Raw genomic sequence first — 55,151 nt, forward strand, 5'->3', positions numbered from 1 at the left:
TGATGGGGCCCATCGCATCGTGTCATTTATGGCCGCACACCCCGACGGATTCCGCACGCTCGGTGATGCCGCCGATGTCATCGCCGAATACAACCCACGCCGCGCGCGACCCGAAAATCTCGATGGCCTGCACAAAGTTCTGCGCCAACGGAGCGACGGCCGATGGATCTGGCGCTGGGACCCCGCCTTCATCAGCTCCAACTTCGATGTCCTGCAAGGCAATCTCATGACCGGAAGCGAGGCATTCGACACCATCAGCGGATTTCTCGCCGAAGGAGCACGTCGAATCACGGCCCCAACGCTGCTCGTGCGCGGCGCACTTTCAGACGTCGTCTCCCAGGACACCGTCAACGAATTCCTCCAGCTCGTCCCGCACGCCGAAGCGACGGACGTCACCGGGACCGGTCATATGGTTGCCGGCGACAACAACGACGCGTTCACCGGCGCTGTCACCGACTTCCTCGACCGCACAATGGGGATGGCATGAGGATCCAAGCGTTGGACGCGACCCGCACTGCTATTGATCCTCGTTGAATTCGACGAATCCGGCCGCCATTACGACTAAGAGCCCTAGATGGTTCCCTACGTCCTGCATGTAGCGAATTACGTATTATCCGAGTCGTCCTCTTCGGCAGAAAGGTCGTGCCGAACCGCTCGGACTCGGCCCCGAGGCAGACACGCCATGTAGCCGTGCCGTTTGCCATAGAGTTCCCACGCGGTCGCTGCCGCGTCTGGGGGGACATCGATGCGGTGTCCACCGGAGAACCCGAGATGGAGCGACCCGTCATCATCGAACCAGGCCCGCGTGCATACCGCTCCGGCCAGGTCCAACAACGTCCGCTCTTCAGGCGAAAGGTGGGCAGGGTCGATCAACACCTCTTCCTCGGGCCAGGCTCCTACTGCAGGAAGCGTCAACCGCATCGGCCGGGAGATTACGAGCTCGCTGTAATCGTCGAGGTCGAGTACCAGGCCTTCTTTCAGTGAGACTCGCTGGACAGTGCACTGCTCGATCCATTGTGTGTGCATAGCCGCTCCCTTCGACACGTCAGCGGAGCCACACTTATAATACTGATCGTATCGCAGCGATACGATCGGTATCGCTATAGGTTGCCAGCACCCTCCCATGCATCCAGAACACGCCGTGTAGCTCTGTTGATGCACTTGCGTGTCTGCTCCGCTGTCGCCCGGCCGCCGACGAAGGCCATCAGGTTGGCCAGCCAGATATCAGCGATGAGGCTGGCAATCTGTCGCTCGTAGATTCCTTCCGTGCCGCCACTGAGTGCCCGTGCCAGCATGCTTTCGATCAGGTCGGCGGCATGTTGCGCCCCCAGAGCTTCATCGGTGTCAGCAATAATGAATGCGCGCATCACGGCCTCGGTGAGCTTCGCATTTTGCTGCCATTCGTCGTGAAGTCGGCGAGTCAAGGATTCCACTCGCCGAATCGGGGATGCCGCACACGTGCTCCAGTCGCGTTCTTGATCCAGCCGCACAAATTCACGGGCGAGTAGCGTCACCAACAGGTGGGTCTTCGACGTGAAATGGTCACACACCGACCCGACCGTGACGCCGGCCTGCTTGGCGACCGATTTGAAGTGGACCGCCTTGAAGCCGCCCAACGTTGCGACCACCTGGGTGGCATCGAGGATTGCTGCGTTGCTCGCGGTGTGCCTCCCAGGGCGTGACATCGCGGCCTCTGACTCAGCCAACAAGACACACACACCTCTCCTCGAGGATGGACCTAGCAACCTGAGGCTTGCGACGTGCCATTTTCCAGTGGAACGCCGGCAACCGGGACAGCGCCGTGAACGGCAGGCGCGAGCGCACTGTCTGGCGAGGGATTTAGCGGGCGCCTGGGGCCGCGGCTGCTCGCGAATATTCGTGGGGCAGCCGCTATTTCCCATGCAATCCGCGTCACCTGCCACGGTCCCCGACATCGCGACACCAGCAATAGATCCCCTAGTACTGTTGGTTTCGCTACGCTACTGTTCGTACAGTAACTCAGGAAGCAGCCTGGAATGTCGGATTGACGAAGGCGATGTCATGCCCTCCGCAAATACTGGCTCGTTAAGGGACCGGCGCCGCGCCGAGCTGTTCTCGCAGATCCAGGGCACCGCACACCAACTTTTTGCCGAACGTGGATTTGCTGCCGTGACCACCGAGGACATCGCTGCCGCTGCGGGGATATCCATCAGTACTTACTTCCGCTACGCGCCTACGAAGGAAGATTTGCTAATCGCGCCGTTGCGGCAAACGGTCGCCGAAATCGTTGCGGCCTACGGCGCTCAGCCATCGGACCAATCGGCAGCCGACGCGCTGATCGCGTTGTTTGCCGAAACCGCCTGGGACAAAACCAATCCGAACCCGCACTACTGGCAACAAGCCATGCTGACCGCCCCCCACCTACTGAGCGAACCGGCGCTGATCAGCGACAACGATGACCGCAAGTTCATCGAGCTCGTCGCTACAAGGATGGGCATCGATGCGGGATCCGACATCCGTCCCTCGCTGCTGGTCCACACGGGGTTGGCCACCGCACAATTCATACTTCGGCGCTGGCTGAGCGCAGACATTAAGACACATCCACCGCTGCACGTTCAGTTGGAACAGGCCTTGAGAATTACGCTGGCAGGATTCGACTAGGGCAGACTACTTTGAACCCCGGGGCATACGGTTGGCCAGGCAGACGGAATCTGATCCCGTCACAATCTTTGCCTGGGGCCCCACGGACACCGCTCGCCACGACCGCCCGCAGGGCGGCAACCAACTAGCCCAGCGACCCAACACGCTCACCCGATTAAACGAACCCAGCAAAGCCATAATCGCGATTAAAGAGCGCGACGTATCGCTAGTGTGAACGCTATGCCGAGCGCAATCGATGACACCCTTACCACCTGCGCCAACACGCACAATGAATAGGGAACTGCCCCCGGCGCGCGACTTCCTGGTCTCAGGCGGGTTCGGTGGCGCGGCAGCACTAGTCGCCGTACTCATCTTGGCCCTGATCGCGGTGGTGGCGCTGCGCCAGGCTGCCAAAAGGTTCCGCCTGCTATCCGAACAGCGGGAACGCCACCACCAGGAGCTTCGGGACGACGAACGGCACGCGGCGGCGATCAAGGAATGCCGTGAGCGCCTGGCGTGGGTCGTGGACAAAGGCAGCATGGAGCCGGCCGCGGCCGCGGATGCCACCGTGGGATTCGGGCCAGAGCTGGCGCTGACGGTTCTACAAGGCCTGCTCAGTGAGGCACGCCAGCTCGAAGACGCCACCTTGGCGGCCGCCGCAGCGGTGCAGCTCAAGCAATTCTCGCGGGTGCTGGCTCAACAAGGCAGCGCACTGCTGGCAACCGCCGACGCCGCGGCACCCGCGGCCGCCACTGGCGCTGACGAACCATCCAGCCCTGAGCCGGATCACCCACCGCTTGAGGTTGCCGCAGATGAAACGCCCAGCGCTTCACGCCAGCAGGCCAGCACGGGCGGCAGAAGGCGGCGCCGATGACCACGTTGCAGCAACACATCGAGGACCTCGATATCGAGGAGTGGGCCGCGTTGACCAAACGCGCTGCCATGGCCGCGGTGGCCGCCGCTGAACAGCTCGGGATACCCGCGTCCGAAGAGCTCGCCAGGGTCGCGGCGATGAGTGAACGTGAGCTCGTCGACCACCGCAACCGCTTCGGCTCGAGCCCCAAGCGCCTGTCCCCGCTGATGCGGCTCGTCCAAGCAGACCAGCTACGCGTCTCGGCCGAGCGTCAGGCCCGCCAAGCCGAGCAGGACAAGCAGGATGCTGATGCGGCCGCGCAGATGGCCCGAGATGAAGCTGCGCAGTCCGCCCGTGTGGCTCAGGACGCCCGGGAACGCGTGCGCGCAATCCAAGCTGAGGCCGCACGCAAGGACGCAGAGCGCGCCGATCAACGGCTGGGCGAACAGCAGGCCTTGCAGCAGTTGCGCGGCGAACTCGAACAAGCACACGCCGACCACGCCAGCGAATTAGCCGCAGCACACGAACGGACCCGCGCCGCAGAAGCACGCGCACAACAACGCGCTACCGAACGCGCCACCGAACGCGCGAGCACCCAACAAGCCCTCGAGGAGCTCCGCGGCCAACTCGAGCAGGCACACGCCGACCACGCCAGCGAACTGGCCGCAGCACACGAACGGACCCGCGCCGCAGAAGCACGCGCACAACAACGCGCCACCGAACGCGCCACCGAACGCGCAAGCACCCAACAAGCCCTCGAGGAGCTCCGCGGCCAACTCGAACGTGCCCAGGCCGACCACGCCACGGAGTTGGCCGCAGCACGCGGTCAGGCCGAGGGGCAGGTAGCGGCGGCCCGCCAAGCCGCTGATGAGCGGATCGCGCAGGCGCTCGCGGACGCCGAGGCTGCGACAGCTCAGGCGCAGGCAGACGTTGAGCGCATCGGCGCGGAGGCGGAGTCGCGGGTGGCCGCGGCGCATGAGCATGCCGAGCGGCAGGTCGCGGCGGCCCGCCAAGCCGCCGACGAACGAGTCGCGCGGGCACGAGCGGACGCCCAGGCGGCTGTTCTCGCGGAACCGGGACAGCTGGGGCTTGCCTTGAGCGTCCCTATTCCGACAGCGGAGCTGCGGGCGCACACAGGGCCGATCGAAGAGGCGTTGGCCGCGGTCCGCGAGATCGACTATCTGCTCGAAGCCGGTGTGGCCGACCAGCAAGCGCGTCAACCGTGGGACATTGAGCGAGTGCGCGTCTTGGTGCACACAGTCGCGCAGCAAGCCTGGGATTTGGCTCAGCAGTTGCGCGGTCTGCCGGCGCGGTACAGCGCTGCACCGCAGGTGCAGGCCGCCGACAGCTACGCCAGCGCTGCAGCCAGTGTCTATAGCGCGTTCCTGCAGCGCATTGCTGCCGCTAACGAGCGCCTGGCCAGCCGCGGTGACAGCCGTGATTCCGATGTCGTGGACGTGGTCGCTGCCATGTTGGACGACCACCCGTGGCGAACCGCCGGCTAACAGGTCGTAGCGGGAGCCGCCTTCAGCAACGAGCTGCCCACGTGGGCGAGCAGTCGCCGGCGCCGCATAACACGCAGGTGGGGCGGCCACCTTGTATCGGTGACCGCCCCACCTGTCTGTGTTGGAGCTAGTTGCGCCGGGTCAGACCCACTTGGCGGCTTCGTTCTGGTCGTAGTTCATCATGTTCATCGTGTTCTGCTCGTGGATCTCGACCAGGTTGTTGTGGCGCTGAGCGAGCTCCTCTTGCGCCTGGTTCCACTGGCTCAGCCACTGGTTGGCGGTCTGACCGGTGTCGCCTTGCCAGTTGGCGGCCAAGGCGGCCTGCTCGGTGCCGATGGTGGAACCGATCGAGCGCAGAGATGCGTTGTGGGTCCGCATCTCGCCGACGTGCGCGAGCATCGCCGGGTACTGGTAAGTGATTTGGCTCATGAGATGTACCTTTCGCTTCGTCTAGTGGATGTGTAGCCGGGGTTACCCCCGGGCTGCTACATGACGTATTCGCCGGCCGCGTTGGAGTCGGCGGTGGTGTAGGTGGTCGCGCCTTCGTGCACGTTCTGCTCGGCGATGGCCAGCAGCGCGTTGACCTTGTTGGCGCTTTCGACGAAGCGGGCGTGAGCCGCTTGGAAGGCCATCGCCGAGTCGCCCTTGTGGAAGGCCTGGGCGGCCTGGGCGGATTGCTCAGCGGCGGCCAGGGTGCTCTTGTAGATGGCCACGTTCTGACCGAAGCTGTTTCCGGCAGAGACCATGGCTGGAACGTTGGTGTCAAGCAGTCCCATTGTCGGTGTCCTTTCTTGGCGTACCGATGTTGATTTTTCGGTGGTAGTTGGGCTTGTCGTGAGTTGATGCGATCCGCAGTGCGTGGGTGAAGGCGTCCTAGCGGGTCATTGCGTACGCCTCCTTTTCGCTGTCGGCGTCCTCGTCGACAGCGTCGTCGGCGTAGGTGTTGACCCGTTGACCGCGGGCTCGGGTGTTGTGGACGCCGCCGCCCATCATGCCGCCGCCAGCACCACTGCCGCTGGAGCCGGCGGCGCCGGGGAGTCCGGTGGCAACAGGGGTGATGGCACGCGCGCCATTGGCCAGCGACGAGGTGGTGCTTGGCGCCGCACCCCAGGTGGAGGGCATCAACGGTCTGCTGGGCCCGCTGCCGAATGCACCGCCGGCCAGGCTGGTCATCCCGGCAGGGTTGAACCCTGCGAGGGCACCCGTGCCGGCGAAGCCGACCGGCACCGACTGCTGTCCCAGGGAGCTGCCCCCTCCGCTGAATTGGCCCAGCAAGCTGCTCAATTGCTGGGGTGCCTGCAACAGTTGTTGGGGGGCTTGGGTCAGCAGTTGTCCGGGGCCTTGGGTGAGCCCCTGGGCGGCTTGCGGGCCGATGGATGCGGCTTGCTGCAGGAAGCTGCCGGCCATGTTTTGGGTCAGCCCCTGCTCGGCGGTGCCGTCTTGGTTGCCGACCCCTTGTGCTTGATTTTGCGCCGGTGGCAGTTTGTCCGTGACCGATGCCGGGCTGCTCGCGGCTTTGCCGGCGAGCAGCTTGTCACTGGCAATATCGGAGCCGGTTGCCGCGCCGCCACCGGTGGTGCCACACCCGGCGGTATGGAATCCCGCTGTGACGGCGGTCGCCAAACCGGCTTCCCCGGTACCGACGCTCAAGGTGACCGGAGACATCGGGGTGGGGGGTATGGAGGTTGCGGCGGCGCTCGAGGCGCCATCCCAGGTGCTCATCACATCGGCGGCCAGCTGCCACATGCGCTGATAGTCGGCCTCATTGAGTCCGATCGGAATGGTGTTGACGCCCATGAAGTTGGTGCCGATCAGCACGCCGTGAACGAAGTGGTTTTCGAACAATTCCCCTAGGGTCGGCATCGCGCCGACAGCGCCCTCGTAGGCTGCTGCGATCTCGCCGTGGGATGCGGCCGTGAACGCCGCCTTGGCTGCGACGTCGGCCAGCCACAACAGCATCGGCTGGTGAGCGGCGACGAACTGGGTGGCTGCCTCGCCTTGATACTGGGATTCGACCGCCGCGATGATCCCTTCGAGTTCGGCCAGGGCCGCCATGTATTCCGCACTCAGATGCGTCCACGACGTTCCCGCGGCGGTGATTCCCGCCGCGGTCGCGCCGGCGTTGAGCAACGCCGAATGGACTTCGGGCGGCGCCGCCACCCAAATCTGGGCTAGGACCGTATCGAAGGACATGGGTGCACGCTTCGCAGATAACCGAAGTTAGACGCTGATGCCGGCGTTAGCCGCGTAGGCGCCGGCCTGGATGCCGTCGACGAGGGTGTAGCCGATACCGGATTCGCCGACGCCTTCTGAAGAGGCAGCTAGCTGGGTGTTGCCCATGCCAGCCATCGCCTGGTGCGACACGCCCTCAGCGACTAGGGATGCAGCGGTTTTCACCGACACCGCGTCTGCGCCAGGCGGCAGAATGGCCCCGGTGGCCACAGCATGGGCGGCGTTGGTGCCCAAAAGACGAGCGGTCAGTGCAGCCACCTGAGCTGAAGCGGCTGCCAGCGCTTCGGGTGTGACATCAACAAGCATGGAACAACATCCCCTCTGGTTTCACTATGTGCGATTGTTCCTGTAGTAATTGTCGCTGCCCCGCCTCAGTGCGGCCACCGACAATTCGCCTCCCCGTGGCGGTCCGGTTGAGAGCACGGTACCGCCAACACATGACAACTGCCTGTTATTGCATCAGGTGCAACTAACACGCTAACACCTCTATCGTGCACATTTAACATTCCGGTTACATTCGGTCGGGCATCGCCAACTGCGCATATCCCTCGTTTTGACCGCCGCTGGCCAGGACATAGCCGCGGCCTGGATCGAGGTCCTGGAATTTCATTCCACCGACCTTGTCGTTGACCGCTGTAGAACCCAGCATGATGCGGACGGCGTTTTGGTTGGCCAATTGACCCGGCACTGAATTGGGCGACATTTCCGCAGCAGCGGCTCCTTGGGCCCGGTGGGTCATGATCACCCGCAACCCCACCTCGTTGGCAGAGGCGAAATGGCGCAGCATCGGCTGCCAGGTCTGCACCATCCGACCTGATCCACTGGCCGGGACACCGCCGGCGGGGACGTGGTCATAAATCTGCTGCTGGGCGGGAATGGCGTCGAGGTCGTCGACGAAGAGGTAGATCAGCGCCCCTTGCAATTTCCAGGCCCGCTTTTCTTCCCAGGGCAGATCCTTCGGCGGTGTCCTGCCGTCGAGGACGTGCGCCATCTGCTCGAGGCGTTGGGCCATGGAGGCGAAGTCGGTCTCGTAGTAGTCCTCGCCCTCGATGAGCCGGGCGGTCTCTGCGCTGAGCCCAAGCCCCCTGTCGAAGACGCACACAATCGCTTGCTCGGGGCCCGAGCGGCGGGCGACCACGCTGCGTAGCAGGTGGGTGAGGAACGTCGTCTTGCCCTTCTCGTCGTCGCCGTAGACGCCCACGAGGGGGCTTCGGGTGAAGTCGTGCACCAAGGGCTGCAGGTCTCGGCCACGCAGGCCCAGGGCGAACTGCTCTCCGTCGAGCCGATCTTGACCGAGGCCGCTAACGGTGACCACTGCGGGCAGCAGTTGCGGGCACGGCACCGCGGGGTGGCCTGCGTAGTGCTGGGACACGGTGGCCACGGTTTCGCGCACCTTCTCGTCCAGGTTGTCCATGCTGGGCTGGCCGTCGAGGCGACCCACCGCGAAGCGGATGACATCACCGACACCGTTGATGCCGCGACCCAGATCGTGCTTGGGGATGCGGTCTTGCGGTCGGATCATCTCGTCGGTCTTCTGCGGCTTGATTTGGGAGTCCGACGCTTGGGAGAGTTTCAGCTCGAAGCGGGTGTTGATGTGGTTTTGCACCTCGTTGCCGAACTTCAACCAGCTAGCCGCCGAGATCAGCACATGCAGGCCTCGCCCGGCGGTGGCCAACCGTTCCACGCTCTTGAGGTGCGGGTTCTTCGGATTCAGCAGCGTGGTGTTGTCGTCGAGGAAGTTGTCCCAGCCGTCGACCACCAAGAACAGGTCGGTGGGGTAGCCGTCGTCGAGTCCTGGCTCATCGCCTTGGCTTCGGCGCCGCCGGAACTCACCGAGCGAGCCGATGTTGTACTGGTCGAAGATCCGCCGCCGGCGCGCGATGACGGCCTCGAGGTCGCCGAAGATCCGCAAGTTCAGTTCATTGCGCTCGTTGCCGCCGATCGCGCCGATATGGGGCAGGCCGTTGAGCGTCCCCACCGCGGGCCCGCCGTAGCTCATCACGTAGAACCCCACGTCGCGCGGGGAGTGGCGGGCGGCTGCGGACAAGATGAAGGTCTGCACCGCCATCGATGCTTCCTCTTTGCGCATTCCCAGGATCGACACGTTGCCGTCATCGACGCTGTAACTGAGCAGGCTGTGGGTCAGCTGGCGAGGCCGATCGATTTTGCCCAGCGGCCAGCACGGGGCCGCTGACGGTGCGGCCGCGTCGGCAGCAGCGGCCTCGGTCAGCACGGCGTCCAGCGGGATCGGCTCATCTAGCGGCGGTGACCACAGCTGCGGTGAGGGCTTACCGTAGGCGGCGGCCAGCTGCGGCCCGACGGTCAACACCAGCGACCGCGGCGGCCCCTCGATCACCGATTCGCCGGCGATTTCCTCTTCGATCACGGTGTCGGGGTCAGGCTCGACCCGACCGGCGGTGAACACCCGCGCGCGGGGCTTGGCGTTGATCACCTTGCGGCTGATGGTGGTCGGCGGCTCGTAGCGGGCAGGGAGCATGAAGCCGCGGTATTTCATCGGCTCGGCACCAGGCGCGCGCACGAAATAGCCTGTCCCTTTGACGTTTTTGCCGTCGGGAATGTGGTAGGCGTCGCCGTTGCCGATCACTTGCCGCGAGATGGATTCGCTGGCGACCTTCAACCCGATGCGGTAGTTGGTGTTCTTGTCGATGTCCTTGATGTGGCCCTGGTCGAGGGTCTGGCTGGCAAACAGAAAGAAGATCCCTTGCGAGCGGCCTTTGCGGCACACGGTGTCGAACACCTTGGCCATCTCCGGATGCTCCCTGAGCAGCAGTGAGAACTCGTCAATGATCACGAACAAGAACGGAATCGGTGGGAGGTCTTTGCCGGCGGCGGTGGCCCGCGCCTCGTTGTATTCTCGCAGCGACTCAAACGCCGCGCCTCTGATTCGGCGACCGGCGTGAGCAAACGCGACACCGCGCTGGTCGAGCAGTCCCAGGCAGGTCTCACCGAACCGCTCGACGTGGGATCTCTTTTCCTCGAGGTTGGTGATGACAGCAACCGCGTGCGGGTAACCGGCGAAGCCGTCGAAGCCGGCACCGTCTTTGAAGTCGACGAGGATGGCCTGCACGACGTCGGGGGAGTGGTGCGCAAAAAGGGTGAACACCAACGTTTTCAGCGACGTGGACTTGCCTGAACCGGTCATGCCGATCATCAGCCCGTGCGGCCCGTTGCCGCCGTCGGCTTCGTCTTTGAGGTCAAGCATCTGCGGTGCTCCGCTGGGCTGCAATCCCAGCGGAACCCGCAACATCGGTGACAGATCCACTGGCTCTCCGGTGCCCACGGGCAGCATCCGTGGTGCCCACAGCGACTCGACGTCCAGCTTGGCGGCGTTGGTGATCCCCAGCAACGCCAGCAGATTCTGCGCGGCTGCCGATTCGGCATTTTGCCGGCTGGTCGGCGCCGCGTCCCACTTCGACATTTGCCGAGCCACGTGCCGGGAGACGTGCGCGTCGAGCACGTCTGGCTCGGCGCAAAAGGTCTGCCAGCGAAAGTTCTGCCACGTGTCCATTTGCACCGCGGCGGCGCCGTCGTGGGCGTCACGGCCTACCCGCAGCAGCAGCTCGCGCGAGTGGGGCGCGTAATCGCGGTCTGGGCCGGCGGTCGCGCGATAGACGATCACCGTGACGCCGTCGCGTGCGGCGATGCGCCGCACGACCTCGTGCGGGGCGCCGGGGTCATCGACGACGACCACGACGTGTTTGTGCGATTTGCTCACCGCCGCCGAGTCTGTGTTTCCTTTGTCGTCGACGACCTTGTCGCGATCTTTGATCAGCGGGCTCAGCATGGTCTCGACGTCACGCAACGAGATGCCGAGCAACCGTGCTGGTCCGGCGCCGTCGATGTCGTGGCTTTCGGTGTGCGGCAACCACTTCGCCCAGTTCCATTGCGACTCCAGCCGCGGCGAGGCCACCGCCAAAGCGATGTCGTTGGGGGTGTGCCAGCACACCAGTTGCGCGATCCAGGCCCGCAGGATCGCCCCGAAAACAACCTGGTCACCGTAGACGGTGATCATGCCGAAGCCGGCCAGGTCAATCGCCTTGGGGCAGTGGGGAATCGATTGCTGCACGGCCCGTAGATGCTGCAGCGCCGTGTAGGTGACCGGTTCCAGATCGAGTTCGGACTCAACGGGTTTGACCTTGATTTTGCTCTGCAGGCGCACCTCGTCACGTCCGACGCGCACGTGCAGATAGTCTGGGTCTGTAGCGCCGCGTTCCCACATTCGAGGTGATCCAATCACCGCTTCTAGCACCTCGGGGTCTGGGTGTGACCACTCCGCGCTAGCTTTCTGTGTGGCCGCGACCTCCCGGATTTCTTCACCTTTGCCCGACAGCCAGCGCAAGTACTCCGCGCGTTCGGAATTGACTTCGGGCGTCGACATTTCGCTGGTGCCGCCCTGGGCCTGCATGGACTGAAACAGCGCGATCACCATCATGGCGACAAAGAACAGGTACATCGGCTGCATCTGCCGGTACCCAGTCATGAACATGAAGATCACCATGACGACCATCGACGCGCCGAAAACCCAGGGCAGCGCCTTCTTGAGGGCGCCGACTTCCACGGTGCGTGGCAGCTCCGGCGGGGGGTTGAGGGTGAAATCCTTGGCCTTGTGCTGGGGGCCGGCCACGCGGCGCCGATGGGGGAATCGTTCTCGCATCAGGGCTCTCCATTATCAGTGCGCAACCAGCGCATCGGCTTTGGACAGGGTGGGGCCGGGGGCGAACAGGCTCAGCACCGACCAGGGAATCGGCAGTGGAGGCGAGCTCAAGCCCAGCACTTCTGCCGTGGATGTCGTTGACTGGCCGGCTGCTGGGTCCTCCAAGCCGTAGCGCACGCCGAGGTCAGAGACCCAAAACAGCGACTCTTTGGTCGTCGCCTGCGGTTGCTGCCCGGTGACTTGCACGTAGTAGCCGTTGCCCCGGGGCAACACGACGCGCGCGGCGGTGGTGGGCCCGGCGCCAGTGAGCCCGACGGACTTGGCGTCGGCGGCAATGGGCAGGCTCTGCCCGGACAGCAGCGTCAGGCTCGACGTGGGCGCGCCGCCCAGTTTCACCCATTGCCCACAGGTCACAGGGTCGGTGTTGGGATCCATGATCCGCAGCGCCGATGACGGGTAATCGTCGACCGAAATCGGCGTGGCTTTGGGCGCTTTGGCGACCTGGTCTGGCGTCAGGGCGGGCGGCTCGACAAGACCATAGGCGTCGTTGGCGCGCAGGATCGCCGCCACCACCGGGGAGATGGCCTGTAGCCCGTCTGCGGTCACGACGTAGTAGCGGATCTGGTTGTTGGTGTCATGGTCGATCACCACCGAGGCGACCGGCGGGGGCGTCTGTCCAGGGACCGGCCACACAAAGCGGGGCGGATCGCCGGCGTTGGCGACGAACGGCACCACCAGCGGCGCGGATTCGGGAATCAGATTCAGCAGTGAACGGTTGATGGTCCGCGGTGCGGGTGTGTCGGCGTTGATCCCCACTGCCGCGGTGACCGCGGCGTTGTGCAGGTCGATTTGACTGCGTTTGCCGCCCCAGATCAGCCAGGCGGTCTTGCCGCCGTCGCTGGTGGCCAGCACCGCCGAGGACGCCGGCAGCGCCGCCGCATGTCCTGGGCCGGCAACCGGATCGCCGAAGATAACCGTTGCGCCGCTTTCCGCGCCGCCGATGGCGTCACACACCATCCAGCGCGCGTCGCGGACACTCGACTGCACCATGCGCGAGGGCGCATTGGGGATGCCCAATGTGTTGCCCAGTGGGAACTTGTCGATCTCGCTGGATTTCACCACGGTCGGGGTGTCGGGATGGCCCGAAATCAGGCGGGCGCTGGCCAGGTTGAGCACCGGATGCAGTTCATCGTTGACCACCACATACAGCGCGTTGGTGGATCGGTCAGCCAGCACGTGCTTGGTGCCGGTGACGCCGGCGGGTTTGAGGATCGACAGCACCAACGCCCCGGCCACCAGCACGGCCGCGATCAGCGTGCCCACGCTTAGCGCGCGGCCCTGCCGGCGTAGCGGATCGGTGAGCATCCGCGTGTCACGCAGCGCGACGCCGTTGCTGATCCGGCGGATCAGGAACCGCCAGCCCGAAACCTGGTGGCGGGTAACGAATCCCCAGGGCCGCTTGCGCGCCGCGGTCGGGCCTAGCTCGACGCTGCGGGACTTAAACCCCCGCCGCGGACGTGGGGTGACCGGTGCGCTCATCGCGCGCCTCCGTCGGCTTGGGTACCGCCGCGGCGCCATAAGTCGGGTTCAGCCGAACCCACCGGCTCTGCGCGCTGCGGGGCCGCCGTCCCTGCGAGCGGTCCTTGATTGCGGTCGTGGCGCGATAACTTGATGTTCTGTTCCTTGTCGGCCCGCTCGAGTTCACGCGCCACTGCGGTGCTCACGTCTTCGGCGGTGATGGTCTGCAACTCCTCGGCGGTGGTGTCGTCGTGGTCGAGTTTGCCGGTGACGTCGAGGCGGTGGTCGCGCTGCTCCTCGGCGAACTGGATCAGGTTCTCGCTGAAGCGGGCGTTACCCAACACGTCCATCGCCGGACGGCGCCGCCCGCTGGTGTCCACGGCGGTGGCAGCGGCGAGCTCGGCGTAGGCCGCGCGCAGCGGCTCGGTATCGGAGATGATGCTGCCGCCTTTGGCGGCTTTGCGCACCGTGATCTCCACCAGCTCGTCGACGGTGTAGGACGGCAACCTGATGCTGCGTGTAAACCGGGACCGCAGCCCCTCATTGGAGTCGCGGAATTCCTGCATCTTGTCGGCATAGCCGGCCGCAATCACCATCAGCTTGCCGGCGTGATTTGTCATGGCGCGCAACAGTTCAGCGATCACCACCCGCCCGTAATCTCTCTCCGAATCTGATTCGGTGAGGGCATAGGCCTCATCGATGAACAGCACCCCGCCGCCGTCGTCGATGATGCGGTCGATGATCGCCTTGATCTTGGCTTCCGAGCCGCCGATAACCCGGTCCACCAAATCTGAGCGGCTGACTTCGACAAAGGTGTCCGACGGCAGCACATCGGCAGCACACAGCAGCTTGGCGATCACCCGGGCGATCGTCGTCTTACCGGTGCCCGGTGGGCCTTCAAGTATCAGGTGCAGCGATTTGTTGCGCACCGGCAGCCCGAGAGCTTCGCGTCGCTTGTCTCCGCGCACGCTCGATTCCAGCCGCGCGATTTGGTCTTTGACGTCGACCATGCCGACGAAGTCGGCGAGCTCGGCGGCGGCTTCGGCCTTGAGCTCTTCGCGGCGAGCCGCTCCGAGCTGGCGCGCGAAGTCACGTTCGCCGGGCTCGGTGTCGGGATCCCAGTAGTCGTTGCGGGCATCGATGCGCGCCGCGGTGGTGGGGTGGATACCGAAGCCCGGATCGCTCAGCGCGGTCGCGATCGTCGAGCGCACATGGTCGGAGACCCCCACCACGGCGTAGGCCTCGTTGAGCAGCGCGGTAGCCGCCTCGGCGCGGCCCAGCGCTCGAGCGCACAAACCCGCACCGAGCAGCGCCTCAGCGCTGGCCGCCGCGATCGGCCCCTGCCCCTGGCTGCTCAATTGGTCAAATCCCTGCTCCCACAAGCCCAAATAGGCGCCGGACAAACCGAGGGCCACCTGGACTGCTTGGTGCAGGAACGGATCGTTGCGTACCTGTGCGGCCAGCGGCGCCAGGACCCGGCGCACGTCATGCCAGCGTTTTGCCCGGAAATAGACCACCGCCAACACCCAGCCGGCAGGGCCGGGGACGGCCGAAAGCACCCGGTCGGTAAGCAGTTCGCCGGCGCCGGCGTAGTCACCAGCGGCGGCGCGCGCGGCCGCGCACGCCATGATGACGCCGTCGGCGCCGCGCGCGTGCAGCTGGATGTACATGCCGGTATCGAAGGCGAAATCGATTGCGTCCGCGGCCACGTCACCGGCCGTGATCAACTCACCGCAGGTGTCCAGGGCGCGGTAGGCGTTTTCCAGGACGGCGCGGCTGACGTCTCCGCTGGCCGCCAGGCCCAGCCATCCGTCGCACTGATCGGGGTACTGCGCGGTCAGGCGCTCGAATCCGCTGCGCGCGGCGCGCTTGTCGGGTACCTGCCGGCGTCCGTACACCTCGGCGCCTAGGGCTGCGCAGCTGCTCAGGAAGAGGTCCAGCGCGTCGCTGCTTGTCATCGCTGCTCCACGACCGCGGCGACTTGGGCGCTGACGTGTTGTGACACCTGGGAATATCCTTCCTCTGACATGGCCAGCAGCAGTTCACTGAGCTTGTCGCCGGGGTAGCGGTCAAACAGGTCCGCGGCGAACGACGCCTCGACGATCATGCCGTCGCCGTCGAAGACGAGCGTGTTGTCGCCGTCGGGGCAGCTCACCGTGACCCGTAGTTGTTCGAGGTTTCGGCGCGCCGATCGGATTCGTTCGAGGAATTGCTGGCCGCGCGCCATTTCGGCGACCACAGCGGGGTGCAGGGGGATATCCATCAGAAGATGTCGCCTAACACTGGTGGGCTGATGGGATCGCACAGCGGGTGCGCCACCGCAGCTGACCCCAAGGGGGTCGCACTGTGGTGTGCGGCGGCTGGCCGCACCGGCTGATCGGTCATGCCATTAGCGTGGCACAAAAGTGCGACAGCGGGGGGTGCAAGGGTAAGCCACCGCTAGGCGTCGTCGCCGGTCGCGGTTGCTTTCTTGCGGGCAGCGATGCGCGCCTTGACGGCGTTGTGCGCTTCGGGTTTGACCACGGGCTCAGCTTTGGCGGCAGCCCCGACGACTCCGGGCCTTCCTTCGGGTTCGACTTCGGGTATTGGCTGCTCGTAGCTGTGCACCTTCTTGGAGTCGGTGCCTTCAGCGTGGCGCCCCATCGGCATCATGCCCATGCCGCCGGATCCGCTGGCGCTCGCGGCGGCGGGGGCCGCCGGCTTGCTCGGCGCGGCAGGAGGCGAGGAGGCCGGGGTTCCGGTCAGCCCGGCCGAGTGGACCCCGCCCAGAACGGCAGGTTTGATCGGGCTGCCACCGCCTCCACCCTTGTGGGCTCCACCTCCTGCCGGATGCGCGTGAGTTAGCGCGGCGGGCTTGATCGGTGGTTTGGTGGCCTTGGCCAGATTGCCAGCCTGCTGGCTGAGCTGCTGGCCGAGTTGGCCCAGCGACTGTAGAGGATTGGCTTGGCCCAGTGACTGCATCAGCGGACCGAGTGCCCCCATGAGGGAGCCGAGCATGTCCTGGAAACCCGATCCTTCCCCGGACGTCGCTTTGGACGTCTGCGGGGTGCCATCACCTGATGTCGGCGCGTGGGGATCGTCTTGTTGATCGGTTTGGCCCGGTTTGTCAGCGGTGTTGGGCGTGGGTGAGCCGGGAGCGTTTGGGGTGGTGGGGGCCAATCCGGGACCGGGGGGAAGTGTGCTCGGCGGTGTGCTGGCCGCGGTTCCGGTGGTGGTATAGCCGGTCAACGTGACTCTGGCGGTGTGCTGCATCCCGGTCAACTGGGCTTGGTAGGCCTGCGCTCGAGGCGCCCCGAACGGGTCCGCGCGTGCCTCGGCCAAGTTCGTTTTCGTGGTGCGCCACACCGTGGGGTGGCCGACTGCGGTCGTGGCGGTGGTGTGGGCGCCGGCGGCGGTGCTGTAGCCGTTGGCCAGTGCGCTGGCGTGGGTGGCGACCTGCTGAGTCCAGCCGATGGCCCGGTCCAGCCGTGTCACCAGCGGTGCGCTCAGCGCGGCGTGACCGGAGGCGAGCAGCTGGGTTCGGGCCCCGGTGAGTGCGGTATGCGCGGTCACTGCTTGGGCGGCCACGCCTTCCCACTGCGCGGCTTTGGCCAAAGCCGGCGCGGGCCCGGCGCCGGAGTGCAGCGCCAGGGCGAGCTTCTCACCGTCGCGGCCGCTGATGTCCGGCACGGGTGAGTTGGCCGGGGGCCCGGTAGGTGCAGCGCCCGCCGCGCCCGGTCCGCTGTGGGCGGCAGCCGGCGTGGCCACTGGTGCGTGGCCGCCGGCGCCGCCGTAGGCCGCCGCGGCCGCAGCGTCGTGGGTGTCGAATCCGCCGGCCGCGTTGTGGATACCGGCCGCGGCGCTAAATGCTTGCTGGGCACCGGCTTTGAGGTGCGCGACCAGCCAGCGTTGCCAGGCGTTGAGGTTGTCCATCAGGGCCTTGGACACTTCATCGTCCCCGCAGGGCGGCGCGTCGGCGTCTAACTGCTGGTGTAAGACCTCACCGGCGGCGTGAACCAGTTCGCCGGCGCGGCGCAGTCCACTGGTGTCGATATCCAAGCCCATGACGACCCTGCCGCTACTCGGACAACAGTGGGTCGTAGCGGTGGGCGAACGCCGCCTGCGCGCAGGCCAGGAACAACTCGGTGAATCCCTCGACACCCAGCGGACGCAGCGTCTTGACGGCAGCGTCGACATCGACGATCGCGCCGGTGGTGCACACCGACACCGACAAGGCAGCCGGGTCGGTCTCGGCAGTGGTGATGACCTCGTCGTCGTCGTCCTTGAATTGCGTCACAGTGATGGAATGCATGGCGGCCCCTTTATCCTGCCTGTCGCGTGAGATCGAAGACCACCGGATCCCGATCGGGTCCGGCGACGGTCGCGAGGAACTGTCCGCGCAATGCGCGGAACGCGTCCTTGTCGTGGCCCTCGAGAGCCGCCGCCAGCGCGACCTGCCACAGGTCCTGTCGAACGCTGTCATACCACAAGCCTTTGCGCGCGACTTCGACCGCGGCCCCGAACCGCTTGGCGTCGTGGTGCCGGCGCGCCAGGGCCACCGCAGCTGCGGGAACTCGGTCACGTAACTCTTCGCGCAAGTCTTTGGTCCAGGCCCATTCTTTCGGCGGGATTCTGCTCAGCGGCGGCCCGGTGACCAGATCCATCGCTGCGATCAGGTTCGGGGTGGGGGTGGTCTCGACGAGGATTTCCACCAGCCGCTCGAATTCCATCCAGTCTGAGCGCACCGCGTTGTCGAGGTGATAGCCACCATCGCTCATGGGCGGCAACGCTTTTGGCCCACCGGGGCGCACGACTCCCAGCCGTGCGCGCAGCAAGGAGAGCTGCTGGGTCACCGTTTTTTCTGAGGCCGCCCCGCCGTAGACACAGGCGATGATGTCATCGGCCCTGGCCCAGGGGCGGTGCTGAAGGAACACGGTGAGTTCGTTGAGCCGCTTTTCCCGGGGCCCGGGCTCTTGGGTGCTGTGCGGTGGTTGCAGTACTACCTGGCCAAGGATGCGGTTCCACATCGGCGCGATCACCGGCGCTGGCCCATCGGTCTGTTGCCGGCTTTCGGTCGCCGCGGCAACAGGCAGTGCAGCTGCCGGCAGGTCGGCTTGTGCAGCGTGCGGGGCCGGGCCCGGAGCGTGGTGCTCGTCTGCGGGTGCCGCAACGGGGGCGCGTTGGGCGGCTTGGCTGTCATCGGGGTGGTCGGCGACCAGGAACGTCGGCGCCGCGGGCGTCGAGGTTGCGTTCCCGGGGGCGAAGAAGTCGATCGGGCCCTGCTCGCCAGGCGCGGGTTCAGGCCGGGGCGCGCTGTCGGCAAGGCCTGCAGTCCCAGTGGTCGGGCTGTCCTCGTCGAGGCCGGTCGTATCGAGGGCCGAGTCATCCCAGTGCACTGCGCCGGCGGCGGCGCCGCGTTCGGCCGGCACCGCTTCAGGGGTGGCGACCGGATGCTCAGGCTGGTCGGTCAGCAGTTCGGCGCAGCGCTCGACGACCTCGGCGCTGGGAACGATCAGTGTGGCCGTCATCGGCCGCGACGAGGAGCCGCGACTGATCTGCCCGAGCCGATCGGGACCACAGTTGATCACCCAGGTGCTCGACATCGCCGCGTCTTGACCGAGGTCAATCAGGATCGGGCTGGTCGCCGCGGCCACGATCTGGGCGCGTTCGGCATAGGTCAGCCCGGGACCACACACCAGCACGTCGACGCCGGGAACAGACCCCGGCGCCACTGGTTGCACCCGGGTGGTCCATGGCCCCGTCCACACGTCGTCGGTGATCCCAATGCTGATGGCGGGATGGGTAGCCACCAGTTCCAGCACCCAGCGGCGGATCAATGCGGCAGCGGTGTCGGGATCTCCTTCGACGCGCAGCCGGGGAAATGCGGCCAGGTTCAACCCCACCAGTCCACCGTCATCGGTGGTCCCGAACACCACCAGGTAAACCGGATGGTTGGGGTCCGGTGGGTACCCGGGGTCGACGGCTTCCCAACCGATGCGGGCTTCGCGGCCGGCGGGCTGCCACGGCTGGGGCAGGGGAGCTTTGAGCCCTTCGACGAAGGTCACCGTCAGTTCGTCGCGGCGGGCGGTGATCACCCCGGCGGGCCCCGGTGCCGGTGAGAGCCCCGACAGCGATTCCAGGCGCCGCGCAACGTCGCGCGCTCGGCTTTGCCCGTACCACCATGAGGTGACCGGGACGCTACTGACGGCGGTGGACACCATGACCTGCGCGCTGTGCCCGGACTACTTGCTGCCCGTAGCGCTGGTGGCCGGGTCCGCGGGAACAGCGCCGCCATCACCGCCGGAAAACGCATCCAGGTCCACACCCGAGGTGTTCGTCGCGCTCGCGCCTGGCTTGGTGCCGCCGCCGGTCGCCGGAACAGCCCCCGCACCGCCGCCACCGCCTTGTCCGCCGGGGTTGTCTGCGGTGGTGAAGGGGTTGGTGGCCGCGTTGGGGTTGCTGCCCGCCGGGGTCGCGTTGGTGGCGCCGGTGGGGGAGCTGGAGAACGGGTCTGAGGTGGCTCCCACGGTGGTGGCCGCCGGCGCGCTCGGCGAGGCCAGCGGGTCGGCGAAGGGGTTGGCGGCCGGGCTGGTCGCACCGGCCTGCTGCGCACCGTAGGGGTCGCCGAACGGGTTGGCGCCAGCACCGCCCATTCCTTGCCCGAACGGGCTCATGCCCTGACCCAACGGGTTCATGCCTTGCAGCCCTGAGCTCCCTGAGCCGAGCAATTGGCTCAAGATGTCCATCAGGCCGCTACCGCCTTTGGAGTCGTCTTTACCGTCGTCGTCTCCATGGTGGTGGTGACCGCCGTTGGCGGCGTCCTCGCCGTTGGCCTGCTGGGTGGCCGCCGATTCTTCAACTGTGCCAGCGCTTTTGGACTGGTATTTCTCGATGATCGCCAGGATCTGACGTTGGCCTTCGGGTGATTGCGGATTGGGGACTGCGGCGATCTCGGCGGCCTCGGCTGCGGAGTTACCCGCGATGGCGTTGCCGCCGTTGATGTTGACATCAGCACTGCCGTCCGCGGCACCACCGGCACCGGTGGCGTTTCCGTTGAACCCGTCCAGCGGTACGTGATCATGACCGGTTGACTGGGCGAAAGGGCCGCCGTGACCGCCCATTAGCCGAGCACCGCCGTGGAGAAGTTCGAATCCAAGACCTGTTGACGGATTTCGCGGGCCTGCTCGGCGCATTGCCGGCTCAGTTCGCCGACCTCACGCAGCCCGTCACCACGCACCGGGTTATGGCCGAACAGGTCGTAGTAGCGGCGGTGCTGCTCCTGAGACTCTTGGACCAGCGCGTCGATCGCACTCATCAGTACTCCCCTCGGTTGGCGGCGCCCACCGAGGCCAACGCCGGCTCGGCTGATACACCGTTGGTGTGTGAATCAGAAGATGGCTCGGGCCGCCCCGCGGGGGCATCCGGCTTGGACCCCGGCGAGCTCTGCGAGGTGGGGCCGGCCGGGGTTCTGGGCGGCGGTGTGGGCAACTTGGCGGTTTTCTTGTAGCCCATTTGGTCGAGTTGATCGTTGGTGACCGCACCACCTTTGACCGCCGCGGCGCGCGCCTCTTCGTAGCGCTCCCGTGCCGCCGCCGCGTCGTGGAGCTGGGCCACGTAGGCGTCCCAGGTTTCTCCGACATCACCGACGAGGGCGGTGTTGTCTTTGAGTAGGTTGGCATACGCGGCCTCCGCGGCAGCCCTGCCGTTTTTCCTTTTCCTGGGCGCCATACCCACCTCCGTTGTCGCTAGTGCATATGCAGTTTGCGAGCCTGCATCACCTCGTAGGGATCGACCTCGATGTCGGCGGCGTCGTGACCGTCATCGAGGTCCCGATAGGGGATCACCAGCCGGTCAAGACCGTCAGCATCTTCGGTGAGGTAAGGCTCGGCGTGAACGTACTTCCAGTCTGCGACACCGTCAACGGAAAGGTCCACCAGATCACCGTGGGTGATCTCGTTGGCCGCGACCGGGATCGCGGCAGCGTATTCGTCTTCGATGGTCGGTAAATAGTCGTCGTCGAAGCCGTCAACGGGCGCCCCGAATGACGCGGCCGCCGGCGCTGTGGCGCCCTGCCCATCGTGGCCGTGTGGTATCCCCGCGAGGTCGGCATGCTCGTCGTCCATGGTGGCCTGGCGGACCGCGCTCAACGGTCGCACGTACTGCTCGCTCAGGGGGTCCAGGTCGGGACGTTCGGAGGCGAGCACGATCGGTGATTGGCGGATGTCGGCGAACGACAGCGACTGGTCTTCGTCCTCGGGGTCGTAGCCGCGCAGCGCACTGTCGACCACCCGGCGCGGCCAGAAGCTGTCGACGTTGCGCAGCTCGGTGAGGATGGCGCGTTCGTGGTCTGTCAACGCCGCCCACTGCTCCTCGGTGGCCGGGATTTTCGGCGTGTAGAACGCTTGCATCTCCCGGAACCGGCCGTCGGGCAGCTGCACGGTGCCGCGGCCCTTGATGCCCGGTTGGATGCGGGTGCCCGCGACCGCGTCGTTGAACATCATGATTGCCGCGTCCTTGGATCGCAGGCGGCCCATCGCCACCCGCAACGCGGTGTTGTCGCGCGCCTCACCAGAGATGAACATCGTGTCGGGACGCTGGATGCCGATCGCCATATGGATGGCCACTGCTCGCGCGGTCCGCAGCAGGATCCCGACGTCTTTGGTGGTGGGCGGCGCTCCTTTTTCCTTGCTGGTCTTGTACGTCGCGTAGAACTCGGCCAACGCCACCACCAGGTTGGAGAACTCGTCGGTGATCACGATGATGGGGTCGAAGTCGTCGGCGCGGTTGGGATTGATCTTGACCTGCGAGAGCCGATCGCGCATGGTGTCGGCGATGAACCGCAGCGCGGCGGTGTGCCCGACCAAGCCGTCTTCGTCGGTACCGGCGGTCACCAGCGACACGTTCGGCCAATCCCGCATCCCTGGGGAGTCGAAGCCCTTCGGGTCGATTTCGACCACGTTGAAACCCCGCCGGGCGCACTGCGTGGCCACTGTCATCAGCGCCGACGTCTTGCCCGAGGAGGTCTGGCCGGCGATGAGCATGTGCGGGGACTGTTTGAAGTCCCAGCTGATGGTGTTGCCGTAGGCGTCGACGCCGAACGGGATGACCGTGTGCTTGTACAGGGAACGGATGGTCGCCCGGGTGACCGTGGGGAATTGCAGCGGCGGGTCGACCAGGACGGGAAGGCCGGGGCTGCGCACGAACCGCACCCGCCGCGAGGCCATGCTCCATTCGGCTTCCCAGGATCCTCCGAGCGCATCAGAGACCATGCCTTCGATGACTCCGCGGCGATAGGCCGAGCTGACCTTCAGGTTGTAGGCGAAGCCGACGGTGAATTCGCGGATCCGCGAGGCGATGGCGTCGTTGCCGGTGGCGGCCGCTCGTTGCGCCAGCTCCTCATCGACATCGGCGGGCGGGCTGCTGGCGGCCTGCCCGTCAGCCTCGTCGGTCACCGGGGCTGGGGTGTCCACGGTCACCGAGGCGATGTGGGCTGCCGCATCAAACCAGGAGGCGACCAGCGGAGCGAGCACCGTTTCGGCGTCGTCGACGGCGTCGTGCTCATCGACGGTCACGGTGTGGGTGGCGGTCAGTGTGCGGGTCAACGCCTCATGTTCAAGGGTGTAGGTGTGGCCGGTGACCTCGCGCAGCACCGCGCCGACTTCGGCGATGAGGTCGTCGCCGACTGCTCGGGGATGCTGGCTGTAGAGCAGCTTGACCACCTTGGGGAATGCTTTTTGCCGGCGCGGGTAGGCGCAGCGTATGACCTTGACGCGGCCAGCTCGCAGGTCATCGGTCCATCCCAGCGTGAACGACGCCAGGTAGGTGACCTTGTTGATCTGGCGGGTGATGGTGCCGCGCAGGTACGCCCACCAGGCGAATTGGGTGAACCCGTAGCCGGCCGCGACCAATAGCGCAACGACCACCAGCCGACCAGGCAGGGTGCTCGCCGCGGGCCCGGCCCAGCGCAACAGGGCCCCGGCCAGGGCCAGGGTCACACCAGCGCCTCCCACAATCAGCGGCACCGTGGGGTACTGCTCACCGGTCCAGGCCTGTCCGGCACGCAGCTGGCCCAGATGGCCGGTGCGGGCGCGGTGGTTGGACCACGCCAGCATGGCCCACCACAGTGCGGCCGCCGCCGCGGCGATCGCCGGGGCGGCGATGAACAAGATCCAAAACCAGCCCACGCCCACGCCGGCGACGACGTAGATCGGGTTGGCTGAGGGGGGCAGCAGGTAGTCGCGCACCGGTGAGGGCGAATAGAGCAGGTGCTGGGCCGCTGGCCAGATCTTGGTGTAGGTCAGTAGCGCGACCACAGCCAGCGCGGACAGGATGATCCACCGCCACCCTTGGGCGGCCTGCTTCTGCTCGGCCGCGGATTCGCCGGCGATGTGGGGGCGTTTGAGCTCGGCGTTGTTGATCGCGTAGGGCCGCGGCGGCGGCGCCGTCCTGGTGTCAGCCTTGGCGCCGGGAGCTGTCTTGTTCGCTGCCATCACCGCACCCCCGGGCCCGGGGAGGAGGAGGCCGGCGCCGGCGTGGTGTCGGAGTTGACCGGCACCACGTTGGCGACCTTCCAGCCGTCTGCTGCCAGCGCCAGACGGATTTCGATCTGGGACCCGTCGTTGTAGGTGGCGCGAAACGCCACGGCGCCGGGCAGCTCGTCGAGCGGCCCGTCCAGCGAGCTCACCGCGGCCTGGGGGACGTTGCGGATATCGGTGAGCCGGTATTGCTCGATCAGCTGCTGCGACACATCGGGGCTGATGCGGGCCAACCAGTCGTCGTGATTGTCGTTCGGGGAGGCGAAATTGGTGGCGAACCGCGCGGCGAGGGCCCGAGCGGCGTCGATCGAGGCCAGCTGCGGCGCCACGGTGGGTGCCGGCAGCTGGTCCACCGCAGGGTTGTCGCCGTAGTCAGCAGGCGGGGCCGCCGGCGCCGGCGCGGGGGTGGCGCTGGCGGCTGGCCGCTGCTGGTGGCGCTCGCTGGCGGCGGTCTCACCGTGGTGGGTGCTGTACTGCCAGCACAATCCCGCCACGGCGACGATGCCGGCGATCACTCCCAGGCGCAGACGCAGCGGGACCCGCCGCATCCACCACCGCAGGCGCCACCATCGGGCTCGCAGTGATCGCTGCTGTGTGCTCATGTTCATGTCAGCCTGCCTCTTTTCTCGGTCATAGGACGCGTTTGATGACGACGAAGCGGGAGGGAAACGGTGAGAGCTTCACCGGGATCCCGAAGTCTTGGGCTTCCACGATCGTGGTGGGGTTGACCACCATGGCCACGTGTCCGGGCCCGCGGGAGTCGGGGTTCAAAAACACCAGATCGCCTGGCTGCACGGCGGTACGTGGGACGATGCTGCCGTAGTGGACCATGTCGTAGGTCAAGTGGGGCAACACAATTCGGTGTCCTGAGGCTTGGTAGATGGCGTAGAGCACCAGACCTGAGCAGTCGAATCCGCCCCCGGTGGGGCCGTTGGTGTTTCCGCCGCCCCACACATAGGGCAGCCCGATCTGGGCTTCTGCGGCTCGCGCGGCGGCCACCCCGGCCGCGGTGCCGGGCCCCAGGTTGCTCGGCGCGCCGGCGTGCGGATCGCGTACCACACCGCAGATGTCGCGGCCGCTGTCGTCTTTGGTGGACTCCGGCGGGGTGGGATGACCAGAGCTGGCCATCACTTCGTGTAAGTGCTGGCGGTAGAACGCGGTTGCCTGTGTCACGAATGCGGCGTAGGCGTCGGGAAAGGCCGATCCTTGGACTGCTTGGGCGGCCACCGTGGGGGCCATGTTCTGCCAGCCGCCGACTTTGAGCAGCTTGGCGAAGAACTTTTGAGCCGCAACGCCGGGGGTCATCAGGTCACGCAGGCTGCCCCACCATGGTTGTTGCTGCATGATTCCGACCGACTTGTGGTCGTGTCCCACGCCCTCATGGGGAATGCCCATCGATTCGGGCACATTGGAGTTGGCCAGGTTCCGCAGCCCGGATTCCTCCATGCCCACCGCCAAGCCGATGATGATGCCCTTCTCGGGCACCTTCATCTGCAGGCCGGCGGCGATGACAGCTTTGCCGTTGTTGATCGGGCCCGGCCCAAACGACACCCCGGTGTCGGGGCTGATTCCCTGGGACTGCAGCTGGTGCTGGCACTGCGGGGTCAGCCCCGCCGTGGCCGGCGGCGCCCCGCCACCGAGGAACACCACGAAGATCACCAGCAGCGCGGTCAACGCGAACGGCGCCAGCAACGCCAGCGCGGCGTAGAGCTTGCGGCGATGCGCCCATACCGTGCGGGCGATCGCCACCCATTCCATCGGTTCCATCAGTGCCCGGCCCTAGTCAGGCAGCCTCAGACAACGCGTGGCGGCCCTCGCGGCCGCCCCCGCCCCCGCCGCGGCTGGCGCGGTAGATCCGGACCGCTTCGGCCAGCCGGTCGTGAACTCGGCTGGCATCGCTGACCACGACCGCCGGTTCGGCTGGCTGCGGCGCACGCTGGTGGCCGCCGGCATCCGAGGAGGTGTCGGCGTCGCCGCCGGCGCGGCCTGCCCCCGATGCGCCTGCGCCACCTGCTGCGGGGTCGCTGATGGATGCCGGCCCGGATCCAGGTCCGTCGCCGCCGTCTGGACCGGCGCCGCCACCGCCCCCGCCGGCGCTGCTGGAGGAGTCCGATTCTGGTTGGATGCGGCCCGGCTCGCGTTTGTTGCTCGAGGCGCCGCGCCCGCCGGGCGCCAGGTTGCCCTTCAGTGCAGCCAGGTCAGCGGACTTGGAAAGCCAGCCTCGGCCGGACCCGCCGCTGTTTCCGCCGCCGAGTTTGGCGGCCATGGTGTCGCGGCTGCGGTCGAACATGCGGCGCAGCGGCCCGAAGAACGCGAACCCGAACGCCAGGACCAGCGTGGTCAGAAAGATCGACTGGATGGCGTTGGTCGACTCCTTGAAGACTTGGTCGAGGATCACGTTGTAACCGCCGAACGCCGCGGTGTAGATGACCATCGCCGCGAACGCCATCGCGCAGTCCAGCAGGGTTTTCCACGCGAACATCTGCGGCCCGCCCGGTATCACGCCGATGGCGAACGCCGGCGGGGCCAGCGCGGCATACAGCATGGCTTGTACCGCCGCGCGCACCACATGCCACACGAAGTAGCAGGCGAAGGCGACAAGGATGCTGGCCAGGAAACCGCAGATGGACAGCGGCACCAGGAAGGCGGCGGGGTTACCCATAGACTTGTCGTGCATTTGGTCGCCCTTTTTGGAGTCGCACCCCTGAATGTCGTCTTTGAGTTTGTCGCCGTGCTGGTCTTTGATTCCTTTCGACCATGCTTCTTTGCATTTACGCGAAATCGAGTCGCTGACTTGCCCGAAATTGATCATCTGGGTGGGCGAACGCAAAAACCTATCGGCCAGACGTGACACCATGTCGTCGATGTTGGCCTTGCCGCCGTTGTCGCTCATGTGTCCGTCCGACACCGACGACGCGATCTGCAGACCGGTGTCACGCCCTTTGGCCAGCAGCCCATCGGGGCCGACGAGTTCGGCCAGCGGGTTAGCGAAAATCGTTGCGGCAATACCGATCATCACCATCGCCATGGCGATGTTGGACACCGCTTTGGCGGTGCGGCCGGCCAGCACCGTGCAGACCGCGATGATCGCCAAGACCGCCAGGGCGGTCGCGGCCAACCCGAACCGGTCCATCGCGGTATCCACGCCGTGACCGATGGTCTGAAACGGGCCGGTGAATAATTTCAACCACGAAAAGTCGAGCACGAATTTGATCAGCCACAGCGCGGTCGTCGTGACGCACAGATACACCTCGTAGACGACAGAATCGACGTAGGAAAAGATCTTCGCCGTGGGATCGTCCCAGCCGCCCTGATTGAGGGTCAAGGTGTATTTGGCGACCGGCACATTGTCGGAGTCTTTGATTCCCATCCAGGAAATCAGCACGTCCCCGGCCCCGGTGTCGGCGCCGGTACCTGGATCCGCGCTCGCCTGGGCCGCGCCGACCACGAGCAGCAGAAATCCAATCAGCACCGCCGTGGTCACCGCACGGTGACGTGCACACCACCGCAGCACGGCCGCGGGAGTCCAGGCCCGAATCCCTTGATCCCAACGCGCCAGCCGATCGGCGTCGACGAGCACCCGGCCGCCGCTGTTGGGCCGATGGTCCCTCACATGAACCTCCGTGGGCTAGGCGACTTGGCTGTGGTCGGGGGGAGTGGTGCTCATCGCTTCGCGCCGCAGCGGCGAGGAGGGGCCGAGCACCTTGATGCGGCCGATCGCGCCGCGGGCGTCGCGCATGTAGCCCTCGCCCTCGCGGCCGCGCACCACCTTGCCGTCGGCGCCTTTGGGTGAGGTGTTGGTCGTCAAGTCACGCACGATGTGCGGGTTCTTGTCGGGGTCGATCCCCAGCCATTTCAGTGACCGCCTGGCCAGCGTCTCGTCACGGTGGCGCATGACGATCCGCATCGGTATCAGGTCCAATGCGGTGCCCGCGGGATAGTCGTTGACCGGGTCGTGGCTTCCCAGGATCAACGAAATGTTGTCTTTACGGCCGTCGCGCGCCAGCCGCGCCGTACGGGCCAAACCGGTGGAGGTGGAGGTCACGTGGTAGGCCTCATCGAGGGCCACCGCGGCCGGTCGCGCTTTGTTGAGCTGGAATGCTTGGCGACCCAACTCCATCGACAGCCCATAGATCGCCCGACCGAACACCTTGCTCGGACTCAGCGCCTCGCGGCCCGCCACTTCCTCACCGGTGGGCACCTCGACCCTGTTGGTGCGGATCACGATGCCTTCGGTGTTGAGATCCAGCGACGGCAGATTCGGGTCGAACAGCGCCGCGGCATAGCGGCGGCCTGACCAGTAGGCCAGGTGGCGGTGCAGCTCATCCCATCCCGAAGGCAGCGGCTTGCCGTCGGCCAACTTGCCCATGTCAGCCCCGCGCTGCAGCACGGCAAGCAGGTCCGGGATCGAGCGCACCCCCCATTCCGGGCGCAGCACCTCACCCAGTGTCATTCCCATCGGGGAGTTCGCTTCGCACTCGAACAGCGGCGTGAGCAGTTCGACGGCGGAGTCGACCCCAATATCGGCCTGGAAGGTGCGCAGCGGATCCATCGACCACTGCGGCCGCATCAGGTCGATGATCGCGTGACTACCCAGGGTGGCCGCCGGGCGCGCGTACTCCCCGGAATCGGTGCGGTCGATCGCCAAGAACTGACCGCCGATGTCGACCAAATGGAACAGCATGTACATGATCAGCCAGGTCTTGCCCGCACCCAATTCACCGGCGATCGCGATCGCCGAGGACGCGTCTTTGAGCGGCTCACGCCACCACTCCAGGTGCACCGGCTGATTGCGCCGACCCGACAAATTCAGCGCGATGATCGGCCCCTGCGCATCACCGACGGCATTGGTCGCGAACGGCACGCTGGCGGCCTGGTACTCACTGATGGTGACGTGGGAGAAGTCGGCAACCACACGCAGGCCGGCACCGCCGGGATTCATCGCCGACCACAGCTCGCGTTGCCCGCCCAGCGGGGCGACCACTTTGATGCGGTTACGTTCGAAGGCCTGCACCAGTTTGAGCGCCCCGTCCTCACACTGGGCCCGCGAGGCGCCGGCGATGGCGAAGATCGGGCACATCGACACCTCGATCTCGTCGTCGTTGGTTTCCAACAGCGCGTTGTATTCGCCGAGATCGAGCGCCTGCTGCGACAGCATGTCTTGGGCGAAGGACACCTCGGAGTCGCGCTCACCGACTTGCTCATTGAGCCGCCGCAGGTTCTTGGTGTTGCGCGCGATCGCCTGCTCGCGGCTGGTCTTGCTGATCCGCGCTGCCCAGTCGACGTCGAATCCATCGACGCGGTCGGCGATGGTGAAAAACTCCGACCCCGGAAACTGCAACCCCTCGAGGGGAAGCGATTCGATCGCCAGCAGCGTCTGCCATGAGGTGGCCGCGCCGATCCGGCCGGGCTGGCTGATCTTCACCAGCGGCGCAAAGCTGTCCGGCCGCCACCGCTTGCGGTCGCCACGCCGTTCACCTTCGTCGAATTCCGCTGCGGCGAACGCTCCGGCGGGGGAGGACACGTTCGACGAAATCGAGGGCGGAAACACCTCGCGGCGCGTCCCGCGTGACAACGCATGGTTCCACAGCCACACCATCTGCGCTGCCGTCAATGGCTCGAACGCAAACACCGACGGAAGACGCGCGACGATCGCGGCCGCTAGCGCTGCCGCCCTTGCCATCTCGACGCGGTCACGCTCCGCCGAGCGGCGCGCCACGCCGCCCCAGCCGGTGAGATCGGATACGACGTCGGCGTCGGTGACCGGAAATGACAGCACGAAAATCCGCTCGGCGGCGTGCACCGTGGACGAAAAGTACTCGTGCTTGCCCTCGCATTCCTCGCGCCACATCGGACGGGCGCTGAGGTCTGTTCCGGCGATCGCGCGCGCAAGGATTTCGTCCGGATTCATCGCCGCGATGACGCCTGCGATGACCGCGTTGTTCGGCAGCGCTCGGATCAGGTTTTTGTGGTGGATCAAGGTGTCGTATTTGCGTTCGTCGCTGGTGTATCCATACGCCAGTCCGGTGAGCCGGTAGTCGGCCCAGATTGCGCCATCGCGCATGCGGCGCAGGTTGCCCATCACCGACATCGTGGGTTGCAGGTTCTGGTCGAGCTGGTGAGCCATCAGAGCGTCCTTCTTCGAGGGTGTTTGAGGCGGTGATCAGGTGAACAGTTCTGCTGCAGTGCTGTGCGGCCGGTCGAACAGGTCGTCCCACCCGGAATCAGTGACTGTTGCGGTCGGCGCATGTGGGCGCGATTCGGCGCGGTGCGATACCGGCGCCGCGTCGATTGCGTCGAGAATGGTGATGGTTGGCCGCACCGTCGACACGGCCTCGACGCGGCGCTGTTCGTTGACGCTGCTGCTTCGGGGACTGGTGTAGAGGAGGAAGATTCGGTGCAGCCGAGTGCTGAATTTGACGGGGGAGTACGGCATGCGCCGCATCACCCCGACCGCGGCGACTGTGACGCTCACTCCCACCGCGCCGGTCAGTAAGGGATCGCCGAACCGGGGCAGCGCGAACAGGGTGATCAACAACCCACCGACGAGCGCGATCAGCTCGGGGATCGGGAAGGGTCCGCCGGGGAGCTTCCATCGCCCGTCGAACTTGGCGATGACGATGCGGACCCGCGAGGCTCGGGTGTACCACTTGGCGACAAACATCGGCGCTGTCCCGGCTCAGCGGGTTCCGCTGTTGGTCAGGCTGTGGACGGTGTCTTTGGACACCACACCCAGCGAGGGCAGTGCCCCGATAATGCCGATGAGAATGACACCGACAGCGACGGTTTTCAGCGCGGCGGTCTTGTTCTTGACGACGAAGTATTCGAACACCGCCAAGACCGCCGTGCCGCCCATCGCCAAGAACACCGCGAAGCTGATGCCCTGGTTTTTGATGTTGGCGCCGATATCCCAAATCGGGGCTGCCACGGTTCGGACATGGGTGGCTGCTGCTGAGGCGGATCCGTCCGCGATGAACGAGGCGACGGTGGTGATCATTTGTTAGCTCCCTTCGGGGCTGTTGGTGGCGTAGCCGCGCGGTGATTTGGTGGACGTTGTGGCGGTGGTCGTTGGGGTCAATGACGGTCCAGACGGCCCTGCTTGGTTGGGCGGGATGATGCTGGGCGCATCGTTGATCCGGTCGACTTGCCAGTGGCCTGCTGCCACCGACATCACGAGGGGGAAATCCATCGGCATCAGCACGCCGCTGGCGGTTTGCATCACGGCCCGCACCGTGACCTCAATGCCGTCGGCTGCGGGAGGAACGTCCTGGGCGGTGGCAGCCTCGGAATTGGTTTGCACGCGCTCGATGGCCATCGTGGTGAAGCGCGGTGGTTGTTCGGCCGTGATTTTGGCCGCCGCAGAGATGTAGGGCGTCAGGTCTCCCTGCCCGGTGAGCATCGCGGCGAGGAACCCGGCGACGGTCTTGTACACCGGCCGGTCTTCGGAGACCAATGTTTGTGTGGCCAGCTGCACCGGCAGCCCCGGTTGGCGATCCGGTCGTGCGTGCGGAAGCGTGAACGCGCGGTACAAGTTGTGGGTGTCTGCTGAGATATCGACTTGGAGCTTGACCGGCACCATGGACGCGGCGTTGGCGGCCTTCGGGATCTCGGCGTCAACGACGACCGAATAGGTCTGAAAACCGTCGTTGAAAACACCCGGAAGACATGACGCGGCGCGCAGCGCCCGCCCGCCGGCCGGCAGCGCAGACGGGGGGATATCGCCGTCGTAGAACTGCTTGATCGCCGCCGTGTTCGACGGGTCTTTCAGATAGGCATCCACGTAGCGGGTTGCGTAGGACTTCACCGCCGTGAATTGGTCTTGTTCGGCCGCTGTATCGGTTGCATGCGGCCGATTCATGACGAGCAGCACAACCCCGGCTAGAAGCGGGATGTAACTGATCATGATGAACGCCAGAAACGACGCGCTCGCTCGGGCGCGAAGCTCATCGGCGCGGATGGTGTCCCCGCCACTGACGCGCAGAAAGAGCGAGTCCAGCGCACCGGCGATGGAGCGCGTCAACATACGGACCCCACCGCCTGGGTTTCCAGCACGTCAAGCAGCTGCAGGGCCGTGCTGCGGTTGTTGATGATGTGCGCGACCAGGGCCACGGACTTGGCCTCGTTGAGGGGGTCGGACCGCAGCTGGTCCATGAGCTCGCGCAGCTGGTCGCAGTAGGAGCGGACCGCAGCGTGGGTGCGGCGAATCGGCTGCGCCATCGGTAAGGCCTCCAAGAGGGGTAGATGCTCGGACGCCCTCTAATGCGGGCCAAAACACCGATTTGGCGACAACCGCATACATAACGAATTGGTAACGCATACGCGCGTATGACATCGCGATGTTCGCTCGATGCTTGACAGGGGGATTACGCTCGGCTCGGCTGTAGCCGCGAGGCGGAAGCCACGGACGAGCGCCTCCCCCTCCTGCATTAGCTCGTCAACGTATGCGCCAAGCGCATCACCGCATATGCGGTGACGACAGCCCGGACGAATCCCCGCCGCACCCCGGCCGAAGGCCCCCACGCATCGCTATGCCCAGGTGCCGCCCCGCGAACCGATGCGCCGGCCTCCGGGTACGCCGCGCTCAGCAACCTCCGACAGCGGCGCCCACCCATTTCCCGTCAACCAAGCTGACAACCACATAACCCAAGGTCACCACTCCAGGATGTGACGCACGTCACCTCCATGAGGACGGGTTGTCAACCGCTCTAAACACCGCTTCGCAAACCCCCGCAACAACGTCCCCGGATTCCATAAGCGCGTCACCTCCCCGCGACGCCAAGGAATCCAATGACCATCTGGGACCAACTCGCCGACCAGGCCCACCGCCTGCTCACCCAGCCCCGCCGCGGCGACCTCACGCCCGCAGTAACCCTCATCCAATCCCTGCACCCGCGCGCCCCGCACACCCCCAACGCCATCTGCGCGCACCTGCCCACCGCATCAACCGTGCTGCCCACCCTCGCGCGCTACGCCCGCAACGGCGACCGCCACGCCCTGCTCATGGCAGCCGTCCTGATGCGCCACGCCCTGCGCCGCATCGCCGAACTCGCCGACCCCGACGGCTACCTGTCCACCGACCGCGACGCCCGCGACAACGACACCCTGACCATCTTTTTCACCCTCATCCGCACCGCCGCAGAACCACAGATCTTGACGTCGCGCTACCTCTACAACGCCACCCTGCGCAAAGTCATGGCCGCCCGGCCACGCGCCGGCACCCCCACCGCGGCGGTGCGCGTCGACCCCCACTCCGCGATCCTCGACCGCAGCGACACCGGCACCGACGAAGACCACACCGCGCACCTGCTCTCCCAGGCCCGCGACCACCGCATCATCACCGCCCTGGAATACGAGACCCTCAAAGCGCTCTACCTCAACACCGACATCTACAGCCCCAGAAGCGCAGCACGCAGCCTCGGCGCCAACGTCGGCGCCATCGAACGCCGCGCCCAACGCGCCATCCGCAAAATCAGCAGCCACTTCGAGAGCGCGGCAGCAGCAGCATGACCATCCGCCACCGCTGCACTCCACTGGCGGTGTCGCTACCCCTCACCGCCACCCTGCTGCTGTCCACCGCTGCGCCTGCCCATGCCGCACCGGCCACCTGCCCAGCCATCGAAGCGATCGCGATCCCGGGCACCACGCAAACCACCCCGCAGGCCGACCCCACCAAACCCGTCGGCATCCTCGGCAACATCCTCGAACCGATCAAACGGATCGTTCACCTCACCGTCGACACCTTCTACACGCCCTACCCGGCAACCATCTTCGGCGGCACCGACGGCGGCGGCTACCTGGCCTCCAAACAAGCCGGCATCGACAGCGCCGACGCCCACATGAGAACGGTCGCCTACCGCTGCCCACATACCAACTTCCTGCTGACCGGCTACAGCCAAGGCGCCGACGCCGCCGGCGACATCGCAGCCGCAATCGGCCACAACAGAGGCGCCATCCCCGCCAACCGGCTCCTCGGCGTCGCCCTCGTCGCCGACCCCTCACAGTCCCCGGTAGGCCAGCCCACCATCGGGCTCAACCAGCCCGGCGTCGGCTTCGCCGGCGTACGCGCCGGCGGCTTCGGCGCGCTCACTCAACGCAACGGCATCCTGTCGATCTGCGCACCGCTGGACTACTTCTGCAACCTGCCCCAAGCCGACCTCGTCATGCGCTTCATCGGCCACCTCGGATCTCACCTCGACGCCTCGGATCCAGCCGGCTCCGCCCAAAAGCTCGCCACCATGTTCATGGCCGGCCTCATCGCCCCCGCCACCGCCGCCGTCAACCAAATCCTGCAGCTCGTCAAAGACCCCAACCTCATCCCCGACCTCGTCCACCGCGGCGTCGCTTTCGGCGTCGCACTGGCCCAACAGCTGTTCTGGCTCGCCGGACCACAGGTCGCGGCCACCGCATCCGAGCTGTTCAACGCCGCCGGCCAAATCATCAACCTCATCCAGGCACGCGCGTGGACCGCACTGCCCGTGCTCATCACGGCCATCGCAACCAAAGCCGCCAACGTCGCCAACGCGCTGTCGAAAATGCAGGAGCAGACCAACGCCATCAACGTCAGCGCCTTCGGCCCTGTCGGGGCCGGCCTCGCCCACCCAGGCCCCGGCCTCGGCGATCTGGTCACCGCAGTCATCAACGCCATCAGCGTGGCCACCGGCGGCATCGGAACCCAGGCCACCGGCATCTTCGGCCCCACCTTCGCCCAGTTCAGCGCCGCCACCGTCGCCACCGCACTCAAACACTTCGCCGAATTCATCAAGGGCGACTACCACAACGACTACGACACCGCCCGCCTCGACCCCGCCGGCCACACCGGCACCCAGCTCGTCCAACGCTATTTCGTCAACCAACTCAACAGAATCGTCTGAAAGGCACCCCGGACACCCATGACCCCAGACACCCCCGCCCAGAGCTCGTAAATGACCGTCTACCAGGAGACCACCCACATGGATTACGGGCTTTGGCTGCTGCGCGAACCGACCGGCGCAATCACCCTCACCGGCTGGTCGGAAACCCCCGGCGCCACCAGCGCCGTCGCCGCGAGCAAGACCGAACACTGGCCCGTCTATACGCTGTGCCGCGAACCCAGCCAGCTCGCCGCGCGCCTCACCGAGCTCGGCCTCGACCTGGCCGCCGGCCACGACCTCAGCGACCTAGACAAGAACTGGGATGTCTACGTTCGCCACCCCGACATTGCCGCGCTACGCGCCGCACTCGACACCGACCGAGCACGCGACCGCCGGTAACCGACCGACCGCTCCAGGCCGCGCCAACCCACCTCCAAACGCCCACCGGCGGGCCCCGCCGCTCGCGATCAACCAGCAGCCCCACCGCCACCAAAACGCCCTGCCCCGGCCGGTGCTGGGATGCCGCTCCACAGCGCGCCACCACGCACCAATCACGGGTCGCACAGTCCCCGTCATTGGTCACTCAACCCGCCCTCCGAGCCCGCGCCCAGACCTTCCGCCAAGGCTCTGCAGGCGCCCCGACCGACCCCGGCACCAAGCCGCCGGCCACAGCCCCGCAAGCACCGGCAGACCGCGGTTCATCCCGACGCTTCACCGCCCTCAAACACCCTCGATCACCGGATGCGCGCCAGCCCGCGCCAACGTGCGCCACGGCGTGCCGAGCCGCCCGCGCCGGTACCGCGCGACCGGACCCTTCCGCACGGGTCACTGCGTGAGCCCCCGGGGCCAGGGAGTGGCAGAACACAGTCCGTGGGTGTGGCAGATGCGGCAGTTGGGTTGTCGTCTCCGCGTCGTGGTGGTGACCGCGGATAACGTCGCCGCAGGGACAACGATTCGACCTCACCAAACGGGACGTTGGGCCTCAAGTGCAACGAACAAACTCGCCGCCGCCGGGGCATAGTCGTGGGCACGTTGACGTCCTCCTCTGGTCGGAGCCAGGGGAGCCCCACCTGTCCCTGCCCTCCAGAGGGACGTCAAAGCGGCCATTTCTCGACGAGTCCCCAAACCGTTCCCGCTGCACCGAGGCTGAGGACGGTAACGCCCGTCACCTTATCGATGAGATGCGGGTGATCCCATGTGATCCATAGACCTAAAAGCGCCAAGACGATGGCCACAATCGGCCACCGCAGTTTCGCGTTGTGGTTCACCGTTTCTCCGATCCGAGTCGGTTCTCATGCGTCAGGCTGAGTACGCCGACCCGTGCTTCACCCTGCTGCCGTCCGCCGCCGCGTCTCGCTCGTTCGACTAACGGTTGGCATCGACTAGTTTCCGTCAGAGGAAGTCGTCGCCGTCGCGGATCCGCTGCCGAAGCGGGTCCAGCGGCACCTCGATCAGGTAGTCGTCGTCGAAGAAGCGCTGCCGATAGGCGTGCAGCGCGAATTTCAGCGCGTGACGGTTGGCGTGCTGGCCGAGGAACTGCGGGCCCGCCGTAAGCGGCACCATACCCGCGGTCATCCAGTACTTGTTCAGGCGTTCGACCGTCTCCAACTGCTCGACGGACGGTGCCGGATCAGCCTCGGAATCCCAATGCGGATGCATCAGGATCAACCCGTTGGACGTGGGGATCATCGGTTTGTCGCGGCGTGGAGACCCGTAGCTTTAGCCGCGGGAGGAAACGCCGCTTCTCCTTTCACTCTGGTGTCGGTGGTGGGGGTTAGGTTGCGGGGGTGTCGCGTTATCGGTTGCTTCCCGCTGCTGGTCAGGTGGTGGGGTTGGCTGAGCATTGCCGGCACGCCCGGTATGTGTGGAATTTGGCGGTCGAGCAGCAGCAGTTTTGGCGACCGGGCCGTCGCGCGCCGGGCTATCACGAGCAGTGCGCCCAGCTGACTGCCGCGCGCGCCGAATCAGCCGCAGCGGTTGGGGTTTGCTCGCCGCGCGGCTGCAGCACAAAGCTTACGGTCGGGTCGAGCAGATCCCGGCCGCATTCACGTCGCAACGTTGCTCGGCGTGCGGGCACGTCGCTGCCGGAAACCGCAAGAGCCAAGCGGTATTCGACTGCGAGTCCTGCACCACAGGTCCGTGCAACGCCGACGTAAACGCTGCACGCAATATCGCCGCCGGACGGGCGGTGACAGCACGGGGAGACCTCGGCGCTAGCCGGTCTATGAACCGTGAACCTCAACACGACTCTCCTGCCGCATAGGTTGTAGGGGAAGGTTGGAATCCCCTGGCTTCAGCCAGAGGAGGACGTCAACGTTTCGATGCATTGGCAGCATAGGGACCACGCGCCAAGGCGGTGGCCCTGCAGCGCGGGGTCCACGACGATCCACAGCGCGATCATGACGACCTCGACACAGTCGGAGAACTGTTGTGCCAGCTCGGGTCCGATGCAGTGGTCGTCGAACAGTGGGGCGAACCGGTCGGTGCGTAGGTGGTGGAACTCCTCGCGGCCGAGCAACTCCTGGGCGAGACCTTCGACGCCGGTGCGGGCCATGACAAAGTAGCTCTGGCCGACGACCACGTCCGGGTCCCCCACGTGGGAGTCGACGTGGGTCATCGTGATGTCGGCGCGCCACAGCACCGTTCCGGAGTCGTAGACGGCGTCGATGGTTTCTAGGTGCAGGGACGGGCTGAACATCTCAACAGTCGCGCGGGCCGGGTCGAGGGTGTTGACGAAGTCGTCGAGAGAGATCCTCGTCGTCGTCTCCTCCGCCGCAGGCCGCACGCGACTGGCCGCGCCTGATCTTTGTCAAGGCTACTCAGCAGCCACCCAAGGCGTACGAATCGTTGGTCGGAGACCAGGCACTTTGAGGCGAGTTGGGCACCTAGCCGTCGGAGAATCGTTCGAGGTGTGGGCAGCCAAGGGAGGCAACTTGAAACAACGGTCCAGATTGTGTACCTCATGTAGCACGCTGAGTTACGATGTGCTACATGAAACGGGTTGGTGTCCGTGAATTGCGCCAGAATGCGAGTGTGCTTCTGCGCGCGGTGGCCGACGGCCACACCATCGAGATCACCCACCACGGGCACCCGGTCGCGCAATTGATTCCCGCTACCAACGACGCCTGGTCGGCCCTGATCGCCAGCAAGGAAGTCACGCCCGCCCGCCTCACCCCGGCCCAGATCCTTGACCACCCGCACCGCCGCTACAGCCCCCAGTCCCCGCCGCCGTGATCTACCTGGATCCCACCGCCATCATGAAACTCATCACCACGACGCCTGAGTCCCCGGCCCTCGCCGACTACCTGCGCTCGCGCACCGACACCACCTGGTTCACGTGCGCCCTCAGCCGCGCCGACGTCATGCGCACCGTGGCCACTCTTCACCCCGACGCCGCCGAGCACGCCCACCACGTCCTGGCCGGCCTGGACCTCGTCGCAGTCACCGACCGGCTCCTCGACGTCGCGATCGAGCTCGCCCCCGCCCCGGGGCACACCACCAACGCGCTCCACATCGCCGCCGCCCTGTCCGCCGGCCCCCGACTCCACACCTTGATCACCTACAACCCCGAGCTGACCCGCGACGCCGCAGCCCACCACATCACCACAACTTCGCCCGGAGGTTCACCGTGATACGCGCCCTGATCGCCGCGGTGCTGCTCACCGGCGCCGCCGTCCACTTCTTCGGCGCCCCCGAAGACGCCGCGCTCGGTTACAGCCTTCTGCTGTGCGGAGCGCTCTGGTTCACCTGGCCCGCCGCCCGCGTGGCCGCCCGCCAGATCCGCCGTGTGCGCCGCCGGCGCCATCCCCGCCGCGCTCCCGCCAAGGCCGCCGCTCCCGGCCCCCACCTGACGCAGATCAACCACCATCACCACTACTACAGCGGTCCGCCTATGGCGACACCGCCGGTCACGCTACGCCCGGACTACAGCCGCCCGGCACTACCTGAGCGCAGCAGCCAGCAGCTCGCCCATGACGCCATCTACAACACCATCGACAGCGACACCCTGTAGCCCATGAGCAGCACAGACCAAGTCCTCCACACCGACCACGGCTGGGAAAACGGCCGCCTCATCTTGGCCTCGCTGGCCCCACGCACAACCACCCGGCCCGCCCGCCGCGGCCTACCCCCACCACCCGACGACGACACCCCCAACGACAGTCAACCGCCGGACAAGCCGGGCCTGCTCACCCGCGCCCTACGCGCGTCCGGACGCGCGGCCCGCGCCGGCGGCCGCGCGTTCAACAAGCGAGTGCCGCCCGATCGCCGAATGCACACCGCATTCATCACCGCGGCCGCCGTGGTGATCCTGCTGGTGGCCCTGGCCGCCGTCAACTACCTCACCTCTGACATCAACCCGCAACCCCACATCACCACACCGGCCGCGACCGCACCGCCACCACCCTCACAGGCGCCGCTACGGCAAGACACCATCCTCAAAGGGGTCACCGCCAGCGACGTGTGCCCGCGCGACGCCAACTACTCCGACGCCAACCGGGCCTTCGACGGCGACTTCAACACCGCATGGGTCTGCACCCGGGTCAAGAACCAGGACGGACAAACCCTGCAAGTCGACTTCGGCCGCCAAGTCACCCTGACCCAACTCCGGGCCATCGGCGGCTTCGACGCCACCGCGCCCGACGGCTCCGACCAATGGTCCAAGCACCGCATTGTCACCCAACTCGAGGTGTGGTTCCCCAAGGACCTCAAACGCGACCCCGTCGTCATCGACACCGCAGGGGCCAGGGATTGGCGCTTCATCACCTTCAATCCACCAGCCACTGTCAGCAAACTACTCATCCGCGTCAAAGCAACCTCTGATCCGCCTCAATCCGCAACGTCCCCAAGCCCAACCGCGTCGGGGACTCCCGATGAGGTGACCACCGTAGCTATCAGCGAGATTCAATTCATCGGCACCGAAGGCACCCACCCGACGTGAGGTATGACGTGCAGATCCGTCGCGCCGGCGAAGCGCCGCGGAATATCGTCCACGCCCACTAAGCCGTGATGCAGGCTGCATCACCGGACCATCACCACGCAGATAGATCCCACCGCCGAGCGGGCGGGTACCGTCGATCCGGTGGCCACCCAGACGCCTGTGCGAAATCCGGCATGGGCACCGATGCTGGCGACGCTCGGCACCCCGCCACGACGCGCGGATGGCTGGGCCGTCGAGTGGAAGTTTGACGGCCAGAGAGCAACCGTCCACGTCCAGCACGGCGCGGTCACGGTCTTCACCCGCCATGGTGCAGACGTGTCGCGGACCTTCCCCGAACTCGCCGGCGTGGCCGCCGCCATCGGCGATCGCCAAGCGGTTCTCGACGGCGAGATCGTCGCCGTCGATCACACCGGCCGGCCATCGTTCACCCGCCTGCAGCGCCGCTGGCCACAGCAACGTCGACCACACCCCGAGCTGCTGCGCGAAGTGCCCGTCCGCCTGCTGGCTTTCGACCTCCTAGCGCTCGACAACCGCAGCCTCACCACTCAGGCGTATATCCAACGCCGCGAACTGCTCGACGCACTCATGGTCGTCGACAAGTCGCCCACCCTGACCATTCCGCGTGCCCTGACCGCGGTGGTCCCGGCAGACATGCTCGACGTCGCGGCCCGCCACCAGATGGAGGGAATCGTCGCCAAGCGCCTTGACGCGCCCTACCGGCCCGGCCGCACCACCCAGTGGATCAAGTCCCTCGTCCGCCCAACTTGCGAACTGATCATCGTGGGCTACTGCCACGCCGCCGGTCCCGGGGGACGCACCAGTATCGGCTCACTGCTGCTAGCCGGCCACAACGACGACGGCGACCTGATCGTCGTCGGACAAGTCGGAACCGGATTCAGCGACACCACCCGCCGGTACCTCTATGCCATGCTCCACCCCATCACGCGCACCGCCACACCCGCCGCCAATCCCGTTGAGGCACACGGGGTGTCGTGGGTCGAACCCGAACTGGTCTGCGAAGTCGCTTACCGCGAATATGTGGCCCACCGCTGGCTTCGCCACGCCAGCTTCAAAGGATTACGGAACACCGACCCCGCCCACATCCGTATCCCGAGCGACCGCTGAAGCAGCTACGACGCGGTTGCCTCAGGCGGGGACAAACCCGGACCCTGTTGGGGGACCTCACGCTTTCTCATCGAACCCGGGGCGAACCGCCTTCTGGTGACTCGCGACCGGGCCGTACCGCGGGTATATATCGCGCGCCTCCCTGTATATACTAGGCACGTGGGCAAGCATCTGATCGACATTGACGAACAGGCATTGGAGATGGCTCGCGCAGAACTGGGAACAACCACGATCAAAGAGACGGTGAACGCGGCTCTGCGCCGCGCGACGTCGCACCGCGCAGAACACGTGGCCTCCGCTCTGGATGCACTGGCCGCCGCGCCGTCCGAAGATCGCGCCGAGGCATGGCGCTGACGTTTCTTATCGACACCAGTGTGATAAAGCGACTCAGCCAGCCCAGCGTCCGGGAGGTGGTGGAACCGCTCGCGGCTTCGGGCGAACTCGCGCGGGCCCGTATCACCGATCTCGAGGTCGGCTATTCGGCGAGGAATGAAGCCGAGTGGGACGACTTAATAGCGGCGTTGGATGCATTCGAGCTTGTGGAATCGACCGAATCGCATCATCGTCGCGCGCTTCAGGTCCAGCGACTCCTGGCTCAGCGAAGCCAGCGCGGCCGCAAGATTCCTGACCTACTCATCGCCGCCGCCGGAGAAGAACACGGACTCACTGTTCTTCACTACGACGCAGACTTCGACCTGATTTCGGCAGTGACTGGCCAACCTTGCCAGTGGGTGGTGCCTGCTGGGACCGTCGACTAGAGCGCCCTTGACCAGTTACGGGCACAACGACAGCCCGTCACGTGACGAAACGCGGAGAGGGTCAGAGGACGCGTGAAATCGACGCCATAACCTTCAGACGCCGGTGCGATACTTGTCCGATCTCAGTGAACCTTGGGCAGCATTCTCATCGAAACTGGGGAATCTGGCCATGTCCGCGATTAGCTGACAGCGGATCCAGCGCCGGCTACGACCGAGGCTCTTTTCCCCGCCCGCTAAACCGAACTGCCCTCAATCACGTTGAAGCGCAACGAAGCTGCTACAAGCCGGACGTTGGGATGGTGGTGACCCCACCATCACGCGGTGGTTGGTCAGCGACCCTTACGCTCGCGAGGCCCACGATTTATAGCCACGTATAGGCGCGTATAGCAATCGGCTATACCGCGCTGGGGGCCGGCCATCCGGGAGATGCCGGTTGGGTAGGAAAGTCGCCGCGAGGATATCGGCCGCCGCGTTTGAGATCGGGGTGTTGAGGCGCCTTGGCGATACAGGTGTTTTCGTCTTCGATGACATTTGGCCATTCGTCGCCGATCCCGGTCTGCGCGAAGTAGCCGCCTTGATGGCTGGTGATCCGCCAGCCGTTGAAGACGTCGGCCGACGGTGCGCGAGCCGGTCCCTGCTGGGGGAATTGGGGTGCCGGCTTTGCGGGAGCCGTCATGGTGATCCGCATGGATGTAATGCCTGAATGCGGTGGCGGCAGAGCGATGTTGGGTTCGTACCCGTCTCGGGCTAGTTGAGCTGTGCCAAACGTGTATTCGCAAGCCAGCACCGTCACGTCGCGGCCGGACGTCGTTACAGAGGAGATGTGCACCTGGTCAGTGCCCACCCACGGGTGTTCGCGTTCGTAGTGCTTCGGCCAGAGGTATTGCGTGCCGGTGGGATGGTCGATGGATTGGTTGGGATCGACGGACTGCTGGAAGCCGGGATACAGGTAGCGATTGTCTCCTGTGATGGAGGCGAGTAGGTAGGACTCGGCGTAGGCGCGTACCGCTACCACGGGCCCGGTCGTGACGTCGATGCCGGGTTCAGCGGTCCAGACCACCGTGAAGTCGTTCAGGGTTGTCGGCCAGCCGGAGGCGCGGGCCGTCGGCGTTGGACTTCCCTGAGCGTGACGCGTTGAATCGCAGCTCGCGGTGGCACAAAGGGTCGCGATGATGGTCGAGACCGCGGCGAACCTGGGCAACGCGCGATGGGTGGCGGTCATCCTTGGTCCTTGTCTGGCCCGCGCAACCGAGCCGTACATCAAAATTGGCTCGACGAGCGGGAGATGCGCCAGAATCCCGGATCGAGTTCTTCGGCCAGGTCTGCCAGCTCGTCGACGAACTGCGCGGCAGACGGACCCTCGATCACCAGCGTCACGTAGTCACTGCCTCCTCGAGAGGAGGTCATGTGTGCGCCTTCACGCCCGGCCCAGGCCGTAGCGGTGAGCTGCTCGACCCGCGCCACGTCATCACTGGTCTCCAAATCTCCTGTGGCAACAGACAAATAGTGCTTCCCGTGCGCCGCATCCTCTGCTTCGGCGACCAGCTCAGCCTGCCGAAGCTGTTCGAGATATGCCTCAACCGCGTTGCGCGGCCGCCCAGCGTTCCCATCCTGCCGCATCCCTGGATTATGCGGTCCACCGCTGACAAGGTGATGCAGCCTGCATCACGTGACGATTGAGGGAACAAATCCACCTATCTGGCTCGTACCTTCAGCGGGCCTCTTGCGATAGCTTCCGCTGGGCCGGGGCGAGGATATGCGTCTCTTTCTTCTCGGGCAGGTCGCCGGCGCAGGTGCTGATCCCTTCAATGGTGGGGGAGGGCTGCTCGTTGATCTGCCGCCTCACGGGGATCGCCAGCCGACCGGGCCACCGGTATATCCGCTGCTGTCGCTTCGCGGACTTACAGTCCCACCAACGAAAGGCGGAAGACACATGACTCACCTCGCGAGCGCACACCACACCGGTCACGGATTTTTCAACACGCTGGTACACGGATTCGCTTGGCGCACTGGCAGTGACGCGGCCGGCGCTCTCTTCCGCCTAGCGCCAGGACTCGTCATCCTCACGGTGGTCGCGGTGGTGATTTTCATCGGCGCGCGTTGGCTGCGTCGCCGCAACCTTTGACCGACTGAAGGTCGGTGCGAGCGCCTTGTCCTGGCCGCTGCCAGTTGTCGACGGTGTCTGGGAGCCAGCCTGGGTGGCGGATGTCGGCGCCGTCGGTCAGTTCTCCATCGGGCTGCGGGAGTCGGCCTTCGACGTGGTAGCGGCGCACGGTCCCGTGTGCGAGGCCGCGGCGGTTGGCGAAGCCACGCAGGGACAGCAGCTCGATCACACGCACGACTTTACAACACAATTGACCTTACAGCGTGTTCGCTGTAAGGTTCGTGGTATGCCCACCCCCACGGTGCCTTTCAAGGCCGGCGACTATCTCAGCGCCGGCGAAGCATGCCAGGACGCCGTCAGCCGGCTCGATGCCTTCGACGACGTCGCAAAGATCGTGGCCAGAAACGCCGTCGTCGAACTCATCAACCTCCAAAACGGCACCATCAACTGCCACCAGGTCGCGGTCATCGCCAGCATTACGCCAGTTGGCCAGCCTTCATGGCGAAGGCGACATCAAATCAGAAGCCGGCGCGCTTCGCGCGTTGCTCCACGCCGGCGCGGAAGCGGTGGGGGAGCGCGTGCTCGACGTCGGGTACGCCGAACTGGCGGCCGAGTTCAACAGTGAACCCGCCAGCGTTGAGCGGCGAACTGCGCGCAACCTGCACGTCCGTAGGAGCAGGGCCGAGCGGTGAATCGCGGGGTGCGGAGCAACGTATACCGCGTCGATTTTGGACACGGACCCGAATCCTGGGTGGTCCTGAGCAACAACTCTCGCAACAGGAACCTCGACACTGTGTTGGCGGCGCGGGTCACCACGACGACCATGAGTGAACGCCGCCTACCCACCGTTGTCTCGTTGACCGACGCTGACCCGCTCGACGGCTTTGTGCTTGTCGACGACATCGTGCAGCTCTATCACGACGAACTCATCGAATCGCTCGGCAGCCTTTCGCTACCGACAATGCGGGAGATCAGCGCAGGGCTGCGGATATCTCTGCCCTAGGGGATGGAATCGGAGGGGATCTGAATGCTCACCATGTCACTGGACCGGGATACCGCGATCGCGTTGATTGTCCGAGCGCGCCAGCTCCCGGCCGCGGACTTGGATGCCCTCGACGACCGCGAGTTGCAGGACCGACTCCGAAGTGTCGATATCCGCCGCATGCTTGCGATCACTGACGGCTCGACAGAGGAGCCCGCTGCACATACAGTGCGGCACAACGGAATCGGGCTCGACATGCAACTCACCCCGCCTGAGGCGCGAGTTGTCGCCGACGAGTTGGTGCTGGTTGGGGATAACCTGATCCGCAAAGCGCTCGCCCAGCTCGACCGCGGCGCGGTGCTCGATGAGCTGATGCGGGCGGCGAACGGCCTGCTGCAGCGCGGGAACGAACTCCTTCTTGCCGCGGAACGGGCTGAGAACGGGCAGGCGGCGCTCTAAGCGTCTATCGGTTTCGACGCCCAGTATTCGCGCAAGCTGGCGATCCGATCGCCGTCGAGCTCGAGGATGGCCACCTCTCGCATCAGTTTGCGGTGGCCTTTGACGAGGTCGTCGAATCGGGCTTCCCATTCCGCGATGACGGTGGATCCGTCGACGTACAAGGTGATGAGCCGCGCGTCGATGTTGGCCTGCTCGCGCGCAACTTTGGTTTCCCAGTACCGTCGAATCTCGGCGGTGGTGCGCATCGGCTCGTCGAGGACGCGTTCGTGATACGTCGCCCCGGGCGTGAAGATCGTGACGATCAGGTCGGGGTCTTGCGTTGTCCATGCGCGCAGATAGGTGTCGATGAGTTGGCGCACGTGCTGGTGGCGTGTGGGTGCGTTCACGGGTGCTCCGTTACCTGGGCGAGCGGGATTGGCCCGTCGAAACGTGTTCGGTCGCTGAGGATTTGGAAGATCGTTTTGGGTTCTGCCAGCTTCACGGTCGTTAGATCCACGCCCGCGCGGGATCCAGGATCTACTCGAGCCCATCGCCATCGCTCCGAAGTGACCTCGGTGTCGGTTAGGACTGCGGTGTAGTAGCCGTCCATTGACGTTTCGCCGGGCAAGACGGCCAGATGGATGGAGCCATAGAAGTAGCGGTCGTTGACATTGCGCCACTTTCCGATGATGTGGCGGCCGAAGACTTCGGCTTCGATGTCGTTGGCATAGCCGCGTTCGTGGTCTTCGAGTCGTGGGCTCGGTGGGTAGTTGGTCGCTGTTATGCCGCCTTTGGTGACGTCGACCTGTGATAGATCGGCGTGATGCAGCCCGTCGACCATGTAGCTCGTCACCCATAGGCCGGCGAGGTCGGTCGGTTCAATGCCGGGCCGGACACCGGTCAGCAAATCGCCCCGGTGCGGGGTGTCGGGGTGTCCAAACAGTTCTTTGGCGGACCAGCCGGGGAACATCCGCTCTAACACGGCGCAATGGTAGCCGCGTGGGAGATTCTGGATTTCGCCTCCGAGCCAGCGGTAGTACTGCGCCTTCGTGGGGGGTGCTGCTTGGCGTGAGACGCCCAATTCCTTTGCGGTCCGGTTGTATTCGGCGACGAACTCTGAATAGGCGTGCAGGTGGCGTTCCTCGAGGAGGGATTTCAGAGCTATCACACGCACGTTGATCAGCCTACCTATCAACGAGACTGAACGAGACGCAGAGAGACTTACCGCGCACTCCACGCGCCCCTTCGAAGGGCTAGACGCCTACGGCTTTAGGTCGTCTTTCCCTAGGCTATATGTCCATATTATATTGACTGTCGGTTTTATCCGGACATATGATCGGTTTATGCGTACTGCGGCGCCGGCGTTGCTTCCGGTCTTTCGGTCCCAGCACCAGGGCGAACTCCTGGCGCAGCTGCTGCTCAATCCCGACCGGGAGTACACGGTCACCGACCTCGCGCGCACACTTGGCGTTTCGAAGCAAACCGCCCAACAAGAGGTCGAACGCCTCGTCACCGCCCACGTGTTGCGCGATCGCCGCCAGGGCCGCAACCGACTGATCAGCGCCAACACCAGTCATCCTGCCTACACGCCACTGACCCAGCTCGCGCTGCTGACTTTCGGTCCGCACACGGTCATTGCCGAGGAATTCGGCGCCATCCCCGCTGTGGAGCAAGTCCTGATCTTCGGGTCCTGGGCCGCGCGCTACACCGGGCAGCCCGGGCCGCCGGCCAATGACATCGATGTCCTCGTCATCGGCCAACCCACGCGTACCGATCTGTTTGATGGGGCCGACCGCGCCCAGAAGCGCATCGGCATTCCGGTCAATCCCGAGCAGGCCACACCGGCGCAATGGGCCGACCCCAGCCAGTGGGCTCTACTTGCCGAGATTCAGCGGCGACCCTATGTCCAAGTCTTTCCCACACAGGACGCAGCATGAGCGGTTGGAAGACGGGCCGAGCGGAGATCTCTGCGCTGGTTGAGCGCGGGCACCTTGAGCGGGTCAGCGGGGACGCCGCCAACGGCGCTTACCTGCTTCAACAGGCTCGACAGCGGTTGGCCGGTGCACGCGCCGCCCTCGCTGCAGATCACATCGGGGCTTTTGAGCTGGCCTACGACGCTACCCGCCAGGCGCTCACCGCGCTCCTGGTGCAGCAGGGCCTGCGTCCGACGACTGCAGGGGGCCACATCGCTGTCGCCGATGCGGCCGAAGCACAGTTCGGCGCATCGTTTCGGGCGTTCAACCGAATGCGCAGAATCCGTAACCAGCTCGAATACCCACGCAGCACAACCGATCTCGATCTTCCTGCCGCAGACACCGACCATGCGCTCGCTGACGCCGAACAGATCATCGACGCCGCCGACAAACTTCTCCCCGAACTGGGGATGTGGCCATGACCTCGACAAGGCGCAGGTCAGCGTTCAAAGCGGTTTCCATTGTCGGCAGATGCTGGGACAATGCACCCATGGGGACCAAATCGAAGCTGCAGATCGACACCCAAGAGTTGGCGTCTGCGGGCGGTAAAGCAACGCAGACGCTGACCGGTAGCGCCGCGCCGACGTTCGCCCCGCCACCGCCTGCCGCCGCATCCAAACTCGACGCAGCATTGGTTGGCGTGATCGCGAAAACCGAAGCTGTACGCACGAACGTGGACACCCAAGACTCGCTGTGGGCCACCAAGCAGCAAGCGGCACTCACCCAGTCACCACCGGTGCTGGCCCAACAGGATCAGCACGCCGCCCAGGACTACAACCAGGTCCAGTTCCCGATGCCGGTCATGAAACCAGGCAGCGGACCCAACCTGCCAAAAGCTACTTAACCAGGAGTTTTCACCATGTCGATCGCCCCACCGGCCCAACCCGCGTGGCCGCCGCCCCCACCGCTGCAGCGGCTGCGCCGCTGGCCGGCGATCGCGGCAGCCGCAGGCGTCGGGGCAGTCATCGCCGGAGTCATCACCACACTGGTCACCATCGCCGCCACACCCCGCGTGGCCAATAACAGCACGCCAGCCCAGGCACCGACGGTCACCGTGACCGCCGCACCCCCAGCACCAACCGCTCCACTGCCGGCCGCTGAGGCCGACAAGAAGACCTGCCAAGCGTGGGCGATCACCGACGACCTGGTCACCACCGCGGCCTCGGGCCTCAACGTCATCCCGCAGAACATGCCGTTCACCGACCCCGCCGTACAGGCCAACCCCACCTGGAAGGCAGCAGTGGACCGCGCCAGCCAGCTCTACGGCCAGGCCGCCGAAACCCTGGCAGGCCAGATCGCGCCCGGCACCAGCCCAATGCTGGCTGGGTTCGCTGACAGCACCGTCAGCGCGCTACGCACCCTCGCGGTGGCCTACAAGACCTTCGACCCCACCTCAGGAAAAGTTGTCGACATGTTCACCGCCGGCCGTGACTCCCTCGATTGGGTGTGCGGACGATGACTCAGCACCACACCGTCGACATCGCTTTCCCGCCGCCGCTGCCTCCGCCGCCGGATCCAGGGAAGTGGCCGCCCCCGCCCGGGCCGCCGCCACCTCCTCCTCCTGGCGGGTCGCGGCGGAGCTGGCCCGCACTCGCCGCCGCAGCAGCGGCGGGCGCGGTTGTGGCCGCGATCATCGCCGCGGTGATCACCATGCAGGTCCGCGACACCACGCCGGCCGCCGCGCCGACGCACGCGCCCGTGACGAAGACCGTTCAGCCGCCGGCGCCGGCGTCCCCGGCGCCTCTGCCGAGCGCGCAAGCAGACCACCAGACCTGCTACCAAGGCTGGGACTCCGCCGACCACTACGCCAACATGGCGCACGATGCACTGCCGGTATTGCCGAAGGACGTCAAGATCGGCGACCCCGCGATCCAGTCCAATCCGGATTGGACAGCCGCCTTGCAAAAGTCTGGCAGCCTTTACCAGCAGGCTAGCGATGCCTTGCGCTCACAGATTGCGCCGGGCACGACGCCGGTTCTGCTTGAAGCGTCAAACACCGCAGTCAAAGCACTGCAGACGTTAGGAACCGCTATCGCCACCGGCTCGCCTGCCAATGGCAACGCGTTCGGCATCGCCGACGCCGCCGCCAAGGAAGTTGGCACTCTGTGCAATCGCTTGGCACCTTAGGCCGAAAGGACTGGAATGGCTTCTGGCGCTGGCGATCCCGCAAAACCTACTACTGAGCACTCGCAGGCGATCTTGGGGACGTCCTGGCCGTTGCAGATGGCCTCCGCGTGGTCGGCTTATGCGGAGAGCTTCATGGGCGCGGCAAACAAGTTATTCCCTGAACTCCATACGCAGCACGACATCCGCAGCATCGTCGCGCCGATGGAGGGCGCCTTTATCGATGCGGCCCGCAGACTCGTCGACGGTCGTCAGACGACGCTGGAGAATCGTATTGAGGGCTACCGTTACCTCGCCAAGAGAGCGTTGTGGGCCTCGGGCGAGATCCATGCCACGAAGGCCGATTTGGTCGAAATCGTCAATAAGGCCGAAGAGGACATCAAAGCCGCACGCGAGGCCGCCGAAAAGGCCAAGCAGGCGGCCGCGGCCGTCCCGGGTGCTGCTGCAGCGATCGACGCTCAGCTCAAGGCGGACATCGCTTCAATCGTTGCCGGCGCCGCGGGTCTGGCCCAGGCGCGCGATGCCGAGGGTGCAGGGAAGATAGCGACATTGGCGGCCGATGTCGGCAAGTGGGCGGTGCCGTACGGCAACCCAACACTGCCCGAATCCGGCGGCGTCCCCGGCGTCGGCGCTCCCGCGCCTGCCGCACCAGCTCTACCTGCGCCTCAAGGCGGTGGCCCTAAGGTCGAGTCCGTTCATAACGGCACCGGGCTAAAAGATAGCCCGGATACAACCCAGTTCAACAAGGGTGACACTCCGCAGTCCCAGCAGCAGAATCAGGTGCAGCAGACCGCCTTTCACAAGCCGGATGGAACTGATCAGAACGGGACTAACCCGAAGCAGGCACCGGCTGCTCCGCAGATGGGATCGGGCGGTAGCAATCCGAGTTCGGTGATCGGACAGATGATGAAACCGATCTCGTCGGGCGCCGGGGGAGGCGGATCGCCCGCGTCGATGGGATCGATGATGTCGCCCGGATCGGCAGGTGCTGGCAACGGTATGGGTAACCCGGGTGGGATGAATCCTGCTGGGACACAAGCCGGGCAGTTCCCCAACGCTACCGGCGCGGGCACTGGAGTCGGGACCGGCACCGGCGCGGGCGCGGGGGCCGGTCGTGCGCCGGGGTTGGCGGGTTTGGGGTCCGGTATTGCTGAGACATCGGCGCGGATGGCGACTGGAGCGGTCAGCGGTGTCGCGAATGGTCTTGGCGCGGCAGCCAATGTGGGTCACCAGGTCGCGCAGAATGTTGCCGCGGCGGCGGTGCCGGCTGCTACCACTGTCAGTTCGTCCGCGGTAACAACTCCTGCGGCTGCCGCACCCGGCGTTGGTGGTGCCCCGATGGCGATGATGCCGTCGGCCGCCGCGGGTGCGACACCGGTGACTCCGGTGAGTAGCACGGGGCCGGCCGGGCCTGTGACGCCGTCAACGCCCGCGGGCGGTCCGCCAGGGGGTAGTGGGCCGCCCCCGGCGGCGGGCGGCGCGCCGAATGGGGCGCAGGTGGCGCCGTTGGCGATGCCCCAGCAGCATGCCCGTATTCAGGCCATCGGTGCCGACGGTGCCAGCGGTGAGGTGTTGTTCCAGCAGGCCATGGACGCCGGCCATGACGTCATCGAGGCCATGCTGGCCCAGACCCTGGCCCAGGGCTATATCCAGACTCACTACGCGGTCTCGCTGATTTACGAACGCACCGGGGGAGTTACGGCGTGGCTGGCGACAAGCGAGGGCCCCTCGAGCATCCCGCTGGGGGTACGGGTGCCGCAGGATGTGCGGCTAGCGGTCACCGATCCGGTCGTGGGTCGCGAGCTGTGGGAGGCCAGCGCCGCCGTCGGCGGGATCAATCCCCTTGATGTGGTGGTGCGTCACGCCCAAGCCCGAGAGATGGCCGCTCCAGGTGCACGCGTGTTGGCGATCGCCTCATCACTGCCTATGCAGCAGATGACCGACTGGACCCATCAAGTCAATGCGCGGGCTGTCGAGGTCAACCCTCGCGACGTCTCGCCGACCACCAACCCAGGCGGGCATTTTGTGCATCGCTGCCAAGTCGCGATGCCGTGGGAGTGGCGGCAGGCCAACGCTTTTGATGAGCAACAGCGGTTGCAGATCGCGGCCCGGCACATGCACATGGCGGCCCTTTCTGGTCACCTGCACGGGGCTGCGAGCGAGAAGGTTATGCGGCTGTTCGAGGAACGCAAACCGATCGGGGACGAGTTATGGGCGCAGGTTCGCCAAGAGCGGTTCATGGCGCTGATCGAATACGAACAGGCCATAGGCGGCCAGGGCCATGGCGGATCAGAGCCAGCGTTGTCCTTGGCGACGGTGCGGGCCGCTGAAGTAATTGAGTCGTTGCGTCACTACGACACCGCGGAGGGGTGTGCGGACTTGTTGTATGCGACGCGGTTGGCCGGCGCCCCGTTGAGTCCCGCGGCCGCCGTCGCCTGAGCAGGGGCGTGTGGCGGGTGGAGTACGGCAGTGAGTGTTGGCAGAAGGCGGCAACCGTCACCTACGTCGAACGGCGCCGCAGCTGCGCGGAATCGATTCTCGATCGGTCGCGGCGGGGCGCGTTGGAGGTTGATTGGCGCGACCAACTCGTCGACGCGGCTTTGCTGCGCGTCGCCGCGGTTCCCATCATGCAAACCTACGTCGACATCGATGTGATGGTGGCGATGGAGGTGGCCGGCTGGCCCTGTCGGCCGTGGGAGCCGTATGCCGCCAACGGCGACTGGCGGCTCGCGCTCGAGACGTGGTATGAGGATCGGTTGGCCGTCGAGGAAGCTTACGAGGCGGCCGGGCGGACCGGGCTGATCAACCTTGCCCGTGCAAGAGAGAGCAGCTGGTGGCGCGACCAGCAGCGCGGCCGAGACTTCATTGGCGCGTGGTATCGCGCCGGACTTGCCGCCGGCGGCGAGCCGTGCGACTGGAGGAGCTGGTTCAAACAGCGGATCAGATTGCGTGAGGAGACCGATCCGCTGCGGATCCGCGGCCGCGATCGCAGCTTAGCGGGCGTCGACGCGAACAGCTGGATGGAGGTTCTTCCCGAATGTTGGACCCGCACTCAGCCTTGACGTCAGGCGGCGCTCGCCTTGCATGCCACGCCGATCCTGCTGCGGCAGTGTTGAATTCGCCGAGGAGTCGTTGAGTGCCGCCCACTTCATTGCTTGACGCGGCACTGCCGGCGACTCCGGTAGTCCCTGCGGTCGATGAGCGTTGGGTTGCACCACCAGCTAGCAGCGTGCGTCGACAGCAGACCGTCTCGACGCCGGCGGCCACAACGACGATGGCGGGCGCCCGCCACGCGTTCTGGCTCAACCCTGATGATCGCAACGCTCATCAGGCGCAATTCCGTGTCCGACGGCCCGATAACACCGCAGGCCCGAGCGTGCTGCTTTCAGTGACCGTTGAAAGCACGAAAACCGTTGTCACCCAGCGCGGATCTGATAAGTCCGGTTTCTTGTCGTTCGAGCTGCGTAGCGACACCGCGATGATGACGGGAACATTCACTTTCACACGGGCCGGCATCGTAGGGGCCAAAGTTGTTGACGCGCTACCGAGCATCGAGCTACTTCAGGACTTTCGGGCGCCGAACGTGTTACAGGTGTCCTGGGCGTCGGGGGAGTTCGTCGACTTCCAGGAGCTCCCGCCTTCGGACGAAATGTTCCCGGAATCGCTGATGGAGTACTTGCGCGCGTTGGCGAGCCTGCAGCCATACGCGGGTACGCCGGTGGTGATTCCCGACTTGAGCAGGGTGAGCCGCCGGGACGCGCGAGCTGTCAAAGACGCTGCCCGCCTAGTCGGAGGCGACACAGTCGAGGGCGAATGGGAAGCCTTCACTCTGGCGCCGGGAACAGCCATCGACCCCAGGGCGCACTACGAACTGATCATCGTTGAGCCGCTAATCGTGCCCGTCGGCACACACACCTACACGCTGGGCGCCATGCACACACACTTGCCGTCGGTACGGTTCGTCGTCGACGACGAACGCCTGCGGGCCCAGCCCTTCCTCAACGACACGATGCGGCGGACATTCGCGCCAGGGGAGCCGGTACCGAAGCGTTCCCATCGCCCCGTGAAAGGCAGACCGGTCGGCTTCATCGACCACCCCGAGGCGAGCGCGGCGTCGGCAGAAGCTGAGAGGCCTGAAACGTTGCCTGAGCGCGACAGCGTCGCGGTGCATGCGGCGCTGCGTACACGCGTCTTGGTCGATGCGCTGGCCGAACCGGTGTCACTGCGGCAGGCGTTGTGGCATGCCGTCGACGAAAGCCCCTTCGCGACACGGCAGCAAGCGTGGGCTGATGCCGCGGCGGCGGTGCGGTCGCTGGCCGCCGACGGCCTGATCACCCTCGCAGACGAGACCACCGGCGACGCGACGCCGCTGGCCGACGAACAGGAACACCTCAACGCCGTTTTGGACACAGTCACCGCGGAGGTTGAACAGGGCGGGCGGCCAGCGTGGACCGAGGGTCCCTGGCTCACCTTGACCGGCAACGGTCAACAGGCGGCCTCGCAGTTAGCGCCACATCCTGAGCGGCCCTCGGCGAGGCGCCGGCGGCGTTTGCATGCCGCGGCCGCCGGGCGCAGCGCGCGCAGTGATAGCTCCGAGCGTGTCGACGAAATCCTGGCCAATGAGGTGTGGAAATAACCGCGGTCATCGTCGACGCCGGGCCGTTGATCGCCTACGGCAACGCCGGCGATAAACATCACGAGACGTTCCTCGATTTTCTCGAAACCCATTCGGGCCCTTTCATTGTGCCCATGCTCGTCATCGCGGAAGTCACTCATGTTCTGTGTCGCGACCTAGGTGTAGTGGCCGAGCAGAAGTTCCTCAACGACCTCGATGAGGACGACTTCCAGGTGGAGCCCGTCGTCGATGAGGACTGGCCGCGGATCCGCGAACTGGTCGCCCAGTACCGAGGATTTCCGCTCGGCACGGTGGACGCATCGGTCGTTGCGACTGCTGAACGCCTCGAAATCACCCAGGTCGCGACCGTCGACCTAAGGCACTTTCGGAACGTGGAACCTCGCCACTGCCCAGCGTTCACGCTTCTGCCTTACGACGACACCTAGCCGTGTCCACACCCCCTTAATGTTACCTTAAGATACTCTTATTTTTCTTAAATTTGGTGTACGGTCGCTCGTCATGGGCTTGAGAGGCCAGCAACACGCCTTTGCGTTCGGGGCCGGTCAAACAACCCGTTTCGGGTCGACATCCCGCACGCCCGAGGGCCCACCGCGTTGATCGGCAACCAGAAAAGGAGAAGCCTATGCACGACTCAGCCGGGACGAATACGGACTTTGAGCAGCGGTTGTCAGTGATGACCGCCGCAGCGTTGCAGCGACGATGCGTGGTTCGTGACGACTTGCTCGCCGTGCTGGCAAGCAGTGACGATGACCTGCTCGATGTGATCGCCGCGGCGGCACGGGTGCGGCGCAAGTTTTTCGGTCGGCGGGTCAAGCTCAATTACCTGGTGAACATGAAATCCGGTATGTGCCCGGAGGATTGCGGGTACTGCTCGCAACGACGCGGCTCAAGCGCTGAGATCCTCAAGTACTCCTGGATCAACCCCGATGAGGCCGCCGGCCACGCGCGCTGCGCGATCGACGCCGGCGCCAAACGCATCTGCCTGGTCGCCGCCGGCCGCGGGCCCGCCGATCGCGATATCGAGCGCGTCGCCGACACGATCGCCGCGATTAAAAGCTCCGCCCCAGAAGTGGAGGTGTGCGCCTGCCTGGGATTACTGAAACAGGGGCAAGCCGAGCGGCTGCGTGGGGCCGGCGCCGACGCGTACAACCACAACCTGAACACCAGCGCAGAGAACTACGCGCGGATCTGCTCAACCCACACCTTCAACGATCGGGCCGCCACCGTCGCCGCTGCCAAATCCGCTGGTCTGTCGCCATGCTCAGGGGCCATCGTTGGAATGGGCGAATCCGACGACGACATCGTC

General features: G+C 65.7%; 61 protein-coding genes and 1 pseudogene (1 of these 62 running past the window's edge). 29 read left to right on the plus strand and 33 right to left on the minus strand.

The annotated features are described in order from the left end of the window. A partial coding sequence (locus AC5Y4F_RS24405) for an alpha/beta fold hydrolase (RefSeq protein WP_499999165.1) occupies positions 1-487 on the plus strand: 487 nt, incomplete at its 5' end. Positions 488-603: 116 nt separating this feature from the next. Here the strand turns inward: AC5Y4F_RS24405 and AC5Y4F_RS24410 are convergent. Together AC5Y4F_RS24410 and AC5Y4F_RS24415 are read right to left on the minus strand one after the other, a co-directional pair. Beyond that, positions 604-1,026, minus strand: a complete 423-nt coding sequence (locus AC5Y4F_RS24410) for a DUF6188 family protein (RefSeq protein WP_036473472.1) — start codon at positions 1,024-1,026, stop codon at positions 604-606. Positions 1,027-1,100: 74 nt separating this feature from the next. Beyond that, the gene (locus AC5Y4F_RS24415) at positions 1,101-1,706 is read right to left on the minus strand and encodes a TetR/AcrR family transcriptional regulator (RefSeq protein WP_225337321.1); all 606 of its coding nucleotides are present in this window, start codon (positions 1,704-1,706) and stop codon (positions 1,101-1,103) included. Between the two features lie 334 nt (positions 1,707-2,040). Here AC5Y4F_RS24415 and AC5Y4F_RS24420 point away from each other — a divergent pair, with 334 nt between their 5' ends. The 3 genes from AC5Y4F_RS24420 (at position 2,041) to AC5Y4F_RS24430 (ending at position 4,977) form a co-directional block, all read left to right on the plus strand. Further along, positions 2,041-2,640, plus strand: a complete 600-nt coding sequence (locus AC5Y4F_RS24420) for a TetR family transcriptional regulator (RefSeq protein WP_023870462.1) — start codon at positions 2,041-2,043, stop codon at positions 2,638-2,640. A gap of 268 nt (positions 2,641-2,908) precedes the next feature. Then, positions 2,909-3,493, plus strand: coding sequence for a hypothetical protein (locus tag AC5Y4F_RS24425; protein WP_036473470.1), 585 nt, complete (start codon positions 2,909-2,911; stop codon positions 3,491-3,493). Beyond that, positions 3,490-4,977, plus strand: coding sequence for a coiled-coil domain-containing protein (locus AC5Y4F_RS24430; protein WP_036473468.1), 1,488 nt, complete (start codon positions 3,490-3,492; stop codon positions 4,975-4,977). The genes AC5Y4F_RS24425 and AC5Y4F_RS24430 overlap by 4 nt, the downstream gene beginning before the upstream one ends. Positions 4,978-5,118: 141 nt before the next feature. Here AC5Y4F_RS24430 and AC5Y4F_RS24435 read toward each other — a convergent pair whose 3' ends face one another. The 23 genes from AC5Y4F_RS24435 to AC5Y4F_RS24545 all read right to left on the minus strand — a co-directional run bounded on the left by AC5Y4F_RS24435 (position 5,119) and on the right by AC5Y4F_RS24545 (position 32,133). Continuing rightward, the gene (locus AC5Y4F_RS24435; protein ID WP_036473467.1) at positions 5,119-5,406 is read right to left on the minus strand and encodes a WXG100 family type VII secretion target; all 288 of its coding nucleotides are present in this window, start codon (positions 5,404-5,406) and stop codon (positions 5,119-5,121) included. Between the two features lie 56 nt (positions 5,407-5,462). After that, positions 5,463-5,753 carry a WXG100 family type VII secretion target gene (locus tag AC5Y4F_RS24440; protein WP_036473466.1) on the minus strand — a complete coding sequence of 97 codons (291 nt, stop codon included), beginning with the start codon at positions 5,751-5,753 and terminating at the stop codon, positions 5,463-5,465. Positions 5,754-5,850: 97 nt separating this feature from the next. Continuing rightward, a complete protein-coding gene (locus AC5Y4F_RS24445) occupies positions 5,851-7,170 on the minus strand; it encodes a PPE family protein (protein WP_036473464.1) in 1,320 nt (439 codons plus the stop codon). Between the two features lie 27 nt (positions 7,171-7,197). Next, positions 7,198-7,515 carry a PE family protein gene (locus AC5Y4F_RS24450; protein WP_036473460.1) on the minus strand — a complete coding sequence of 106 codons (318 nt, stop codon included), beginning with the start codon at positions 7,513-7,515 and terminating at the stop codon, positions 7,198-7,200. 205 nt (positions 7,516-7,720) lie between these two features. Continuing rightward, positions 7,721-11,884 carry a type VII secretion protein EccCa gene (eccCa, locus tag AC5Y4F_RS24455; RefSeq protein WP_064942974.1) on the minus strand — a complete coding sequence of 1,388 codons (4,164 nt, stop codon included), beginning with the start codon at positions 11,882-11,884 and terminating at the stop codon, positions 7,721-7,723. Positions 11,885-11,899: 15 nt separating this feature from the next. Further along, positions 11,900-13,423 (minus strand): type VII secretion protein EccB, encoded by a 1,524-nt coding sequence (eccB, locus tag AC5Y4F_RS24460; protein WP_036473459.1) that lies wholly within the window; start codon positions 13,421-13,423, stop codon positions 11,900-11,902. Next, positions 13,420-15,360 carry a type VII secretion AAA-ATPase EccA gene (gene eccA / locus AC5Y4F_RS24465; RefSeq protein ID WP_081285072.1) on the minus strand — a complete coding sequence of 647 codons (1,941 nt, stop codon included), beginning with the start codon at positions 15,358-15,360 and terminating at the stop codon, positions 13,420-13,422. Before eccA ends, eccB begins: the two co-directional genes overlap by 4 nt. Beyond that, positions 15,357-15,665, minus strand: a complete 309-nt coding sequence (locus AC5Y4F_RS24470) for a YbaB/EbfC family nucleoid-associated protein (RefSeq protein ID WP_036473458.1) — start codon at positions 15,663-15,665, stop codon at positions 15,357-15,359. Before AC5Y4F_RS24470 ends, eccA begins: the two co-directional genes overlap by 4 nt. A 176-nt stretch (positions 15,666-15,841) precedes the next feature. After that, the gene (locus AC5Y4F_RS24475) at positions 15,842-17,446 is read right to left on the minus strand and encodes a PPE domain-containing protein (protein WP_036473456.1); all 1,605 of its coding nucleotides are present in this window, start codon (positions 17,444-17,446) and stop codon (positions 15,842-15,844) included. 13 nt (positions 17,447-17,459) lie between these two features. Then, positions 17,460-17,693, minus strand: a complete 234-nt coding sequence (locus AC5Y4F_RS24480) for a hypothetical protein (protein ID WP_036473454.1) — start codon at positions 17,691-17,693, stop codon at positions 17,460-17,462. 10 nt (positions 17,694-17,703) lie between these two features. Then, complete coding sequence (locus AC5Y4F_RS24485) at positions 17,704-19,602, minus strand: hypothetical protein (protein WP_036473453.1); 1,899 nt, start codon at positions 19,600-19,602, stop codon at positions 17,704-17,706. 21 nt (positions 19,603-19,623) lie between these two features. Continuing rightward, a complete protein-coding gene (locus AC5Y4F_RS24490) occupies positions 19,624-20,502 on the minus strand; it encodes a hypothetical protein (protein ID WP_036473452.1) in 879 nt (292 codons plus the stop codon). After that, positions 20,502-20,696: a hypothetical protein gene (locus AC5Y4F_RS24495; protein WP_036473449.1), complete on the minus strand. Its 195-nt coding sequence runs from the start codon at positions 20,694-20,696 to the stop codon at positions 20,502-20,504. The genes AC5Y4F_RS24490 and AC5Y4F_RS24495 overlap by 1 nt, the downstream gene beginning before the upstream one ends. Continuing rightward, positions 20,696-21,109 carry a hypothetical protein gene (locus AC5Y4F_RS24500; RefSeq protein ID WP_036473446.1) on the minus strand — a complete coding sequence of 138 codons (414 nt, stop codon included), beginning with the start codon at positions 21,107-21,109 and terminating at the stop codon, positions 20,696-20,698. The genes AC5Y4F_RS24495 and AC5Y4F_RS24500 overlap by 1 nt, the downstream gene beginning before the upstream one ends. Before the next feature lie 17 nt (positions 21,110-21,126). Then, a complete protein-coding gene (locus AC5Y4F_RS24505) occupies positions 21,127-23,871 on the minus strand; it encodes an FtsK/SpoIIIE domain-containing protein (RefSeq protein ID WP_036473444.1) in 2,745 nt (914 codons plus the stop codon). Next, positions 23,871-24,518, minus strand: a complete 648-nt coding sequence (locus tag AC5Y4F_RS24510) for a hypothetical protein (protein ID WP_133259259.1) — start codon at positions 24,516-24,518, stop codon at positions 23,871-23,873. Before AC5Y4F_RS24510 ends, AC5Y4F_RS24505 begins: the two co-directional genes overlap by 1 nt. A 28-nt stretch (positions 24,519-24,546) precedes the next feature. Continuing rightward, positions 24,547-25,683, minus strand: coding sequence for a C40 family peptidase (locus AC5Y4F_RS24515; RefSeq protein ID WP_051641675.1), 1,137 nt, complete (start codon positions 25,681-25,683; stop codon positions 24,547-24,549). 16 nt (positions 25,684-25,699) lie between these two features. After that, a complete protein-coding gene (locus tag AC5Y4F_RS24520; RefSeq protein WP_225337322.1) occupies positions 25,700-27,529 on the minus strand; it encodes a hypothetical protein in 1,830 nt (609 codons plus the stop codon). A 15-nt stretch (positions 27,530-27,544) separates the two neighbouring features. Then, positions 27,545-30,043, minus strand: a complete 2,499-nt coding sequence (locus AC5Y4F_RS24525) for an ATP-binding protein (RefSeq protein WP_036473441.1) — start codon at positions 30,041-30,043, stop codon at positions 27,545-27,547. Positions 30,044-30,079: 36 nt separating this feature from the next. After that, the gene (locus AC5Y4F_RS24530; RefSeq protein WP_036473440.1) at positions 30,080-30,580 is read right to left on the minus strand and encodes a hypothetical protein; all 501 of its coding nucleotides are present in this window, start codon (positions 30,578-30,580) and stop codon (positions 30,080-30,082) included. Between the two features lie 15 nt (positions 30,581-30,595). Beyond that, a complete protein-coding gene (locus AC5Y4F_RS24535; RefSeq protein WP_036473439.1) occupies positions 30,596-30,913 on the minus strand; it encodes a hypothetical protein in 318 nt (105 codons plus the stop codon). Between the two features lie 3 nt (positions 30,914-30,916). Further along, positions 30,917-31,939, minus strand: coding sequence for a hypothetical protein (locus tag AC5Y4F_RS24540; protein ID WP_036473437.1), 1,023 nt, complete (start codon positions 31,937-31,939; stop codon positions 30,917-30,919). Next, positions 31,933-32,133: a hypothetical protein gene (locus AC5Y4F_RS24545; protein ID WP_051641674.1), complete on the minus strand. Its 201-nt coding sequence runs from the start codon at positions 32,131-32,133 to the stop codon at positions 31,933-31,935. The genes AC5Y4F_RS24540 and AC5Y4F_RS24545 overlap by 7 nt, the downstream gene beginning before the upstream one ends. A gap of 570 nt (positions 32,134-32,703) precedes the next feature. Between AC5Y4F_RS24545 and AC5Y4F_RS24550 the strand changes: the two genes are divergently transcribed. Genes AC5Y4F_RS24550 through AC5Y4F_RS24560 form a run of 3 tightly spaced genes read left to right on the plus strand, consistent with a single transcriptional unit; the run spans position 32,704 to position 35,165 of the window. Continuing rightward, positions 32,704-33,423, plus strand: coding sequence for a hypothetical protein (locus AC5Y4F_RS24550; RefSeq protein WP_036473435.1), 720 nt, complete (start codon positions 32,704-32,706; stop codon positions 33,421-33,423). Then, positions 33,420-34,787: a cutinase family protein gene (locus tag AC5Y4F_RS24555; RefSeq protein WP_036473434.1), complete on the plus strand. Its 1,368-nt coding sequence runs from the start codon at positions 33,420-33,422 to the stop codon at positions 34,785-34,787. The genes AC5Y4F_RS24550 and AC5Y4F_RS24555 overlap by 4 nt, the downstream gene beginning before the upstream one ends. 51 nt (positions 34,788-34,838) lie before the next feature. Further along, positions 34,839-35,165, plus strand: a complete 327-nt coding sequence (locus AC5Y4F_RS24560) for a hypothetical protein (RefSeq protein ID WP_036473432.1) — start codon at positions 34,839-34,841, stop codon at positions 35,163-35,165. Positions 35,166-36,158: 993 nt separating this feature from the next. Here AC5Y4F_RS24560 and AC5Y4F_RS24565 read toward each other — a convergent pair. After that, positions 36,159-36,455 carry a hypothetical protein gene (locus AC5Y4F_RS24565; RefSeq protein ID WP_036473430.1) on the minus strand — a complete coding sequence of 99 codons (297 nt, stop codon included), beginning with the start codon at positions 36,453-36,455 and terminating at the stop codon, positions 36,159-36,161. A gap of 98 nt (positions 36,456-36,553) precedes the next feature. Between AC5Y4F_RS24565 and AC5Y4F_RS24570 the strand changes: the two are divergent. Together AC5Y4F_RS24570 and AC5Y4F_RS24575 are read left to right on the plus strand one after the other, a co-directional pair. Further along, positions 36,554-36,649 (plus strand): annotated as a pseudogene (locus AC5Y4F_RS24570) (helix-turn-helix domain-containing protein); the annotation flags it as partial. Positions 36,650-36,699: 50 nt separating this feature from the next. Further along, positions 36,700-37,029 (plus strand): zinc ribbon domain-containing protein, encoded by a 330-nt coding sequence (locus AC5Y4F_RS24575; protein ID WP_225337343.1) that lies wholly within the window; start codon positions 36,700-36,702, stop codon positions 37,027-37,029. 30 nt (positions 37,030-37,059) lie between these two features. Here the strand turns inward: AC5Y4F_RS24575 and AC5Y4F_RS24580 are convergent, their stop codons facing one another. Further along, positions 37,060-37,551 (minus strand): hypothetical protein, encoded by a 492-nt coding sequence (locus AC5Y4F_RS24580; RefSeq protein WP_036473429.1) that lies wholly within the window; start codon positions 37,549-37,551, stop codon positions 37,060-37,062. A gap of 206 nt (positions 37,552-37,757) precedes the next feature. Here AC5Y4F_RS24580 and AC5Y4F_RS24585 point away from each other — a divergent pair, with 206 nt between their 5' ends. From AC5Y4F_RS24585 to AC5Y4F_RS24615, 7 genes are all read left to right on the plus strand, one after another. Continuing rightward, entirely contained in the window at positions 37,758-38,000 is a 243-nt protein-coding gene (locus AC5Y4F_RS24585) for a type II toxin-antitoxin system Phd/YefM family antitoxin (protein ID WP_196771116.1), read from the plus strand. A gap of 23 nt (positions 38,001-38,023) precedes the next feature. Then, positions 38,024-38,398, plus strand: coding sequence for a PIN domain-containing protein (locus tag AC5Y4F_RS24590; protein ID WP_263649332.1), 375 nt, complete (start codon positions 38,024-38,026; stop codon positions 38,396-38,398). After that, positions 38,395-38,778, plus strand: coding sequence for a hypothetical protein (locus AC5Y4F_RS24595; RefSeq protein ID WP_036473426.1), 384 nt, complete (start codon positions 38,395-38,397; stop codon positions 38,776-38,778). The genes AC5Y4F_RS24590 and AC5Y4F_RS24595 overlap by 4 nt, the downstream gene beginning before the upstream one ends. A 3-nt stretch (positions 38,779-38,781) precedes the next feature. Continuing rightward, positions 38,782-39,705 (plus strand): discoidin domain-containing protein, encoded by a 924-nt coding sequence (locus AC5Y4F_RS24600; protein WP_036473425.1) that lies wholly within the window; start codon positions 38,782-38,784, stop codon positions 39,703-39,705. A gap of 141 nt (positions 39,706-39,846) precedes the next feature. After that, on the plus strand, positions 39,847-40,830 hold the full coding sequence (gene ligD, locus AC5Y4F_RS24605) for a non-homologous end-joining DNA ligase (RefSeq protein WP_306460743.1): 984 nt from the start codon (positions 39,847-39,849) through the stop codon (positions 40,828-40,830). 159 nt (positions 40,831-40,989) lie between these two features. Continuing rightward, positions 40,990-41,184, plus strand: a complete 195-nt coding sequence (locus AC5Y4F_RS24610; RefSeq protein WP_036473423.1) for a hypothetical protein — start codon at positions 40,990-40,992, stop codon at positions 41,182-41,184. Beyond that, a complete protein-coding gene (locus AC5Y4F_RS24615; RefSeq protein WP_036473422.1) occupies positions 41,175-41,588 on the plus strand; it encodes a PIN domain nuclease in 414 nt (137 codons plus the stop codon). Before AC5Y4F_RS24610 ends, AC5Y4F_RS24615 begins: the two co-directional genes overlap by 10 nt. Before the next feature lie 394 nt (positions 41,589-41,982). Here the strand turns inward: AC5Y4F_RS24615 and AC5Y4F_RS24620 are convergent, their stop codons facing one another. From AC5Y4F_RS24620 to AC5Y4F_RS24635, 4 genes are all read right to left on the minus strand, one after another. After that, entirely contained in the window at positions 41,983-42,810 is an 828-nt protein-coding gene (locus AC5Y4F_RS24620; RefSeq protein ID WP_225337324.1) for a hypothetical protein, read from the minus strand. Positions 42,811-42,848: 38 nt separating this feature from the next. After that, positions 42,849-43,208 (minus strand): hypothetical protein, encoded by a 360-nt coding sequence (locus AC5Y4F_RS24625; protein ID WP_036473420.1) that lies wholly within the window; start codon positions 43,206-43,208, stop codon positions 42,849-42,851. Between the two features lie 467 nt (positions 43,209-43,675). Then, positions 43,676-43,921, minus strand: coding sequence for a hypothetical protein (locus AC5Y4F_RS24630; protein WP_036474016.1), 246 nt, complete (start codon positions 43,919-43,921; stop codon positions 43,676-43,678). A gap of 92 nt (positions 43,922-44,013) precedes the next feature. After that, positions 44,014-44,160, minus strand: coding sequence for a hypothetical protein (locus tag AC5Y4F_RS24635; RefSeq protein WP_156959195.1), 147 nt, complete (start codon positions 44,158-44,160; stop codon positions 44,014-44,016). 17 nt (positions 44,161-44,177) lie between these two features. On the opposite strand from AC5Y4F_RS24635, the gene AC5Y4F_RS24640 reads away from it, so the two are divergent. The 3 genes from AC5Y4F_RS24640 to AC5Y4F_RS24650 are packed head-to-tail and all read left to right on the plus strand — an operon-like array spanning position 44,178 to position 45,133. Then, positions 44,178-44,384, plus strand: coding sequence for a hypothetical protein (locus AC5Y4F_RS24640; protein WP_139813875.1), 207 nt, complete (start codon positions 44,178-44,180; stop codon positions 44,382-44,384). A gap of 8 nt (positions 44,385-44,392) precedes the next feature. Then, on the plus strand, positions 44,393-44,695 hold the full coding sequence (locus tag AC5Y4F_RS24645) for a type II toxin-antitoxin system PemK/MazF family toxin (RefSeq protein WP_225337325.1): 303 nt from the start codon (positions 44,393-44,395) through the stop codon (positions 44,693-44,695). A gap of 24 nt (positions 44,696-44,719) precedes the next feature. Further along, entirely contained in the window at positions 44,720-45,133 is a 414-nt protein-coding gene (locus AC5Y4F_RS24650; RefSeq protein ID WP_036473418.1) for a hypothetical protein, read from the plus strand. Here the strand turns inward: AC5Y4F_RS24650 and AC5Y4F_RS24655 are convergent. Beyond that, positions 45,130-45,519: a nuclear transport factor 2 family protein gene (locus AC5Y4F_RS24655; RefSeq protein WP_225337326.1), complete on the minus strand. Its 390-nt coding sequence runs from the start codon at positions 45,517-45,519 to the stop codon at positions 45,130-45,132. The genes AC5Y4F_RS24650 and AC5Y4F_RS24655 overlap by 4 nt on opposite strands. Next, positions 45,516-46,286, minus strand: coding sequence for a hypothetical protein (locus AC5Y4F_RS24660; RefSeq protein ID WP_225337327.1), 771 nt, complete (start codon positions 46,284-46,286; stop codon positions 45,516-45,518). Before AC5Y4F_RS24660 ends, AC5Y4F_RS24655 begins: the two co-directional genes overlap by 4 nt. A 169-nt stretch (positions 46,287-46,455) precedes the next feature. Here AC5Y4F_RS24660 and AC5Y4F_RS24665 point away from each other — a divergent pair, with 169 nt between their 5' ends. The 10 genes from AC5Y4F_RS24665 to bioB all read left to right on the plus strand — a co-directional run. Further along, on the plus strand, positions 46,456-47,049 hold the full coding sequence (locus AC5Y4F_RS24665) for a MarR family transcriptional regulator (RefSeq protein ID WP_036473413.1): 594 nt from the start codon (positions 46,456-46,458) through the stop codon (positions 47,047-47,049). Further along, positions 47,046-47,507 carry a hypothetical protein gene (locus tag AC5Y4F_RS24670; protein ID WP_036473412.1) on the plus strand — a complete coding sequence of 154 codons (462 nt, stop codon included), beginning with the start codon at positions 47,046-47,048 and terminating at the stop codon, positions 47,505-47,507. Before AC5Y4F_RS24665 ends, AC5Y4F_RS24670 begins: the two co-directional genes overlap by 4 nt. Before the next feature lie 68 nt (positions 47,508-47,575). Then, on the plus strand, positions 47,576-47,929 hold the full coding sequence (locus AC5Y4F_RS24675; protein ID WP_051641671.1) for a hypothetical protein: 354 nt from the start codon (positions 47,576-47,578) through the stop codon (positions 47,927-47,929). A 15-nt stretch (positions 47,930-47,944) separates the two neighbouring features. Beyond that, a complete protein-coding gene (locus tag AC5Y4F_RS24680; protein ID WP_036473410.1) occupies positions 47,945-48,544 on the plus strand; it encodes a hypothetical protein in 600 nt (199 codons plus the stop codon). 161 nt (positions 48,545-48,705) lie between these two features. Continuing rightward, the gene (locus AC5Y4F_RS24685; protein WP_081284880.1) at positions 48,706-49,212 is read left to right on the plus strand and encodes a hypothetical protein; all 507 of its coding nucleotides are present in this window, start codon (positions 48,706-48,708) and stop codon (positions 49,210-49,212) included. 15 nt (positions 49,213-49,227) lie between these two features. Then, positions 49,228-51,648, plus strand: a complete 2,421-nt coding sequence (locus tag AC5Y4F_RS24690; protein ID WP_036473408.1) for a hypothetical protein — start codon at positions 49,228-49,230, stop codon at positions 51,646-51,648. 8 nt (positions 51,649-51,656) lie between these two features. Then, entirely contained in the window at positions 51,657-52,271 is a 615-nt protein-coding gene (locus AC5Y4F_RS24695) for a hypothetical protein (protein ID WP_139813874.1), read from the plus strand. Between the two features lie 326 nt (positions 52,272-52,597). Then, on the plus strand, positions 52,598-53,845 hold the full coding sequence (locus AC5Y4F_RS24700; RefSeq protein WP_139813873.1) for a hypothetical protein: 1,248 nt from the start codon (positions 52,598-52,600) through the stop codon (positions 53,843-53,845). After that, positions 53,836-54,270, plus strand: a complete 435-nt coding sequence (locus AC5Y4F_RS24705) for a type II toxin-antitoxin system VapC family toxin (RefSeq protein WP_225337328.1) — start codon at positions 53,836-53,838, stop codon at positions 54,268-54,270. Before AC5Y4F_RS24700 ends, AC5Y4F_RS24705 begins: the two co-directional genes overlap by 10 nt. A gap of 197 nt (positions 54,271-54,467) precedes the next feature. Beyond that, positions 54,468-55,151, plus strand: partial view of a biotin synthase BioB gene (gene bioB / locus AC5Y4F_RS24710; protein WP_244904178.1) — the 5' portion only. 411 nt of this gene lie beyond the right edge of the window; the window shows 684 of its 1,095 coding nt (coding positions 1-684); the start codon lies at positions 54,468-54,470; the stop codon falls past the right edge of the window.

Source organism: Mycobacterium sp. NGS56 (assembly GCF_059812425.1).

What these genes read in the sequence shown, in the direction of transcription:
- AC5Y4F_RS24410 (WP_036473472.1), bottom strand. Translation starts at nt 1,026, where the DNA reads ATGCACACACAATGGATCGAGCAGTGCACTGTCCAGCGAGTCTCACTG.
- AC5Y4F_RS24420 (WP_023870462.1), top strand. Translation starts at nt 2,041, where the DNA reads ATGCCCTCCGCAAATACTGGCTCGTTAAGGGACCGGCGCCGCGCCGAG.
- AC5Y4F_RS24425 (WP_036473470.1), top strand. Translation starts at nt 2,909, where the DNA reads ATGAATAGGGAACTGCCCCCGGCGCGCGACTTCCTGGTCTCAGGCGGG.
- AC5Y4F_RS24430 (WP_036473468.1), top strand. Translation starts at nt 3,490, where the DNA reads ATGACCACGTTGCAGCAACACATCGAGGACCTCGATATCGAGGAGTGG.
- AC5Y4F_RS24435 (WP_036473467.1), bottom strand. Translation starts at nt 5,406, where the DNA reads ATGAGCCAAATCACTTACCAGTACCCGGCGATGCTCGCGCACGTCGGC.
- AC5Y4F_RS24440 (WP_036473466.1), bottom strand. Translation starts at nt 5,753, where the DNA reads ATGGGACTGCTTGACACCAACGTTCCAGCCATGGTCTCTGCCGGAAAC.
- AC5Y4F_RS24445 (WP_036473464.1), bottom strand. Translation starts at nt 7,170, where the DNA reads ATGTCCTTCGATACGGTCCTAGCCCAGATTTGGGTGGCGGCGCCGCCC.
- AC5Y4F_RS24450 (WP_036473460.1), bottom strand. Translation starts at nt 7,515, where the DNA reads ATGCTTGTTGATGTCACACCCGAAGCGCTGGCAGCCGCTTCAGCTCAG.
- eccCa (WP_064942974.1), bottom strand. Translation starts at nt 11,884, where the DNA reads ATGCGAGAACGATTCCCCCATCGGCGCCGCGTGGCCGGCCCCCAGCAC.
- eccB (WP_036473459.1), bottom strand. Translation starts at nt 13,423, where the DNA reads ATGAGCGCACCGGTCACCCCACGTCCGCGGCGGGGGTTTAAGTCCCGC.
- eccA (WP_081285072.1), bottom strand. Translation starts at nt 15,360, where the DNA reads ATGACAAGCAGCGACGCGCTGGACCTCTTCCTGAGCAGCTGCGCAGCC.
- AC5Y4F_RS24470 (WP_036473458.1), bottom strand. Translation starts at nt 15,665, where the DNA reads ATGGATATCCCCCTGCACCCCGCTGTGGTCGCCGAAATGGCGCGCGGC.
- AC5Y4F_RS24475 (WP_036473456.1), bottom strand. Translation starts at nt 17,446, where the DNA reads ATGGGCTTGGATATCGACACCAGTGGACTGCGCCGCGCCGGCGAACTG.
- AC5Y4F_RS24480 (WP_036473454.1), bottom strand. Translation starts at nt 17,693, where the DNA reads ATGCATTCCATCACTGTGACGCAATTCAAGGACGACGACGACGAGGTC.
- AC5Y4F_RS24485 (WP_036473453.1), bottom strand. Translation starts at nt 19,602, where the DNA reads ATGGTGTCCACCGCCGTCAGTAGCGTCCCGGTCACCTCATGGTGGTAC.
- AC5Y4F_RS24490 (WP_036473452.1), bottom strand. Translation starts at nt 20,502, where the DNA reads ATGGGCGGTCACGGCGGCCCTTTCGCCCAGTCAACCGGTCATGATCAC.
- AC5Y4F_RS24495 (WP_036473449.1), bottom strand. Translation starts at nt 20,696, where the DNA reads ATGAGTGCGATCGACGCGCTGGTCCAAGAGTCTCAGGAGCAGCACCGC.
- AC5Y4F_RS24500 (WP_036473446.1), bottom strand. Translation starts at nt 21,109, where the DNA reads ATGGCGCCCAGGAAAAGGAAAAACGGCAGGGCTGCCGCGGAGGCCGCG.
- AC5Y4F_RS24505 (WP_036473444.1), bottom strand. Translation starts at nt 23,871, where the DNA reads ATGGCAGCGAACAAGACAGCTCCCGGCGCCAAGGCTGACACCAGGACG.
- AC5Y4F_RS24510 (WP_133259259.1), bottom strand. Translation starts at nt 24,518, where the DNA reads ATGAGCACACAGCAGCGATCACTGCGAGCCCGATGGTGGCGCCTGCGG.
- AC5Y4F_RS24515 (WP_051641675.1), bottom strand. Translation starts at nt 25,683, where the DNA reads ATGGAACCGATGGAATGGGTGGCGATCGCCCGCACGGTATGGGCGCAT.
- AC5Y4F_RS24525 (WP_036473441.1), bottom strand. Translation starts at nt 30,043, where the DNA reads ATGGCTCACCAGCTCGACCAGAACCTGCAACCCACGATGTCGGTGATG.
- AC5Y4F_RS24530 (WP_036473440.1), bottom strand. Translation starts at nt 30,580, where the DNA reads ATGTTTGTCGCCAAGTGGTACACCCGAGCCTCGCGGGTCCGCATCGTC.
- AC5Y4F_RS24535 (WP_036473439.1), bottom strand. Translation starts at nt 30,913, where the DNA reads ATGATCACCACCGTCGCCTCGTTCATCGCGGACGGATCCGCCTCAGCA.
- AC5Y4F_RS24540 (WP_036473437.1), bottom strand. Translation starts at nt 31,939, where the DNA reads ATGTTGACGCGCTCCATCGCCGGTGCGCTGGACTCGCTCTTTCTGCGC.
- AC5Y4F_RS24545 (WP_051641674.1), bottom strand. Translation starts at nt 32,133, where the DNA reads ATGGCGCAGCCGATTCGCCGCACCCACGCTGCGGTCCGCTCCTACTGC.
- AC5Y4F_RS24550 (WP_036473435.1), top strand. Translation starts at nt 32,704, where the DNA reads ATGACCATCTGGGACCAACTCGCCGACCAGGCCCACCGCCTGCTCACC.
- AC5Y4F_RS24555 (WP_036473434.1), top strand. Translation starts at nt 33,420, where the DNA reads ATGACCATCCGCCACCGCTGCACTCCACTGGCGGTGTCGCTACCCCTC.
- AC5Y4F_RS24560 (WP_036473432.1), top strand. Translation starts at nt 34,839, where the DNA reads ATGACCGTCTACCAGGAGACCACCCACATGGATTACGGGCTTTGGCTG.
- AC5Y4F_RS24565 (WP_036473430.1), bottom strand. Translation starts at nt 36,455, where the DNA reads ATGATCCCCACGTCCAACGGGTTGATCCTGATGCATCCGCATTGGGAT.
- AC5Y4F_RS24585 (WP_196771116.1), top strand. Translation starts at nt 37,758, where the DNA reads ATGAAACGGGTTGGTGTCCGTGAATTGCGCCAGAATGCGAGTGTGCTT.
- AC5Y4F_RS24590 (WP_263649332.1), top strand. Translation starts at nt 38,024, where the DNA reads ATGAAACTCATCACCACGACGCCTGAGTCCCCGGCCCTCGCCGACTAC.
- AC5Y4F_RS24600 (WP_036473425.1), top strand. Translation starts at nt 38,782, where the DNA reads ATGAGCAGCACAGACCAAGTCCTCCACACCGACCACGGCTGGGAAAAC.
- AC5Y4F_RS24615 (WP_036473422.1), top strand. Translation starts at nt 41,175, where the DNA reads ATGGCGCTGACGTTTCTTATCGACACCAGTGTGATAAAGCGACTCAGC.
- AC5Y4F_RS24620 (WP_225337324.1), bottom strand. Translation starts at nt 42,810, where the DNA reads ATGACCGCCACCCATCGCGCGTTGCCCAGGTTCGCCGCGGTCTCGACC.
- AC5Y4F_RS24625 (WP_036473420.1), bottom strand. Translation starts at nt 43,208, where the DNA reads ATGCGGCAGGATGGGAACGCTGGGCGGCCGCGCAACGCGGTTGAGGCA.
- AC5Y4F_RS24635 (WP_156959195.1), bottom strand. Translation starts at nt 44,160, where the DNA reads ATGACCGCGACCTGGTGGCAGTTGATGGTGCCGTTTTGGAGGTTGATG.
- AC5Y4F_RS24650 (WP_036473418.1), top strand. Translation starts at nt 44,720, where the DNA reads ATGCTCACCATGTCACTGGACCGGGATACCGCGATCGCGTTGATTGTC.
- AC5Y4F_RS24665 (WP_036473413.1), top strand. Translation starts at nt 46,456, where the DNA reads ATGCGTACTGCGGCGCCGGCGTTGCTTCCGGTCTTTCGGTCCCAGCAC.
- AC5Y4F_RS24670 (WP_036473412.1), top strand. Translation starts at nt 47,046, where the DNA reads ATGAGCGGTTGGAAGACGGGCCGAGCGGAGATCTCTGCGCTGGTTGAG.
- AC5Y4F_RS24675 (WP_051641671.1), top strand. Translation starts at nt 47,576, where the DNA reads ATGGGGACCAAATCGAAGCTGCAGATCGACACCCAAGAGTTGGCGTCT.
- AC5Y4F_RS24680 (WP_036473410.1), top strand. Translation starts at nt 47,945, where the DNA reads ATGTCGATCGCCCCACCGGCCCAACCCGCGTGGCCGCCGCCCCCACCG.
- AC5Y4F_RS24690 (WP_036473408.1), top strand. Translation starts at nt 49,228, where the DNA reads ATGGCTTCTGGCGCTGGCGATCCCGCAAAACCTACTACTGAGCACTCG.